This window comes from Pseudomonas sp. Q12-87 (assembly GCF_001269755.1).
GTDB lineage: Bacteria > Pseudomonadota > Gammaproteobacteria > Pseudomonadales > Pseudomonadaceae > Aquipseudomonas > Aquipseudomonas fluorescens_S.
Genome location: NZ_LHVI01000011.1, coordinates 1 through 55,993, shown reverse-complemented (window position 1 = coordinate 55,993; position 55,993 = coordinate 1). Strand labels below are relative to the sequence as shown.

The window sequence follows — 55,993 nt, the reverse complement described above, 5'->3', positions numbered from 1 at the left end:
GGCCGGGATTCGCCCACGCAACTGCAGCGAAACCCTGGTGGAGAAAACCTTCGTCGCCAACCTGAAGTACGCCGCCGAAAAGCTGCAAGCCAAGGGCATCAAACTGGTGATGGAAGCCATCAACACCCGCGACATCCCCGGCTTCTACCTGAACAACACCGCCCAGGCCCTGTCGATTCGCGAGCAGGTGGGCAGCGCCAATCTGTTCCTGCAATACGACATTTATCACATGCAAATCATGGAAGGTGATCTGGCCCGCACCCTGTCGACCCACCTGGGCGAGATCAACCATGTGCAACTGGCGGACAACCCGGGGCGTAACGAGCCGGGCACCGGGGAGATCAACTATCGCTTCCTGTTCGAACACCTGGACCGCATCGGTTACCAGGGTTGGGTCGGCTGTGAATACAAACCGCTGACCAGCACCGAAGCGGGATTGGGATGGTTGAAAGCCCATAACGCAATCTGACCCAGCGCGAGCTGTTGTGGCGAGGGAGCTTGTTCCCGTTCGGCTGCGAAGCAGACGCATGATTTTTCACCCGGCATGGATTTCTGGGGCCGCTTCGCGACCCAGCGGGAGCAAGCTCCCTCGCCACAGAGACACCGAACCCAGAGACACCGGACATCTAACAACAAGAGGATTCTCTCATGGCTAAAATCGGATTCATCGGCACCGGCATCATGGGCCACCCCATGGCACTGAACCTGCAAAAGGCCGGCCACAGCCTGTTCCTGTCCCAGCATCACGACGCGGCCCCGGCCGACCTGCTGGCCGGCGGCGCGGTGGCGCTGGCCAACCCGAAGGAAGTTGCCCAGGAAGCCGAGTTCATCATCGTCATGGTGCCGGACACTCCGCAGGTCGATGACGTGCTGTTCCGCGCCGATGGCGTGGCGTCCGGCGTGGGCGCGGGCAAGGTGGTGATCGACATGAGTTCGATCTCGCCCACCGCCACCAAGGCGTTCGCGGCGAAGATCAACGAAAAAGGCGCGCAGTACCTCGATGCCCCGGTGTCCGGCGGTGAAGTCGGCGCCAAGGCCGCAACGTTGAGCATCATGGTCGGCGGCGACAGCGCCGCCTTCGAGCGCGCCCTGCCGCTGTTCCAGGCCATGGGCAAGAACATCACCCTGGTCGGTGGCAACGGCGACGGCCAGACCGCCAAGGTTGCCAACCAGATCATCGTCGCGCTGAACATCCAGGCCGTGGCCGAAGCGCTGCTGTTCGCCTCGAAGAACGGCGCCGATCCGGCCAAGGTCCGCGAGGCCCTGATGGGCGGCTTCGCTTCGTCGAAGATCCTGGAAGTGCATGGCGAACGCATGATCAAGGGCACTTTCGACCCGGGCTTCCGTATCAGCCTGCACCAGAAGGACTTGAACCTGGCCCTGCAAGGCGCCCGGGAACTGAACATCAACCTGCCCAACACCGCCAACGCCCAGCAAGTGTTCAGCACTTGCGCGGCCATCGGTGGCAGCCAATGGGACCATTCGGCGCTGATCAAGGGGCTGGAGCATATGGCGAATTTTTCGATTCGCGATAACTGATATCCCCAAAACTGTGTGGGAGCGGGCTTGCTCGCGAAAGCGGTGGATCAGTCAACATCTTTATCGGATGTGCCGCCGTCTTCGCGAGCAAGCCCGCTCCCACAGGGGACTTCATCAAGACTAATAATAAAAATCAGGAGCCCGCCATGTCGGTCGATCCGCAACAATTGCTGCGCGAGCTGTTTGCCACAGCCATCGACGCGGCCCATCCGCAGCAAGTCCTTGAACAATACCTGCCCAGTGACCGCAGCGGCCGGGTGATCGTCATCGGTGCCGGCAAGGCGGCCGCCGCCATGGCCCAAGTGGTCGAGCGCTGCTGGCAGGGCGAAGTCACTGGCCTGGTGGTGACCCGATATGGCCACGGCGCGCCCTGTCAGAAAATCGAAGTGGTGGAAGCCGCCCACCCGGTGCCCGACGCCGCCGGCCTTGCCGTGGCCGGACGGGTGCTGGAGCTGGTCAGCAACCTGAATGAAGAGGACCGGGTGATTTTCCTGTTGTCCGGCGGCGGCTCGGCGCTGCTGGCCCTGCCGGCGCCGGGCATTACGCTGGCCGACAAGCAATCGATCAACAGGGCCTTGCTCAAGTCCGGCGCCACCATCGGCGAGATGAATTGCGTGCGCAAGCACCTCTCGGCCATCAAGGGCGGGCGCCTGGGCAAGGCCTGCTGGCCGGCGACCGTGTACACCTATGCCATTTCCGATGTGCCGGGTGACCTGGCCACGGTCATCGCCTCCGGTCCTACCGTGGCCGACCCGAGCACATCCGCCCAGGCCCTGGCAATTCTAAGGCGCTACAACATCGAAGTTCCGGCCTCGGTGCTCGACTGGCTGCATAGCGCGGAATCGGAAACCGTCAAACCCGGCGACGCGAGCCTGGCCCGTTGTCATTTCCAACTGATCGCCCGTCCCCAGCAGTCGCTGGATGCAGCGGCGGTGAAAGCTCGCCAGGCAGGTTTCAGCCCGTTGATCCTGGGCGACCTGGAAGGCGAGTCCCGGGACGTGGCCAAAGTCCACGCCGGCATCGCCCGGCAAGTCGCCCTGCACGGCCAACCGCTGGCGGCGCCGTGCGTGATCCTCTCCGGCGGCGAAACCACGGTGACCGTGCGGGGCGATGGCCGCGGCGGGCGCAATGCCGAATTCCTGTTGAGCCTGACCGACAGCCTCAAGGGTTATCCCGGCATTTATGCACTGGCCGGCGACACCGACGGCATCGACGGCTCCGAAGACAACGCCGGCGCCCTCATGACCCCAGACAGCTATCGCCGCGCCGCCGACCTGGGCCTGAGTGCCAGCGATGAGCTGGACAACAATAACGGTTATGGCTACTTCGCCGCGCTGGATGGGCTGATCGTCACCGAACCGACCCGCACCAACGTCAACGACTTTCGCGCCATCCTGATTCTCGAGAACCCCAAACATGACGCCTGATAAAAAGGTCAAGATCCTCGCGACCCTCGGCCCTGCGACCCGCGGTATCGATGACATCCGCGAACTGGTCCAGGCCGGTGTGAACATCTTTCGCCTGAACTTCAGCCACGGCGAACATGCCGACCACGCCCAGCGCTACCGCTGGATCCGTGAGGTCGAGCAGCAGCTCAACTATCCGCTGGGCATTCTGATGGATCTGCAAGGGCCGAAATTGCGGGTCGGCCGGTTCGTCGACGGCAAGGTGCTGCTGCAACGCGGCCAAGCCCTGCGCCTGGACCTTGACCCAACGCCCGGTGACCAACGTCGGGTCAACCTGCCCCACCCGGAAATCATCGCGGCCCTGCGGCCCGGCATGGACCTGCTATTGGACGACGGCAAGCTGCGCCTGCGCGTGACCGCCAAACACGGTGACGCCATCGACACCGAAGTCCTCAATGGCGGCGAACTGTCTGATCGCAAAGGCGTGAACGTACCCCAGGCGCTGCTGGACTTGAGCCCGTTGACCGACAAGGACCGTCGCGACTTGAGCTTCGGCCTCGAACTGGGCGTGGATTGGGTGGCACTGTCGTTCGTGCAACGCCCCGAGGACATCCGCGAAGCCCGCGCGCTGATCGGCGACAAGGCGTTCCTGATGGCGAAAATCGAAAAACCGTCGGCCGTGACGCAACTGCGGGAAATCGCCGAGTTGAGCGACGCGATCATGGTCGCTCGCGGTGACCTGGGGGTCGAAGTGCCGGCCGAAAGTGTGCCGCAGATCCAGAAGAACATCATTGGTACCTGCCGTGCCCTCGGCAAGCCTGTGGTGGTCGCGACCCAGATGCTGGAATCGATGCGCTTCTCCCCGGCGCCGACCCGCGCTGAAGTCACCGACGTGGCCAACGCCGTGGCCGAAGGGGCCGACGCGGTGATGCTCTCGGCGGAAACGGCGTCCGGCGATTACCCCCTTGAAGCCGTGCAGATGATGAGCAAGATCATTCGCCAGGTGGAAAATGGTCCTGACTATCAAGGGCAATTGGATGTCAGCAGGCCGAAAGCCGAGGCCACGGTCTCGGATGCCATCAGCTGCGCGATCCGTCGGATCAGCAGCATCTTGCCGGTGGCGGTGCTGGTGAACTACAGCGAATCGGGCAGTTCCAGCCTGCGTGCGGCGCGGGAACGGCCGACCGTGCCGATCCTCAACCTCACCCCAAACCTGCAGGCCGCCCGCCGCCTGACGGTGGCCTGGGGCGTGCACTCGGTGGTCAACGATCGGCTGCGGCAGGTGGATGAGGTGTGTTCCACCGCGTTGGAAATCGCCCAGGCCCAAGGCATAGCCCAGCGTGGTGACACGCTGCTGATCACCGCCGGCGTGCCGTTCGGTCAGCCGGGGTCGACGAATTCGTTGCGTATCGAGACGTTGATCTAAATTCCTGTGACGAGGGAGCTTGCTCCCGCTGGGCCGCGCAGCGGCCCCCTCTTGCTGACGGTTGCTACGTAACCGAGCGGGAGCAAGCTCCCTCGCCACCGTGTTCTCTTATCCCTGACCCATCATGCCCAACCATTTTTCCAACACCCACTGCCCCGACTGGGCCACTGCCCTGCTCAACGGCTTCAGCCAGATCTTCCTCCAGCGTCATCCACTGTGCGGCCTGCTGTGTATGCTGGCGATTCTGTTCACCGCGCCCAGCCTGTTCGGCGGTGCGTTGCTGGGCGGCGTGGCCGGGCTGCTCACGGCCCAGCGCCGCGGTTATGCAAAGGCTGATCGACAAGCCGGCTTGTTCAGTTACAACGGCATCCTGCTGGGGTTGCTGTTGAGCCTTACCTTGCCCTGGTCAGCGTTGCTGCCGCCATTGATCATCGCCAGCGGCGGCCTCAGTGCGATGTTGACCCATCAATGGCTCAAGCGCACCCGAGGCCATCGATGCCTGCCCGCCTACACCGCGCCCTTTGTAGGGTTGGCTTGGCTGCTGATGAGTTTTACCTCGCCGCAGTCCCCGCCCATCTCGATTGAAATGACGATACCCAACCTGCTGGCCGCTCATTTGAGCGGGCTGGGCCAGGTCATGTTTCTCGGCCACCCAGTGGCCGGTGCGCTGATCGCCACAGGCCTGCTGCTGGCCAACCGTCGCGCCGCCGGTTGGGCATTGTTCGGTTCCGTCGTCGGCCTCGTCTTCACCTTGTCGCAGCATGAAAACGCAGCCGCGCTTTCGGGGCTGGGCGGTTACAACTGCGTCCTGGTAGCGCTGGCCATCAGTCGACAGCACCGCCAGCCATGGCTGCCGCTGCTGGGCATCCTCCTGGCGGTCATGCTCACGCCAGGTTTTACCGCCCTCGGCCTGCCTCCCCTGACGGCACCCTTCATCCTCGCCTGCTGGCTGATCCAGGCCACAGGCCGGGCGTGGCATCAGGCCAGCCTCGACAGCGCGCCTTGCGCTCCGCGGGGCAATCACCCTAGGCTTCGCTGATCTCGAATTCAGGCGAAGATTATGGACAGCAGCGACAACTGGCGTGAACGTCTCTACGTCATGGTTTTTCAGAGCGACACGGCGGCCGGCCGGCGCTTCGATAGCATCCTGCTGTTGATCATCCTCGCCAGCCTGATCATCGTGATGCTCGACAGCATCGACAGCGTGCACAAGAACTACGCGGCCCTGCTGGCCGGGATCGAATGGGGCTTTACCTTCATCTTCATCGTAGAGTACGGCCTGCGCCTGTACTGCTCGCCCAAACCGCTGCGCTATGCCTTCAGTTTCTACGGCCTGGTGGATCTGCTGGCGATCGTGCCCGGGATCCTGGCGCTGTACTACAGCGATGCCCAATACCTGCTGATCATTCGAATCATCCGCATGCTACGGATTTTCCGGGTGCTCAAGCTCAGCCCTTACCTCAAGCAGGCCAACTACCTGATGGCGGCGCTGCGGGGGAGCAAGCAAAAAATCATTGTGTTCCTGGTCAGCGTATCGACCCTGGTGACCGTGTTCGGCACGCTGATGTACGTCATCGAGGGCCCCGAGCATGGCTTCAGCAGCATTCCCAAGGGCATCTATTGGGCTATCGTGACACTGACCACCGTGGGCTTTGGCGATATCGTGCCCAAGACGCCACTGGGCCAGGTCGTGTCATCCTTGGTGATGATCACCGGTTATTCGATCATTGCCGTGCCCACGGGTATTTTCACGGCAGAACTGGCCACCGCGATGCGCGGTGACCAACTCCAGCACGACTGCCCGGTGTGCAAGAAAAACAGCCACGAACACGGTGCTGCGTTTTGCTCCCGTTGCGGCAACGCGCTATTCAAGAAATTGGAATAAGCAAAGCACTTTTTAATACTTGAAGGCCTATTGGCTTGCCGCTAGTGTGCTGGCTAATTGCCCGGACCCCTGACCTATAAAAAGGAATTCGCAGTGAAGAACTTCTTTGGCGCCTCCCTTCTGGCCGCTGGCCTGACCTTCGGCAGCCTGGCCCACGCCGCCCCGACCCTGCTCAACGTTTCCTACGACGTGATGCGCGATTTCTACAAGGATTACAACGCCGCCTTCCAGAAACACTGGCAGGCCGAGCACAACGAAAACATCACGGTGCAGATGTCCTTCGGCGGCTCCAGCAAGCAGGCGCGTTCGGTGATCGACGGGTTGCCGGCGGATGTCATCACCATGAACATGGCCACCGATATCAACGCCCTGGCGGACAACGGCAAGCTGGTGCCGGAGAACTGGGTCACCCGCCTGCCGAACAACAGCGCTCCATTCACCTCGGCCACGGTATTCATCGTGCGCAAGGGCAACCCGAAGGCACTGAAGGACTGGCCCGACTTGCTCAAGGACGGCGTTCAGGTGATCGTGCCGAACCCGAAAACCTCCGGTAACGGCCGCTACACCTACCTGTCGGCCTGGGGTTATGTGCTGAAGAACGGCGGAGACGAGAACAAAGCCAAGGCCTTCGTCGGCAAACTGTTCAAGCAGGCTCCGGTGCTGGACACCGGTGGTCGTGCCGCGACGACCACGTTCATGACCAACCAGATCGGCGACGTGCTGGTGACCTTTGAAAACGAAGCCGAAATGATCGCCCGCGAGTTCGGCCGCGACCAGTTCGAAGTGATCTACCCAAGCGTTTCCGCCGAAGCCGAGCCACCGGTGAGCGTGGTCGATAAAGTCGTTGAGAAAAAAGGCTCCCGCGAAGCTGCCGAGGCCTACCTCAAATACCTGTGGTCGCCTGAAGGCCAGGAAATCGCCGCCGCCAACTACCTGCGCCCACGGGACCCGGCCGTACTGGCCAAATACACCGACCGTTTCCCGAAAGTGGATTTCCTCTCGGTGGAAAAAACCTTCGGCGACTGGCGCACGGTGCAGAAGACCCACTTCAATGACGGTGGGGTTTTCGACCAGATCTATAGCGGGCAGTAAAAAAGCAAAGAGCAGCGCCCAATGTTGAGGGCAAACGAAATCCCCTGTGGCGAGGGGATTTATCCCCGATGGGTTGCGCAGCCCCCCTAAGATCAGGCATTGCGGTTCAGCAATTTACCCACCTTGCCTGATTGCCTACGACTGCTGCGCAGCCGATCGGGGATAAATCCCCTCGCCACAGAAGCAGTGTCCAACCCACAGAAGCAGCGTCGAGCCGATCATCAACGGCGCGCATGTCTGATATCAGCCGCAAAGCCTGTTCCTGAGCGCCGCAATTCTTTAGCCTCGCGCCATCCCCCAAGCTGCTGAAGAGATTGTCATGAGTGTTCACTCCTCCACCGTGCCCGTCGGCGCAAGCCTGACCCGCGGCATGGTCCTGCTATTTGCCTTCTGCTGCGGCGCCATCGTCGCCAACATCTATTACGCCCAACCCATCATCGATCTGATCGCACCGGACGTTGGCCTGAGCAGCACCCTGGCGAGCCTGATCGTTTCGCTGACCCAGATCGGCTACGCCCTGGGGCTGTTTTTCCTGGTGCCGTTGGGCGACTTGCTGGAAAACCGTCGCCTGATGATCCTCACCACAGTGGTGGCGATTGCCAGCCTGTTGGGAGCGGCGTTCACTGAGCAACCGAATGTGTTCCTGCTGATCTCGCTGCTGGTGGGCTTCAGCTCGGTGTCGGTGCAGGTCCTGATTCCCCTGGCGGCGCACCTGGCGCCGGAGGAATCCCGGGGGCGGGTCGTGGGTGGGATCATGGGCGGCCTGCTGCTGGGCATCCTGCTGGCGCGGCCGCTCTCCAGCGTAGTGGCAGACCATTTCGGCTGGCGGGCGATGTTCATGATCGCCGCCGCCCTGATGGCGGTCATCAGCATCGTCCTGGCACTCACCGTGCCCAAGCGCCAACCCGACCATAGCGCCTCGTATGGCCAATTGCTGGGCTCGCTCGGCACCTTGCTGCGCCAGCAACCGCTGTTGCGCCAGCGGGCGTTCTACCAGGCCTGCCTGTTCGCCACCTTCAGCCTGTTCTGGACCGCCGTGCCGCTGGAACTGTCACGCAACCACGGCCTGTCCCAGACTGAAATCGCCCTGTTCGCCCTGGTCGGTGCCATTGGCGCCATTGCGGCGCCCATCGCCGGGCGCCTGGCGGATGCGGGCCACACCCGCATCGCTTCGCTGCTGGCGATGCTGTTTGCCAGCCTGAGCTTTTTGCCGGCGTTCATTCATCCGCTCTACAGCGTCATTGGCCTGGCCGTGACCGGCGTGCTCCTGGATTTCTGCGTGCAGATGAACATGGTCCTCGGCCAGCGCACCATCTATGCCCTCGACGCTAAAAGCCGCAGCCGGTTGAACGCGCTGTACATGACCAGCATCTTCGTCGGCGGCGCCTTCGGTTCGTCGATCGCCAGTGCGCTGTACGAGCACGGCGGCTGGTTGTGGGTGGTGATCGTCGGCAGCGCCTTCCCGTTGCTGGCCTTGCTGCGCTTTTTGAGTGCCTCGCAGAAGCAGTCCCTGGCAACGGCCTGATACCCACCCAACAAAAATGCCCGGTCGCTCAAGGCGGCCGGGCATTTTTAATGGAGCGGTCAAATCCGCACGTTGCCACGCGGCCCGGCAATCGCCCAGATGATCAGGCCCAGCACCGGCAACAGCAGGATCAGCAGCACCCACAGGACTTTCGCCCCGGTCTCGGCGCCACTCTTGAGGACATTGATGATCGCCCAGATATCGAGCGCCAGGATAATCAGGCCAATCAGACCATTAAAAGTGGAACCCATGGTGTCGCTCCCAAGTGGTGATGTGCACACTTAGGATAGCGGGCCCCAGCGAGGGTTCCGTTTTATTGTGTCAGACGTGGACCGCGACCTTGAGGGCTTCCAGCGACGGCGCGGCGGCAATGCCGACCTGGGTGCAAAGTTCGAGCACCCGCGGCAGGTCGTCGCCATATACCAGCACCATTTGCAGCTCATCGTCCAGCAACTGGCTGAAGTTCATCAGCACGTAGCCGCCGCTTTCCTTGTTCAGGCTGCTCATCTGGATCTGGATGCGGTTGAGCGCAGTCAGTGCCTCGGTTTTCGCCAGTTGCTTGGGCTTGAGATTGAACTCGACGCCGGGGCCGAACGAGGCAACGATCTGTTCGAACAACTGCACGTAGGTGTCGGCCTGGAACAGCACGGTGTCCGGCAGGCTGCCCACCACCACCCATTCTCCCAACGGGATCAGGAAGGTGTCGTCGTAGTTGATATCCGGGTTGGCCGCCAGGAAAGCCGCCGGGGCGGCGTAGGCCTGGGCCGCTTCGTCAGCGATTTTCGCAATCTCCTCATCGCCCAGGCAGCCGGAGCTGATTTTGCTGATGAGTTCGACGAGTGCGGCTTTCATGGGTGGATCCTGTGGCGAATGGTTTTTTGAGGGCGGGCAGGATAGCGCATTCACATCGGTCGAGTCAGGATCCCCACATCAACTGTCGGGACCAGCGCTTGGCCTTTCAGCCCAGCAACTTCTCCAACTGCGCCGTGGTATCCACCGCGCCCATGGTCTTGGCGGCATCCAGGGCCGAGACGCCGTTGGCGTCCTTGGCTTTGGGGTCGGCGCCCTTGCTGATCAGGTAGTCAACGATTTCCACCCGGTTGAACATCGCCGCCATCATCAGCGCGGTGCGGCCATCGAAGGACGAGCCTTCCACTTGCGCGCCGCCGTCCACCAGCGCCGTGACCACGGCCAGGTCACCCTTGAACGCCGCACCGGCAATCGGGCTCTGGCCGTTGTCGTTGCGGATTTCCGGATCGGCCTTGTGTTCGAGCAGTACTTTCACTGTTTCCACGTGCCCGTGATAAGCCGCCAGCATCAGCAAGGTGTCGCCCTTGTGATTGCGCAGGTTGGGCGGCAGGCCTTTGCTGAGCAAGGCAGCCATCATGGCAGCGTCGCCCTGGCGTGCAACGTTGAACACCTGTTCGGCAAACTCGGCAGCCTCATCCGGGGTCATCTGGCGGCTTGTATCGGACATGGGAAACTCCACTTGGGTCTTCGCAAAGCGGCTAGTTTCCCGAGGGATCAGGGACCTGTCATCCCTTTTTTCTCTGCACGCGCCATAGCCACAATCAATAGCGCAACTGCCCGCCCTGGATCCGGGTCGCCAGTTGCCGGTCTACCCGCACGTAGGTCAGGCTACCGGGTAGCCAGGCGTAGATCGGTTCGTCCCCTGCCACGCAAGGGTCGAAGGCTTCGGCCTTGAGCCGGGTCTTCTGGTATTTGAAGGTGCCGGTGGTGTCCATCTTCACCTTGATGCGCAGGAACAGCGGCACCGCATAACCGGGCAGTTTGCATTGCAGGAACTGCAACAGCTCGCTGAAATCCAGGGTCGCCAGGGATTCGGCCGGGGTGATCGCCGCCATGCCGGCACGACCGTTGGTGCCCGCGATTTCTACGCCGTAGGCCACCGCCTCGGCCACCTGCGAATGTTGCAGCAGTACGTTCTCCACTTCGGTGGTGGAAACGTTTTCGCCCTTCCAGCGATAGGTGTCGCCCAGGCGATCAACGAACTGCCCATGACCGAAGCCAATATTGCGCAGCAGGTCCCCGGTATTGAAGTAACGATCTCCCGGAGCAAAGACGTCCCGGTGAATGGTTTTTTCAGTCAAGGCCTGCTCGGTGTAACCGTCCAGCGGCGCCTTGTCGTCGATTCGCGCCATCAGCAGCCCCGGTTGGCCCTTCGGCACCTTCTGCATGCGCCCTTGCAGGTTGCGCAACGGCATGCCGCTGTCATGGTCGTAATCCACCAGTTCCCAGCCCATCAGGGAAAAGCCGACGGTGTTATCAAAGTTGAGGATATTGGTGAAGCCGATATTGCCGTCGCTGGCCGCGTACAGCTCGCAGACATGGTCGACGCCAAAACGCGACTTGAAGGCAGACCAAGCCCCCGGCCGCAAACCATTGCCGATCATTTTCTTCACGCCATGCTGGCGGTCTTCGGCAGTGGCGGGCTGGTCGACCAGGTAGCGGCACAACTCGCCGACATAACCCAGGGTGCTGGCCCGGTAACGGCGCACATCGCTCCAGAACTGGCTGGCACTGAACTTGCGCCGGATGGCAAACCCCGATGCGCCACAGATCGCCGCGCCCCAACAGACGCACAGGCCCGTGGCGTGATACAGCGGCAAGGTGCAATACAAGACGTCGTCGGGCTGCATGTCCAGGGCGATCAGGCCGAAGCTGGTGGAGGTGCGCATCCAGCGACCATGCCGAAACACCCCGGCCTTGGGCAGCCCGGTGGTGCCCGAGGTATAGAGATAAAAGCATGGGTCGTTGAAAAAAACCTGGCGGCTGCACGTCGGGTTATCGAGGGGGTAATCGTTGCTGCTGGTCATCAGGTCGATGAAGCCTGGCGGAGCACCGGTGCTGTCCTGATCCGCCACCCACCAGGCCCTGTTGTCCGGTAATGCAGTACGGCCGCGCACGTCGTTGAACGCGGCGACCCGTTCATCCCCAACCACCACCGCGACAGGCGCGACCAAGGCCAGGCTATGCACCAGCGCGTCGCCCGTTTGCGACGTATTGAGCATCGCGCTGACCGCGCCGACTTTCGCCACTGCCAGCACGGTGATCAACAGCTGTGGCCGATTCTCGATGAAAATCGCCACGCAGTCGCCCTTGCCGATACCCTCTGCCACCCAATAATGGGCCATACGGTTGGCCCGCTCGTTGACCTGTGCATAACTCCACACCGTGTCGCCGCACAACAGCGCCGGGCCATGGGGATTACGTTGCGTGGCCTGTTCGAAACACCAGCCCAGGCCGCAAGGCTGGGTCGGGTCCTGGACGTTGGCGAGCTTCATGCCTCGGACAATCCGGGGAATGGTCCTGGCAATGGCGGGTAGCTTGCGCAGCATCATGCCCCAGGTGATCGCGTCGCTGGGTGTACGACTCATGTGACTCCCCGTTCGACCTCGTGGGCCTCGGTTTTTGTTGTCGGGCTGCAGCTGGATTTCGCTCGAAAGTACGCCAGCGGTTCTGGCGCTGTACATGCGGTTTTTGCAATGTTTTGTATCCACAGCCCAGGGCAGGCGAAGCGTGAGCACCGGAAGGTGGATTGGTTCCAAATAAATCCGCAGAACCACGCAAAATGCAGGATGCACGATGGCCGTTCATGCAAGATGCACGAAAGCGAAAATCACGCCAAATTATAAGCTACTGATTTTAAAAGAATTTATTCATAGCTCGACGATGGCACAGACACTGCAACTACCCCTCCACGGTTTGCCACACCATGGAGCAGTCAACTATGAATATGATTCAAGAGAAATTTGCGTCGCTGTTTTCCAACTACGAAGTGACCACCCAGCCCCGCCCGGATGGCGGCATTTTGCTGACCTTGCGCAATAGCGACGGCAAGCTGTTCAAACGCACGATTTCCTACGCTCAATTGCACGCCGGGGATCAGTTGTCCTGGGCGATCAGCGCGATCCGTCGTGACCTGGCAGAACAAGCCAGCGAGTTGCCACAGATCACCCTGCTGCAGAGTCAGCATCGCTTTGCCCTGCCGACTTACCACAGCGTCTGAACCCCTCGCTCCCAATCGGATGTTCAGCGGCTATTGCATTTGCATAGCCGCTGATCGCTTGTGGGAGCGAGCTTGCTCGCTCCCACAAGCGTCCGGGTGATTTCGCAATCAAGCCTGATCGCACAAATCCCCGCGGAACGGGGTCAGTCTTCCAGGCGCGGGAAACGGCTGGCGATGTCATCGCCCGTGACTTTTGTACCCCAACCTTGCGGGTCGTTGCACAGACGGATCGCAATGAAGTGCGGGTGCTCTCCCATGTCGAACCAGTGGCGCGTACCGGCAGGTACCGTGATCAGGTCGTGCTTTTCGCACAGCACGGCATAGACATAGTCGTCGAGGTGCAGGGTAAACAGACCACGGCCAGCGACGAAAAATCTTACTTCGTCCTGGCTATGGCTGTATTCCTCAAGAAAGCTTGCTCCCTGTTCGGCTGCTTGAGAGTGGTTACGATCAACACTGATGACCTCGACCGTGGCGTAGCCCCTTTCCGTCATCAACGCATCGATCCGAACCTGATAGGCCGCGATGATGTCCTCCTGGCTGGCACCAGGCTGGATTTTCGTCGTCGCGTCCCAACGGTCGAAGTGAATACCTTGTTCGGCCAGTGTCGCGGCGATGTCTTCGAGGTGGGTCAACACCTTGTTCGGGATCTCGGGGTTCGAGACGTGGTAGACGGACAGGCTGCTCATGACGATGGCTCCAGCAAATTAACGGTTCGAAGGCTCATGGCCGATCCTCTTGCATGCGTGTCGCAATGATTACGGCTGCGGCGAAGGCAGCGAGGCTGGCGAGGCTGAACGTCCAGCCGGCGCCCAGGGCATTCCAGCTGTAGCCCGAATACAACGCGCCCAGGGCTCCGCCGGTGCCGGCCAGCGCTGCGTACAGGGCTTGCCCCTGGCCTTGTTGGCGCGGACCGAAGCTGCGTTGCACGAAATGGATGGCGGCAGCGTGAAAGCTACCGAACGTCGCCGCGTGCAACACCTGGGCAAACAACAGCACCCAGAGGAATTCGGCCAGCGATCCCAACAACAGCCAGCGCAACGCCGCCAGCAGGAAACTCACCATCAGTACCCGACGCACGGAGAACCGCGCGAGAATCCGGCTCATCAGCAGGAAAACCAGGACCTCCGCCACCACGCCGACGGCCCACAGCAGGCCGATCAACCCGCGACTGTAGCCCAGTCGCTCGAGGTGCAACGTCAGGAAGGTGTAATACGGCCCGTGACTGACCTGCATCAGTCCCACGCACGTGTAGAACGCCAGCACGCCAGGGTTGCGCAGTTGCCGCAGGAAACCTTCCCCCGCGATACGCGGCCCCTGCACCGGCTGGGCGTTGGGCACCCAGAAACTGGCGAGCACGATGCCGGCCATAATCAGCACCAGCGCCACCGGGTAGATGTCCAGGCTCAGCCATTCGAACAACCGCCCCAACACGACCACCGTGATGATGAAGCCAATCGAGCCCCACAGGCGAATCTGGCTGTAGCGCGAGGCCTGCCCGCTTAAATGGGCCAGGGTAATGACCTCGAACTGAGGCAGTACCGCGTGCCAGAAAAACGCATGCAGCGCCATGACCATCGCCAGCCAGGCGTAGCTTTTATCGAAAAAGATCAGCGAGAAAGCCAGCAGCGTGCAGACCGCACCGAATCGCACGATTGCCAGGCGCCGCCCGGTGTAATCCCCCAACCAGCCCCAGATGTTCGGTGCCACGCACCGCATCAGCATGGGGATCGCCACCAGCTCGCCGATGCGCGCCGCGTTGAACCCCAGGTGATCGAAATACAGCGCCAGGAATGGCGCCGTCGAACCGAGCAGCGCGAAATAGAACAGGTAGAAACTGGAGAGCCGCCAGTACGGCAGTGCCGCCATGGTCGTCAGGCCACGGCAGTCGGCAGGCCAGCCATCAGAGCTGGCCCAACACCGGGGTGCCGACCCGCACGTCGGCGTTCTGGCCACGATGGCGCAGCAAGTGGTCCATCAGCACAATGGCCATCATCGCTTCGGCGATAGGCGTGGCACGGATGCCGACGCACGGGTCATGGCGCCCCTTGGTAATCACGTCCACGGCGTTGCCATGGATATCGATGGAGCGACCTGGCGTGGTGATGCTGGACGTGGGCTTCAAGGCCAGGTGGGCAACAATCGGCTGGCCCGAGGAAATGCCACCGAGGATGCCGCCAGCGTTGTTGCTGAGGAAACCTTGCGGGGTCAGTTCGTCACGGTGTTCGGTACCACGCTGGGCGACGCAGGCGAAACCGGCGCCGATCTCGACGCCTTTCACGGCGTTGATGCTCATCAGGGCGTGGGCCAGCTCGGCGTCGAGGCGGTCGAAGATGGGCTCGCCCAGGCCAGGCATCACCCCTTCGGCCACCACGGTAATCTTCGCGCCGACCGAATCCTGGTCCCGGCGCAATTGGTCCATGTAGGCTTCAAGCTCCGGCACTTTGTCCGGGTCGGGGCAGAAAAACGCGTTCTGCTCCACCGAATCCCAGGTCTTGAACGGGATTTCGATAGGCCCCAACTGGCTCATGTAACCACGAATCACGATGCCCTGGCTGGCCAGGTATTTCTTGGCAATTGCCCCCGCTGCCACGCGCATGGCCGTTTCCCGGGCCGAACTGCGCCCGCCGCCACGGTAGTCGCGCTCACCGTATTTGTGGTGGTAGGTGTAGTCGGCGTGAGCCGGACGGAACAGATCCTTGATTGCCGAGTAGTCCTTGGACTTCTGGTCGGTGTTGCGGATCAGCAGGCCAATCGCGCAGCCGGTGGTGCGCCCTTCGAACACGCCGGAGAGGATTTCGACTTCATCGGCTTCCTGGCGCTGGGTGGTGTGGCGGCTGGTGCCGGGCTTGCGGCGGTCCAGGTCACGTTGCAGATCGTCCAGGGAAATCTCCACGCCGGGCGGACAGCCGTCGACAATGGCGACCAACGCCGGGCCATGGCTTTCGCCCGCGGTGGTGACGGTGAACAGCTTGCCGTAGGTATTGCCGGACATGCAGGGTGCTCCGTGAAATCGCTGAGAGACTCAACCTTGGATTCGTAATGGACGCCAGTATACGCAGGCTCCCTGCGTAGTTCATCCTCGAACCTTATCCGTGCCCGCCAGTCCAACCGGCACCTTCGCAACTAATGGCGTGATGATGTTAAAGCTGCTTGTCTTGAGTCTGACCCTGTTCACTGGCCTGGCCCAGGCCACAGTGTTGCAACGCCCCATCAGCCTTGACACGGGCAACGGTGAGCTTTTCGGCACCCTGCTGCTGCCCAAGTCCGACAACCCGGTGCCGGTTGTCCTGATCATTTCCGGCTCAGGTCCTACGGATCGCGACGGAAACAACCCCGATGGCGGGCGTAACGACAGTCTCAAGCGCCTGGCCTGGGTACTGGCCAAACACAACATTGCCAGCGTGCGCTATGACAAACGCGGCGTGGCCGCCAGCCTCGCGGCCACGCCGGACGAACGCAACCTGAGCGTGGAAGCCTACGTGGCCGACGCGGTGGCCTGGAGCCGCAAGCTTGGCGCCGACCCGCGGCTGGGCCCGTTGGTCTTGCTGGGCCACAGCGAAGGGGCATTGATCGCCAGCCTTGCCGCACCCCAGGCCAATGCAGCCGCGGTTATTTCGCTGTCCGGCAGCGCCCGCCCCATCGACCAGGTGCTACGCCAACAACTGGGCAGCCGCCTGCCGCCACCCTTGATGCTGCGCAGCAACGAACTGCTCGACAGCCTCAAGGCCGGTCGGCTTGACGACAACGTGCCGCCACCGTTGCAAGTCATCTTCCGCCCCAGCGTACAGCCGTACCTGATCTCACTGTTCCGCCAGGACCCAGCCCAGGCCTTTGCTGCGCTGAAGATGCCCGCTCTGATCATCCAGGGCAGCCATGACATCCAGGTCAGCGTCGACGACGCCCGGCAGTTGAAGGCCGCCAAGCCTGATGCCGAATTGGTGTTGATCGAGGGCATGAACCATGTGCTGCGCATCGTGCCCGGCGACGTGAAGCGGCAATTGGCCTCGTACAAGGATCCCAACCTGCCCCTGGCGGCCGAACTGAGTACTCGCATCTTGCATTTTATTGACTCGATTGCTGCTCGATAACCGATTTTAGCCCTCCAGTGTTGGCAAAAACGGCCGATAAACCGGTGTCGGACAGCGCATTGGCTGCCGACCCGCCGGCCTGGACAGGATTTTGCCGTTATGACTGACACTGAAACTTCACCCGAGACCACTGCCGAAGCTTCCGCCCCGCCGGTGGTGGAGCTGCAATGGGCGGACGTGCAGGCTGAACATCACAAGATGCTCCGGCTGGCCCCGCTCAAGACCGACCGCGCCACGGGCACGCGGCCGCTGCGGTTTGTCGAGTTCAGCTACGCCGAACGCCACAGCAAGGAACGCAGCCTGCTGCGCATGAGCATCCAGCTGCCAGGCCAGCGGGTGCGCAAGGAACAGAATCACTTGGACGTCTGGGCCGATCACGTCGAAAAACGCCTGTTCTTTTCGCCGGACAATCTGCAAGTGGAGCCGATGAACCGTGGTATTGGCCGCTTCCTCGCCGCCCAGGGCATCACTTGGGCAAAAAAACGCTGGTCGAGCTACCAGGTAGACGGTACCGATCTGAACAACAAGGACGCGCTCAACGAAGACACCCGCCTGCGCCGTGATCGCTTTCTCAAGGCCCAGGGTTTCGAAGTGGTCTACGCCGACGCCCAGCACCTCAAGGGCAGCGTCAAGCAAGCACAGGTGGGTGATTTACAGGGAGACTGGAACGCCGAGAAGCTGCAGTTCGTGACAATCCTTGAAGCCGCACAAATGCTGCAACAAGCCGAGCAGAACCTGGCGGAACAGGAAGTGAAGCTCAAGCAGCAAGAAGAAAAAGTCAGCAAGTTCAAGCGCGAAGACACCGGCCTGCGCTTCACCATCACCTGCCTGGTGGCTTTCGCCATGTTCCAGGCGGGGTTGCTGATCTGGATTGCGACGCGTCACTGATTACCGACGGGCCTGTGGCGAGGGAGCTTGCTCCCGCTCGGCTGCGCAGCAGTCGTAAATCCGGCGGATGCGATTTTCCGGAATAATTGCGCAGCCCTTCTCGGGGGCGCTTCGCACCCCAGCGGGGATAAATCCCCTCGCCACAAAGACCCTGTTCCCGGTCTAAACAGGACAGTTCCACCAGATCAATCAGCTCAAACCCGCGAAACAAACAACGCCTGGTGCTGGCGGCACTGCTCGGCGCTGAGCATGAACACACCATGACCGCCGCGTTCGAAGTCCAGCCAGGCAAAATCGACTTCCGGGTACAGTGCCTCGACGTGTACCTGACTGTTACCCACCTCGACAATCAACAACCCTTTCTCGGTCAGATGATCGGCCGCCTCGGCGAGCATCCGGCGCACCAGGTTCAAGCCATCGTCGCCACAGGCCAGGCCCAGCTCCGGCTCGTGCTGGTATTCCGCCGGCATGTCGGCGAAATCTTCCGCATCGACGTAGGGCGGGTTCGACACGATGAGGTCGAAACGTTGCCCTGGCAGCCCCTCGAAACCATCGCCCTGGACAGTGAACACGCGCTCATCGACGCCGTGGCGCTCGATGTTTTGGTTGGCCACCTCCAGCGCCTCGAACGACAGATCGGCCAGCACCACTTCAGCTTCGGGGAATTCGTAGGCACAAGCGATGCCGATGCAACCGGAACCGGTGCACAGGTCGAGAATCCGCGCAGGCGCCTGGCCCAACCACGGCTCAAAGCGTTTTTCGATCAGCTCACCAATGGGCGAACGCGGAATCAGCACACGTTCGTCGACGATGAACGACATCCCACAGAACCAGGCTTCGCCCAGCAAGTAAGCAGTCGGGATACGCTCTGCAATGCGCCGGCGCAGCAGCCGCTGCACATGGACCAGTTCCTCGTCTTCGAGACGGCAGTCCAGGTAGCTGTCGGCAATTTCCCATGGCAGGTGCAGTGCGCCCAACACCAGTTGACGGGCTTCATCCCACGCATTGTCGGTGCCATGGCCGAAAAACAGATCCTCCCCATGGAAACGACTGACGGCCCAACGAATATGGTCGCGCAGGGTACGAAGGCGGGAAGTGATCACGGCGGCAAACTCCAGAAAAATCGACGGGCGAGTCTACCAGCCAATCGCGATCCCACCAAAACGCGGCGCAAGGACGAAAGAAAAGCGCCTGGCCAAACGTAGGATTCATCCGTTTTTTGCGTCGCCTATTGAACAAGATGAACATATTGACAAGGCTGTAGGCCAGCAACGGCGGCCCTTGCGATGGAAGCGATTCACAGAACCGCTCAGCCAGAGGAGAATGTCGCAAAAGCCCCACTCGAAGGAGCCCCAGAATGTCCGTTCCAAAAACGATGTTTCAACTCAGCGGCCGTGGTTACGCGGCGGCCAATCTGAGTCAAGCGACCCTCATCATCATCGATGCCCAGAAAGAATACCTCGCCGGCCCCCTGGCCCTGAGTGGCATGGATGCAGCCGTCGCGAACATCAAGCAATTGCTCGGCGCGGCCCGTGCAGCCGGACGGCCGATCGTGCATGTGCGCCACTTGGGCACCCATGGCGGGCTGTTCGATCCACAGGGCGAGCGCGGGGAATTCATTCCAGGGCTCGAACCCCAGGGCGACGAAACGGTTATCGAAAAACTGTTGCCCAGTGCCTTTCATGGCACCGAGCTGAAGAAACGCCTGGAAGACCTCGGGCCGCTGGACCTGATCGTTTGCGGGTTCATGAGCCATTCCAGCGTCAGCACCACCGTGCGAGCGGCCAAGAACCTGGGCTTTCGCTGCACCCTGGTAGAGGATGCCTGCGCCACCCGCGACCTGCCGCACAAGGGCGGCGTGCTCAGCGCCGAACATGTGCACCAGACCGAAATGGCAATCATGGCGGACAACTTCGCCACCCTGGCCCTGACTCGCGACTTCACTTGATGCCCCTGATGAGCGGCTGTTGCTCCGCTCATCCGTAAAGCCTCTCATTTGCCCTGGCCTCAGGAACAACCCAAGCATCTTCCGGTCGAAGGGCCGATACCCATTGAGGAAGGTCGGAATGAAGTTATCCGATGGTTTTGACGCACGTCGCTTGCGGCCTAAGGGCCAGAGCAACTGGCGGTTTCGTTTTGGCGCGGCAATCGCTGCGCTCCTGGCGACGCTCGGCGTACTGCTGGCGATGGCCGGTGCGGCCAGCCTGCTGGGACGCCCGCCTGCCCTGGGCGATCTGAATGCCACCCCGCTGGGGTCGGCGATCATCCTGGCCGTCGGGCTTCTGGTCCTGTTGCTGGGCGTCTGGCTCTGGCGTCGCTGCCGCCGTCGCGCCCGCCAATCCCTGGAGCTGGCCATGGCTCCGCACCTGATGAAAAAGCACGACTGACCCGCCTTCCGACGTTTTGTCGCGCCTGATCCCGTCGGACTTGGGTAAACTGGCCGGCCTTCGCGGAGGCTGACATGCAAGACGACGACTTTTCCCTGTTCAAGAGTGCGATCCAGGGCGTAAAACCGATCAAGCACGATCGTGCCGAGACCGGCAAACCCAAAGCCGATCGCGCACAGATCGCCAAGCTGCGCCAGGCCGCCACCGTGCGCACCGACGCCACGACCGTGGACGGCTTGTCCGATCAATTCGTGATTGACGTAGGTCCTGAAGACGAGCTGATGTGGGCGCGCGATGGCGTGCAGGAAAGCCAGATGCGCAAGCTGAAGGTCGGCCAGATCCCTTTCGAAGGCAGCCTCGACCTGCACGGCATGACCGTCGAAAAAGCCCGGGAAACCCTTTGGGCGTTCCTGGCCGAAGCCACCAAGTTCGAAATTCGCTGCGTGCGCGTCACCCATGGCAAAGCCGTGCGACTGGACGGCAAGCGTCCAATGATCAAGAGCCACGTCAACACCTGGCTGCGCCAGCACCCGCAAGTGTTGGGCTTCACCTCCTGCCAGGCGAAACACGGCGGAGCCGGAGCGGTCTATGTGATGCTCAAGCGCACCATGATGGAAGGCCGCGACGAGTAAACGTCAACTGACCGGTTTAGCATTAGGCAACCCTGCCCTTGCCGGGCTTCAGGGGAAACAAGAGGTTGGTTCCTGGCCGTCTGAGCTCGGTTTCGGGCATCGAAAGTCGATGTTTTCCATAATCTTATGCTAAAAAAATATAAATCCAAAAATTGGATCCAATCTGTTGTTTTTTCAGTAATTTTTTCACGCTTGCTTTAAAAGTCATAAAATTTGCTGAAACCATTCATTTGACGATAAGAAGCTTCTACTTATAATCGGCTTCCTCTCGCTAGATGACAGCATGGTTCTATGGACAGAAAAGTTATGATGTCAAATTTATTGCTGCTGATTGCAGCCATTATTTGGGGTTGTGCGTTTGTTCCACAAAAAATAGGAATGAGTTCAATCGGGCCATTCTGGTTCACGGGAATACGCTTCGCTTTAGGCACCTTGCTTATACTCCCGCTTGTTTTTTTTGAGAATAATACACGCACGCTGTCATGGAAGGATTGGTCAGCCGGAATCGTCATCGGACTCATACTCTTTGGCGGTATAAATCTGCAACAAATAGCGCTTAAATATGCCACAGTAGCGAATACGGGATTTATCACTGGGCTGTACGTTGCGTTAGTACCCATTCTATGCAGTTTTTTTGGCCATAGATATTCTAGCGGGGTTTGGACGGGCATAGTAATGGCCACAGCGGGCCTGTATTTACTTAGCATCCATGGAAGCTTCGATATTAACCCCGGCGACCTATTGACATTGGCTAGTGCATTCTTTTGGGCATTTCAACTGATCGCTTTGTCGACATTTGGCCATCGGCTGCCATCCATTAGACTGGCCCTCGTCCAGTCTGGAACATGCGCTGTGCTTTCACTGGCCATCGCCATTGTGAGCGAACCGATTTCACTCGACAGCGTGTCTAATGCCGGCATCCCTCTTTTCTATGGCAGCGTACTGTCCGTTGCCATTGGTTTTACGCTACAGATACTTGCGCAACGGCACATCAAAGCGACCCACAGTGCAATTATCCTAAGTATTGAAGCAGTGTTTGCCGCCTTTGCAGGATGGCTGATTCTCAATGAAACGCTAACCCTCAAGGCGAGCATAGGTTGTGCATTGATATTAACAGGCACCCTTCTCGCTCAATTATCACCTGAAAAGGATCGTAAAAAAGTAAATAGTCTTCCTCAAGAAGCCACATGACTTCGGGCAAATAAAGGGACGGGTTAACCTTTCTGTACACGTCACGATTTCGCGTATCAACTATCAAACCATGGAGAAGGTAATGAGCATCACAGAGAAAGAAAACCTTTCAGATGATGAGCGGGAAGCTCTTACCGCTGATCCGGAGCGCCAAGATGAGGCGCACACCAAAGGTGCCTACGGATACCTGTCCGACAGCACCCTGGCGGCTCGCTACTCGGTTATATCAGGCCTGATAGAACAATATGATTGCGAACAGATCCTCGATATTGGTTGCTATGTCGGCGGCCTCAGAGGCGCTATTAACCGCAACAGGGCTTACCACGGTATAGATATTTCCCCCCATGCCATCCTGGATGCACGAGCGACATACGGCCACTACGAACGCACCGAGTTTAGCGTTGGCGATATTCGAAGTGAAACCCTGCAGTTACCCCAATATCCCTGCGTCGTATGGGCTGGTATCGGATTTGGCTATTCGAACAAAGACAGCCGATCGTTTGCCGATCTATTTCAAAAAGCCTGGTCTTTATGCAACGACAACGGCCTGTTGATTTTTGAATGTATTGAAGATTATGCATGGGTTCAAACCCATATTGAGGCGACCAGCAGACTCTTAACCGCGTTCCATGTGACCTATTCGTTAGCCTCGCTTCATAATCGCAGGGCCGTTTTTGTAGCGCGGAAGGTACTGAAATAAGAAAAGCTGCAGCTTTCGCTGCAGCATTTCAGTCATCACTGGAGGCGCGACTGACAAATCTTATATGGTTGCCAAAGGGATCATCTATCTGCAGCACATGACTCTGGCTTGAAGCCAAAAGCGATATTTTATTAGCGGGTAGCCGCCCCTTCAATTCAGCGTGCAAGTTATCTATTTCGCTGAAGTTGATCGGGATCAATACCGTTGCCCCTGGCTCCGCATCACCCTCATGCTCCGTCAAGTGGAGCACAACTGCGCCCCGACTGACCTGGAGATAGGCTGGATAATTATTCTGCCGATGCTGCCAATCTATCGAAAAACCCAAGCCACCCACATAATATTCGCGGGCTAACTTTTCAGAGGATATCCTAAATACCGGAATTGCGTTTGATAGCTCCATGCTTGCATTACCCGATTAGTTGAATCCCTGTAAAAATACAGCCGTCGATTTTATCGGTCAAGCCCTTATAAAAAGCAGTGTATCCACACAGAGTCGTCGCCCGACAAGAGCGAGTCATCTAATGCCTGCCAACGCACGGCTTGACGATAAGCACCCTATAACGCTGCAAAATTTCTGACACGAGTCTAGCCTGCCGACATATTCGAGACACATTAAATACGTCTTACCCATTACATAGACGCATGCCTACGCTTACGCAAAAGAAAAACCCTGTCTCGTCCATCTGCCCGTGCAGTTAAGGCTTGGTGTTATGGATGACCGCAGCCACACTCTACGAGGCAGAGGGCGCCGCCCAGGGTTGACCTCCTGAACCCGACGACCCATGGTCACGAATTTGCGGATTCGCGCCGCTCGGCCATACAACTGCCGACACACATACGCTACCATGCGCTTCCATGGCGGGAACAAACCCTGCATTTATTGCCTTTCGGCTTGGTCACGGCACCCCATATCGCTACCGACCCTAAAACTCGATGAACCGCTCGCGTTGATAGAACGAACACGGAGACTCGAAAAGCCCGATTTGGTACAAAATAGGTACAAGCAGAATCAGTACCCTCCTGAAACCCTTATGGAATCAGCCTCCGTGACACTGGAACAGAATTACACCGCGATTCTCGGCCAACTGGGCGAGGACGTTTCCCGCGAGGGCCTGCTCGACACGCCCAAGCGTGCTGCCAAGGCCATGCAGTACCTCTGCCGCGGTTATGAACAGACGCTGGAAGAAGTCACCAATGGTGCCTTGTTCAGCTCCGACAACAGCGAGATGGTGCTGGTCAAGGACATCGAGTTGTACTCGTTGTGCGAACATCACCTGCTGCCTTTCATCGGCAAGGCCCATGTGGCCTACATCCCGAGTGGCAAGGTGCTGGGGCTGTCGAAAGTCGCGCGTATCGTCGACATGTACGCACGTCGCCTGCAGATCCAGGAGAACCTCAGCCGCCAGATCGCCGACGCGGTCCAACAGGTGACTGGTGCCCTGGGCGTGGCGGTGGTGATCGAGGCCAAGCACATGTGCATGATGATGCGCGGTGTGGAAAAGCAGAACTCTTCGATGATCACGTCGGTGATGCTCGGTGAATTTCGCGCAAATGCGGCGACACGCATGGAATTCCTCAGCCTCATCAAGTAATCGGCAGCATAAAAAAACCGGCGTCGATCGCCGGTTTTTTTTCGCCTGTGAAAAATCGGGTAAGCTGCGCGCCCTCTTCCTCCTTGCCGCGAGGCTTACACCGTGATCGTCAAAGCGCTTCGAGTTGGCCTGGGCCAGCTCATCATCTTCATCGACTTCATCACCCGTCCTGGCAAGAAACAGCGCCCGGCCGAGGCTCAGGCGCACGTTGACCAAGCGGCCCGCAGCCTGACGCTGTACCAATTTCACGCCTGCCCGTTCTGCGTGAAGACCCGCCGCACCCTGCGTCGTCTCAATGTCCCCCTGGCCCTGCGCGATGCGAAAAACAACGAGCAGGATCGCCAGACGCTGCTGGAGCAAGGTGGCAGGATCAAAGTGCCGTGCCTGCGCATCGAAGAGAATGGCCAGACCACTTGGATGTATGAGTCCAAGGTGATCATTGATTATCTGGATAAGCGTTTTTCGGCGGTTTGATGGTTTCTGTTGTGCTTTAAGGCCTCTTCGCGAGCAAGCCCACTCCCACAGTGGGCATTGCTGAACACAAAATCTGTATTCAACACCGAACCCTGTGGGAGCGAGCTTGCTCGCGAAGGGGCCAGCACAATCATTTCAAATCCTAGGATCAAGCCGCTTTCGCAGCCAAAGCCTCCCGCACCACCCCCGCCAACCGCTCGAGCCCTTCATCCAGCCGCGCTGGATCGATGTGGCTGAAGTTCAAGCGCAGGTGCCCCGGGTGCTTGTCCGGTTCCGGGAAGAACGGCTCGCCCGGCATGAACGCAACGTCCACCGCCAGCGCGGCGGCAAGCAAAGTTCGGGTGTCCAAAGGTTGCTTGAGAGTCAGCCAGAAAAACAGTCCGCCTTGAGGCACATTCCAATCCGCGATGTCGGCAAAATGCTTGTGCAGCGCAGCCTGGAAACGGTCGCGACGGTCCCGGTAGAAATCCCTCAACTCACTCAAATGATCGCGGTACCGCTCGGTGCCGATCCATTGCAACGCCTGCCATTGGCCGATGCGATTGGTGTGCAGGTCCGCCGATTGCTTGAGCCGCAGCAGGTGCGGGAACAGATCCGGGCTGGCGATCAGGTAACCCACCCGTAGCCCCGGCAACAGAGTTTTCGACACGGTGCCGGTGTAGATCCAACTGGCCTTTTTCAAGCGGCTGGTAATCGGGGTGGCACTGCCGCCGTCGAATGTCAGCTCACGGTAGGGTTCGTCTTCAACCAGGGTGACGCCAAACTCGTCCAGCAGCGCCGCCACCGCATCGCGCTTGGCCTCGCTGTAGCGCACCGCCGACGGGTTCTGGAACGTCGGAATCAGGTAGATGAACGCTGGGCGATGCCGCTCCAGCCGCGCCCGCAACTGGTGAAGGTCCGGACCGTCGGCCTCCAGGGCCACGGTGATACAGTCGGCGCCGAACAGCTGGAAAATCTGCAACGCTGCCAGGTAAGTCGGCGCTTCCAGCATCACTTCAGTGCCGACATCGATGTGCAGCTTGGCCGCCAAGTCGAGGGTCTGCTGGGAGCCGCTGACCACTAGCACCTGATTCGCTTCACAGGCCAGGCCCAGCGAGCGCGCCTGCGCGGCCAAGGCTTCACGCAAGGCCGGCTCGCCTTCGCTCATGCCGTATTGGCCCATGGACACCGGCATATCCGCCCACTCGACTTTCGGCAGCATGGCTTCTGCCGGCAGGCCGCCGGCGAACGACATCACCTCAGGACGTTGCGCAGCAGCGAGAATTTCTCGAATCAACGAACTTTTGAGGCGCGAGACACGTTCGGAAAAAGCCATAGGGTCACCTGTAGCGGGTCGCTGGAAAAATGAGTCAAACTAGTTGACCGAAATTACTCCGACCTCTCTGGATACGTCAATATGCTTGACCTTAAAAACCCGACCTCTCAGCAAATGGCCATGGAAGCTTTTTTTTTCGGCTATCAGGCGTTCACCGCCAAGGCCGATGAGATGCTCGAGCGCCGGGGTTTGAGCCGGGTCCATCAGCGCATTGCTTTTTTCATCGCCCGTTACCCATCCCTGAGTGTGAAAGAGCTGCTGGCGGTCCTCGGGGTGAGCAAGCAAGCGCTGAACATGCCGTTGCGCCAGTTGATGGAAATGCACTTGGTGGACAGCGTTGCGTCCGAGACGGACAAGCGCAAGCGGCTGCTGGCGTTGACGGCTGAGGGGGAGCGGTTCGAGCAGGCGTTGCGCCGTGAGCAAGTGAAGTTGCTGGAGCGGGTGTTTGCCGAGGCTGGGGAGGAAGCGGTGAGTGGGTGGTTGGCGGTGAATCTGGCCCTGGGGAAATCTAGCGACTGAAGGTGTCTGATCCGACGCTATCGCGAGCAGGCTCGCTCCCACGGGGCCGTGGCCGCCTACAAAATTTATATTCAACGCATTCCACTGTGTGCGAGCCTGCTCGCGATAGCGCCCGCAAGGGCGATATACCCCGATCGCCAAACATTTCGTCGACAAAACAGAAAACATTATTTGCTTTATTTGTATACAAAAGCATAATTCGCTTCGTGCGAGTTCCTGACCAATAGGTCAACAAACGTCGCCAGCCTTACCTGCCTCAACGCTGCGCAACCACCCTCAGGGCCTGCGTAGCTGGAAATAACAATAAAACTCTTGAGGAGTACTCGCTGTGGAAAGCCGCAAACCCGACGCCCAGACGCTGGATCTCTCGCCGCCATTACGCAGTGGTTGGCTGGAGCGCATCTTCAAACTCAGCTTGCATGGCACCACGGTGAAGACCGAGCTGATTGCCGGTCTGACGACCTTCATCACCATGGCCTACATCATTTTCGTCAATCCCAACATCATGGCCGACGCCGGCATCGACCATGGCGCTGCCTTTGTCGCCACCTGCATCGCCGCTGCCTTGGGTTGTCTGTTGATGGGCCTGTACGCCAACTGGCCGGTGGGTCTGGCGCCGGGCATGGGCCTGAACGCCTTCTTTACCTACACCGTGGTCGGCACCATGGGCTACAACTGGGAAACCGCGTTGGGCGCGGTGTTCGTTTCCGGCGTGCTGTTCATGGTCCTGACCTTGTCGCGAATCCGCGAATGGCTGCTCAATAGCATTCCGGTGAGCCTGCGCTTCGCCATGGGTGCGGGGGTCGGTTTGTTCCTCGGGTTGATCGGTTTGAAGACAGCCGGGATCATCGTCGACAGCCCTGCCACGTTGATCAAGCTCGGTTCGCTGCGTGAACCTGGGCCGTTGCTGGCCGCCGTGTGTTTCCTGATGATCGCGGTGCTCAGTTACCACCGGGTGTTCGGTGCGATCCTGATCAGCATCATCGCCGTGACGCTGGCCGGCTGGGGCCTGGGACTGGTGCAGTACAACGGCGTCATGTCCACGCCGCCGAGCCTGGCACCCACCTGGATGGCCATGGACGTGGCCGGCGTGTTCAATGTCAGCATGATCAGCGTGGTGCTGGCCTTCCTGTTCGTGCACATGTTCGACACCGCCGGCACCCTGATGGGCGTTGCCCAGCGCGCCGGGCTGGTGAAAGCCGACGGCAAGATCGAAAACCTCTCCCGCGCATTGAAAGCCGACAGCGCCTCCAGCGTCTTCGGCGCAATGGTCGGTGTGCCTCCCGTGACCAGCTACGTGGAAAGCGCCGCCGGTGTGGCAGCGGGTGGCCGGACGGGGCTTACCGCCGTGACCGTCGGTGTGTTATTTATTGCCGCCATGTTCTTCGCACCGCTGGCCGGGATGATTCCGGCCTATGCCACGGCCGGCGCCTTGATCTACGTTGCCATGCTGATGATGGGCGGTATGGCCCATATCGACTGGGACGAAGCGACCGACAGCATCCCGGCCATCGTCACGGCCATCATGATGCCCCTGACCTTTTCGGTCGCCGATGGTATCGCCCTGGGTTTCATCACCTACGTGGTACTCAAGGCAGGCACCGGTAAACACAAGGAAATTTCCGTCAGCTTGTGGGTGCTCTGTGCGATCTTCATCGCCAAGTTCATCTTTTTGTAAGCGATACCGTATCCACCCGCCTCACCCCTTGGGTGAGGCTTTTGTACATCAGGAGCAAAAGCAATGAACCTGGAAACCTGGCTGTTGTTCAGCGGCGCCGCGCTGGTGGTGATCCTCATTCCCGGCCCGCTGTCGCTGTTGATGATCGGCAACAGCCTGAACTACGGCCTGCGCCGCTCATACCCGGCATTCCTGGGCGGAGTGATTGCCTCCATTTGCCTGTTGAGCGCTTCGGCGCTGGGGCTTGGTGCGTTGTTGATGGCCTCGGAACAGTTGTTCAGCGCCCTGAAAATCGTCGGTGCGCTGTACCTGTTCTACCTGGCCTGGCAGAGCTGGCAGCAATCGCGCCAGCCGGCCCAAGGCGCCGAAGTGCCCCAGGCCGCCGCCGTGCCGCGCTTTCGCGCACTGTTTGGCCGGGCCTTCGTGCTGGGCGCCAGCAACCCGAAGGACATTCTTTTTTTTGCCGCTTTCCTGCCGCAATTCCTGAGTGCCGAGCAACCGTTCCTGCCGCAGTTGCTGATCATGATCGCCACTTGGACCGTGCTCGACCTACTGTGCAAGCTGGCCTACGGGCTCGGCGCCCACGGCGCGGCTCGATATCTGCGCACGGGCAAGGGGCAGAGCTGGTTCAACCGGGTCAGTGCCGGGTTGTTCGGTAGCGCGGGGGCGGCTTCGTTGCTGAGTCGCTAAGAAAAACAAAAGCTTCGCGAGCAAGCCCGCTCCCACAATTGGAATGCATTTCAAATGTGGGAGCGGGCTTGCTCGCGAAGGCGCCCTTCCAGACAACACATATCGACAAGCAAAAAAAAGCCCGCAGTGTGAGCGGGCGAAAACCAGGGAAGCTCTATGCGCAGTCGCTTCCAGGACAAGGCAGCAGCTTGGGGGATCAACTGCCTCGATAGGTTGAATAGGCGTAAGGCGAAATCAACAGGGGCACGTGGTAATGCTCCTGCTCGGCCGAAATGCCGAAGCGCAGCACCACCACATCCAGGAATGCCGGCTCGGGCAGTTGCACACCTCGGGCACGGTAGTAATCGCCCGCATGGAATTGCAACTGATAGACCCCCGATCGATAGTCATCCCCTTGCAGCAATGGCGCATCGCAGCGGCCGTCGCTGTTGGTCTGCGCGCTGGCGACCAAGTGCAGGTGTGATCCTTCAACGCGGTACAGCTCGATCTTGATCGCACTGCCCGGGCAGCCGTGGGCTGCGTCCAAAACGTGAGTAGTCAAACGTCCCATCGATTGTGCGCGCCTCGCTGCGGTGCAGCCCGGCACGGCGCCTCCTTAGAATCAGTTGAAAGACAAGCCGCACCGTTTCGGAGCATCAAACGCTGCGGCGATGGATGAATTAAGACACTTTACATAAAAATTGTACACAATAAAAAGAAGATATTTTGCTCGCATCATGTTCAATTGCGCCCCTGCCCCAACTTCAAGCCAAACCAAAGGATACGCTGCTCCAGTAGCGATTAATTGACCAAGTAGGCAGGTTTCTTGCAGTGTAGACAAACCAGGGGACTCGATGAAAAATGCAAAAAAACGGGCTTACAAATCGCGCATAAAGTTGTATACAATCACTCCATCGTCGTGACGCCAGCCTGTGATTCATCATCAGGGCGCCACCCACATGGTTCGAACAAGAAGGAAGACTGCAGTGAGCGCTGACTACCCACGCGACCTGATCGGTTACGGCAATAACGCTCCCCACGCCCAGTGGCCGGGCAACGCCCGCATCGCCCTGTCCTTCGTACTCAATTACGAAGAAGGCGGCGAACGCAACATTCTGCACGGCGACAAGGAATCCGAAGCGTTCCTCTCGGAGATGGTCGCGGCGCAACCGCTGCAAGGCGAGCGCAACATGAGCATGGAATCGTTGTACGAGTATGGCAGCCGTGCCGGTGTCTGGCGTGTCCTCAAGCTGTTCAAGGAATTCGACATCCCGCTGACCATCTTCGCCGTGGCCATGGCCGCCCAGCGCCATCCGGACGCGATTCGTGCGATGGTCGCCGCTGGACATGAAATCTGCAGCCACGGTTATCGCTGGATCGACTACCAATACATGGATGAAGCCCAGGAACGCGAGCACATGCTCGAAGCAATCCGCATCCTGACCGAAATCACCGGCGAGCGGCCGCTGGGCTGGTACACCGGCCGCACCGGCCCCAACACCCGTCGGCTGGTGATGGAAGAAGGTGGCTTTCTCTATGACAGCGACACCTATGACGACGACCTGCCCTACTGGGAACCGAACACTCCCCACGGCAAGCCGCATCTGGTGATCCCGTACACGCTGGACACCAATGACATGCGCTTCACCCAGGTGCAGGGTTTCAACAACGGAGACGATTTCTTCCAATACCTCAAGGATGCTTTCGACGTGCTGTATGCCGAAGGCAGCGAGGCACCGAAAATGCTCTCCATCGGCTTGCACTGCCGCCTGATCGGCCGCCCTGCCCGCCTCGCCTCGCTCAAGCGCTTCCTCGAATACGCCAAGGGCCACGAGCAGGTCTGGTTCGCCCGGCGCGTCGACATCGCCCGCCATTGGCAGCAGACCCATCCCTGCCCGCAGGCTCTAAAAGCGGGAGCGTCGAAATGACTGCGTTCCAAACCCTCAAGCCCTCCACCCTGAGCCGCGAAGCCTTCGTCAAGGCCTTCGCCGATATCTACGAACATTCGCCATGGGTGGCCGAAAAGGCTTTCGAGCTGGGCCAGGATTCGTCGATCGACCAGGTCGAAACCCTGCATCAGCGCATGAGCGATATCCTGTTGAGTGCCGATCACGCCAGCCAACTGGCCTTGATCAACGCTCACCCGGACCTGGCCGGCAAAGCGGCCGTCCAGGGCCAACTGACCGAAGCCAGCACGAACGAACAGGCAGGCGCCGGTATTCACCAATGCACGGCCGAAGAGTTTCAGCGCTTCACCGAGCTGAACGAGGCCTACAAAGCCAAGTTCAAGTTTCCCTTCATCATGGCGGTAAAAGGCAGCAACCGGCACCAGATCCTCGCGGCGTTCGAAACGCGCATCCATCATTCGATCGACACCGAATTCAAATGCGCGCTGGCAGAGATCAACAAAATCGCGTTGTTCCGACTACTGACCCTTTAGCGAGCAGCCTGCTGCAAGCATCCCCAGCCAACTTATTTAAAGGCAGACAAGAAGAATGAAAGCTTACGCCGTACCTTTCGAGAAGTTCGTCAACCTGGCCGACGCCCGCCTGGGCACCAAGATCATCTCCGTCACCGATGACTGGTTCGCCGACGCCAACCGTCTGTTCCAACCGACCCCAGCGGTGTGGAAGGAGGGTATATTCGATGACAACGGCAAGTGGATGGACGGCTGGGAGTCGCGCCGCAAGCGCTTCGAAGGCTACGACAGCGCGGTGATCCGCCTGGGCGTCGCCGGCTCGATCAAAGGCGTGGACATCGACACTTCATTCTTCACCGGTAACTACCCGCCGTCGGCCTCTTTGGAGGCCTGCTTCCTGGTCGAAGGCGAGCCGGACGAAAACACCCAATGGACTGAAGTACTGTCGGCCGTCGAGCTGCAAGGCAACAGCCACCACTACCACGAAATCAACAATGACCAAGCTTTCAGCCACCTGCGCTTCAATATCTATCCCGATGGCGGCGTGGCTCGCCTGCGGGTCTATGGCATTCCGTTCCGCGACTGGTCGGCCGTAGGCGACAACGAACAGATCGACCTCGCCGCCGCCCTCAATGGTGGCCGCGCCTTGGCCTGCTCCGACGAGCACTTCGGCCGCATGAGCAACATCCTCAACCCGGGCCGCGGCGTGAACATGGGCGACGGTTGGGAAACCGCCCGTCGTCGCACCCCCGGCAATGATTGGGTGATCGTCGCCCTGGGCCACGCCGGCATCGTCGAGAAAGTCGTCGTCGACACTCTGCACTTCAAGGGTAACTACCCCGACAGCTGCTCGATCCAGGGCGCCTTCGTCAAGGGCGGCACCGACAGCCAGATCGAAACCCAGTCGTTGTTCTGGCGTGAACTGCTGCCGAGCCAGAAGCTGGAGATGCACGCGGAACACACCTTCGCCGAGCAGATCAAGGCGTTGGGACCAATCACCCATATCCGCCTCAATGTGTTCCCGGATGGGGGCGTGAGTCGCCTGCGGGTTTTGGGCAAGGTATCGAAATAAAGGGTGCACCTGTGGCGAGGGAGCTTGCTCCCGCTGGACTGCGCAGCAGTCCCATTTTGAGGACCGCTTCGCGTCCCAGCGGGAGCAAGCTCCCTCGCCACAAAAGCTGAAATCAACAACACAGCATTCGGATAAGAAGACCAGCATGCGCACACTCAAGATCGAACCGTTGACCAAAGAAGCCTTCGCCCCGTTCGGTGACGTGATCGAAACCGATGGCAGCGATCACTTCATGATCAACAACGGTTCGACCATGCGCTTCCATCGCCTGGCGACGGTGGAAACCGCCACGCCGGACGACCAGGCGATCATCAGCATCTTCCGCGCCGACGCGCTGGACATGCCATTGACCGTGCGCATGCTGGAGCGCCATCCGCTGGGCAGCCAGGCCTTCATACCGCTGCTCGGCAATCCCTTTCTGATCGTGGTCGCGCCACTTGGCGATGCACCTGTATCAGGCTTGGTCCGCGCCTTCGTCACCAACGGCAGGCAGGGCATTAATTACCATCGCGGCGTCTGGCACCACCCGGTGCTGACGATCGAAAAGCGGGATGACTTCCTGGTGGTTGATCGCAGTGGCACAGGCAATAACTGCGATGAGCATTTTTTCAAAGAGGATGAGCTGTTGATCCTCGCCCCCCACCAATAAGAGAAGCGTCCGATTATGCGAAAACAAGCATGACGGGCGAGAGGTAAAGACTGTGGAAGCACATATGCTGGAATGGCTGAACCTGAGCGTGCGCTGGGTTCATATGATCACTGGCGTGGCCTGGATCGGCGCGTCGTTCTACTTCGTCTGGCTGGAAAACAACCTCAACCGCGTCAACCCCCGCAGCGGCCTGGCCGGCGACCTGTGGGCCATCCACGGCGGCGGTATCTACCACCTGGAAAAATACAAACTCGCACCACCCTCCATGCCGGACAATCTGCACTGGTTCAAGTGGGAAGCGTACTTCACCTGGATGTCGGGCATCGCCCTGCTGTGCGTGGTGTTCTATTGGAACCCAACCGTTTATTTGCTGGCGCCCGGTAGCGGCTTGAGCGGCCCCGAAGGTGTTGCCTTGGGCATTGGCTCGTTGTTCGTCGGCTGGTTCGTCTATTCGTTTCTCTGCGACTCGGCCCTGGGCAAGCGCCCCGCCCTGCTCGGCCTGATCCTGTTCGTGCTGCTGATCGCCGCCGCCTACGGGTTCAGCAAGGTCTTCAGCGGTCGCGGTGCCTACCTGCATGTCGGGGCGGTCATCGGTACGATCATGGTCGGCAACGTGTTTCGCATCATCATGCCGGCCCAACGCGCGCTGGTGGCGGCCATCGCCGAGAACCGCACGCCCGATCCGGCACTGCCGGCCAAGGGGCTGCTGCGTTCACGGCACAACAACTACTTCACCCTGCCGGTGCTGTTCATCATGATCAGCAACCACTTTCCGAGCACCTACGGCAGCCCGTACAACTGGCTGATCCTGGCGGGGATCGCGGTGGCCGCTGTGTTGGTGCGCCACTACTTCAACACGCGCCATGACAGCAACCGGTTCGCCTGGACGCTGCCGGTCGGTGCCCTGGCAATGATTTGCCTGGCTTATGTCACTGGCCCCAAGCCTGTGACGAGCGCACCGGACGTGGCCAAGGCACCGGCGGCCATCGAATACCAGCCGCTGCCGGAAACCGCCGTGGGCGGTGGTGCCAAGCCGCAAGCCGCACCCGCGGCGCCGGCCCCAGCGCCCGCCCAAGCCGCCAACGCCCAGGGGCCATCGTTCGAGAAGGTCCACAGCGTGATCCAGGAACGCTGCTCCGTCTGTCATTCGGCCAAGCCCACCAGCCCGTTGTTCAGTGCAGCGCCAGCCGGCGTGATGTTCGACACGCCGCAGCAGATCCAGCAACAGGCCGCGCGCATCCAGGCCCAGGCCGTGACCAACCAGATCATGCCCCTGGGCAACATTACCCAAATGACCCAGCAAGAGCGCGATCTGATCGGCGCGTGGATCAACCAGGGCGCGCGCACCAACTGAGCCACGCCGTCCAAAATCGCTATGTGTAATACCGCTGACAGGCAGACCGGCATACGACCGGTCGCCCGTCAGCGACTGCCTGCGCCTCAACAATAAAAACAAGAGGAAAGCATCAGATGACAGAGCCCCACCACCACGCCCCACATTCGTCGCGAATGCGCCGATGCAGGGCACTTGAGCCCGCCAAGGCAAGTCCGTATCCTGCGCGGCCGTTCGAATCCGCACCTCCAGGAAGCCCCCTCGAATCCTGACCAACACGCCAGCTTTACCGGCGTTACGCAGGACTGCGGCCCCTTGAAAACACCTTTTTCGACCGCTTCAAACCGCTCGGGCGAGCCTGCTTCGGCCTTGGCTCAGCTCTTGCTAACAGCATTTGCCACGAGCAAAAGCTGACCGAACGGATGTTTATTGTCCGTTGAAAAAGGCGCCACACCAGAGCGCTGAATGAAAAAAGACAGCGGTACCACTTACCTTTGGGAGCAAACCGAATGAAACGTATGTGCACCAGCCTGATACTTGCAGGGTCCCTGCTGGCCGGGGGCCAAGCGATGGCCGATGACCTGTTCCAGTGGCAGAACAACAGCCTGACCTACCTGTACGGCAAGGATTTTCAGGTCAACCCGCGAATCCAGCAGACCGTCACCTTCGAGCACGCCGACGCCTGGAAATACGGGGACAACTTTTTCTTCCTCGACCGGATCTTCTACAACGGCAAGGAAGACAGCAACGCCGGGTCGAACACCTACTACGGTGAGTTCAGCCCGCGTCTGTCGTTCGGCAAGATCTTTGACCAGAAGCTGGAGCTGGGCCCGATCAAGGACGTGCTGCTGGCCATGACATACGAGTTCGGGGAAGGCGACAACGAGTCCTACCTGATCGGCCCGGGCTTCGACCTGGACATTCCCGGTTTCGACTACTTCCAGCTGAACTTCTACAACCGTCAGACCGAAGGCGCCCGCGCCGGCGACAATGTCTGGCAGATCACTCCCGCGTGGGCCTACACGATTCCCGTGGGCTCGTCCGATATCCTGATCGACGGTTTCATCGACTGGGTGGTGGACAACGACACCAACTCCAAAGGCACCTACCACGCCAACCTGCACATCAACCCGCAGATCAAATACGACTTGGGCAAGGCACTGAACCTGGGCGCCAAGCAGCTCTACGTGGGCGTGGAATATGATTACTGGAAGAACAAATACGCCATCGAAGACAGTGATGGATTCAAGACCAACCAGAGCAATACCAGCTTCTTGCTGAAGTATCACTTCTGACCTGACTGGATCTCAGGTTTAGAGCTCCACCACAAATCCCTTGTGGGAGCGGGCTTGCTCGCGAAAGCGGACTGTCAGCCGATATCGATGTTGAATGCTCAGTCGCCTTCGCGAGCAAGCCCGCTCCTACACTGGCTGCGTGACAGCCACAGTTTTAGTGGCGCACTCCCTCAAGCCAACCCCAGGAACCGACTCAACTCCTCACGCTGCGCCAACGCATCCTGGCGCCCCAATTCGACCAATTCGCTGCAATACCCCGCCTCGAACAACAGGTAACTGAGCACCCCCGCGCCGCTGGTCTTGGTCGCACCCGGCCCGCGCAGGAATACTCGCAATGCACGGGGCAACTCCTGCCGATGGCGAGCGGCAATTTCATCGATCGGTTGGCTGGGAGAAATCACCAGCACCTCCACCGGCGCCGCGCCGAGGGTGTGGGCGGGAACGTCGTCGGGCAGCAAGTGACTGAACGCGTTCAGACGCTCAAGCAACTCGATGTCGCTTTCCAGGCTGTCGATGAACGTGCTGTTGAGCATGTGGCCTCCGATCTGCGCCAGTGACGGCTGCAGGCCGGTGTAGCTGCGCTCCGAAGGATCCTGGCCACCCGCACCACGAGGGTTGCCACTGACACCGATGACCAGCACGCGATTGGCCCCCAGGTGCAGGGCCGGGCTGATAGGCGCCGATTGACGCACGGCACCGTCGCCGAAGTATTGCGGGCCAATCTTGACCGGCGCGAACAACAGGGGAATCGCCGAACTGGCCAGCAAATGCTCTACCGACAACTGCGTCGGCACGCCAATGCGCCGATGGCGCAGCCAGGCACCGATGGTTCCGCGGCCCTGATAGAACGTCACGGCCTGGCCCGACTCGTAGCCGAACGCGGTCACCGCCACCGCCCGCAATTGCTCCTCGAAAATCGCTTGCTCGATACCCGACGCGTGGAATTGCGCCTGGAGCAATTCGCGCAGCGGCGAACTGTCGACCAGCGCCACCGGCAGCTTGGCTCCAAGGCCCAGCAGGCTGTGAGTGATGAAACGCGTCGCCTGGGCAATCACCCCGCGCCAGTCGCTGCGCATGACCTGATGGCTGCGCACCGTTTGCCAAAAGGCTGTCAGGCGTTCGATGGCGCTCTTGAAGTCCATCGCCCCGCTGGCCAGGCTGACCGCGTTGATCGCGCCGGCAGATGTGCCGACGATCACCGGGAACGGGTTCTGCGCCCCGTCGGGCAACAACTCGGCAATCGCTGCCAAGACACCCACTTGATACGCTGCCCGAGCCCCGCCGCCGGAAAGAATCAAACCTGTAACCGGTTCAGCTGGGGTCATCGCAATGCTCCGTGCTCAAGGTGACGCTGGAAATTGGCCGAGTGCAGATTCAACCACGCTTATCGTAGAGCTTCGGCTCGCCCGGCGGACGGCTCTTGAAGCGCCGGTGGGCCCAGAGGTATTGCTCGGGACAATCTCGCACCGACTGCTCGACCCATTGATTGATACGGATGCAGTCAGCCTCTTCAGTCTCCCCCGGAAACCCTTCCAGCGGGGCCTGGATCACCAGGCGATAGCCGCTGCCATCGGCCAGGCGCTCCTGGACGAATGGCACGACCAGCGCCTTGCCCAGGCGGGCGAACTTGCTCGTGGCGGTGACCGTCGCCGCCTGGATGCCGAACAACGGCACGAACACGCTTTGCTTGGCGCCGTAATCCTGGTCCGGCGCATACCAGATCGCCCGACCGGCACGCAGCAGCTTGAGCATGCCGCGCACATCATCGCGTTCCACCGCCAGGGAATCGAGGTTGTGCCGCTCACGGCCCCGGCGCTGGATATAGTCGAAAAGTGGATTTTTGTGTTCGCGGTACATGCCATCGATGGTGTGCTGCTGGCCGAGCAAGGCCGCGCCGATTTCCAACGTGGTGAAATGCAGCGCCATCAGGATCACGCCCTTGCCCTCGCGCTGGGCCAGCTTGAGATGCTCCAGGCCTTCGACATGGGCCAGCTTCGCCAGGCGCGAACGCGACCACCACCAGCTCATGGCCATTTCGAAGAAAGCGATGCCGGTGGAAGCGAAGTTTTCCTTGAGCAGACGCTTGCGCTCGGCAGCGGACTTTTCGGGAAAGCACAGCTCCAGGTTGCGCCGGGCGATGCGCCGTCGGTCGCCAGCCACCCGGTACATCAGCGCACCCAATGCACGGCCGACACGCAGCAGCAACGGATAAGGCAACTGGACGATCAGCCACAATAGCCCCAGGCCGCACCATAGCAGCCAGAAACGCGGATGAAAAAAAGCAGCTCGAAAACGCGGGCGATCCATTACAGCTTCCACAAAGACATGGGCCGGGCATTCTACATTGTTCGACCCGGGTTGCGGCTCGCGGACGATCTCGTTATAAGTCTCGGCACTTTTAGTGACAAGCCGTTGTACGCCGACCATGAGCCAAACCGAACCGCTAGACCAAGATCCCGTGTTCCAGTTGAAGGGCAGCATGCTCGCCATTACGGTGCTGGAGCTGGCCCGCAACGACCTGGAGAGCCTTGACCGGCAATTGGCGGCCAAAGTCGCCCAGGCCCCGAATTTCTTCAGCAATGCCCCGCTGGTGCTGGCCCTGGACAAGCTGCCGGCCGGCGAAGGCGCCGTGGACCTGCCGGGCCTGATGCGTGTTTGCCGCCAGCACGGCCTGCGCACCCTGGCGATCCGTGCCAGCCGCATCGAAGACATCGCCGCCGCCATCGCCGTGGACATTCCGGTGCTGCCGCCGTCCGGCGCCCGGGAGCGCGTGCTGGAACTGAGCCCAGTCGAAGCGAAGAAAACCCCGGAAAAACCACCCGAGCCCACGATCAAGCCGACCCGCGTCATCACCTCGCCCGTGCGCGGCGGGCAACAGATTTATGCCCAGGGTGGCGATCTGGTCATCGTTTCCTCGGTCAGTCCGGGCGCGGAACTTCTGGCCGATGGCAACATCCATGTATACGGCCCGATGCGCGGTCGCGCGCTGGCCGGCGTCAAGGGTGATACAAAAGCCAGGATTTTCTGTCAGCAATTGAGCGCTGAGCTGGTTTCCATCGCCGGGCAGTACAAGGTTTCCGAGGATTTGCGCCGCGACCCATTGTGGGGGGCGGGCGTCCAGATCAGCCTGACGGGCGACGTGTTGAACATCATTCGGCTTTAACGGATACTGCCGCATTTTCCAAGCATCTCTAAAACGTAGCGAAAACGGCTAAACGACGTAGGAAAAAGGATCAGGCAGTGTTTACCGGAGGTAGACCTCGCCCGCCATCCGATTTTCGCCTGGCCTGTCCAACTGCAGCAGTTTTCCAGAGATGTTCTTCAGGGGCTGAAAAAGTCCTTTTTTCCTTAGGGGTGAAACACCTTGGCCAAGATTCTCGTGGTTACATCCGGCAAGGGTGGTGTGGGTAAGACCACCACCAGCGCCGCTATCGGTACCGGCCTCGCTCTGCGCGGCCACAAGACAGTCATCGTCGACTTCGACGTCGGCCTGCGTAACCTGGACCTGATCATGGGTTGCGAGCGTCGCGTGGTCTATGACTTCGTCAACGTCGTCAATGGCGAAGCGAACCTGCAACAAGCCCTGATCAAGGACAAGCGCCTGGAAAATCTCTACGTGCTGGCTGCCAGTCAGACCCGTGACAAAGACGCGCTGACCCAGGAAGGCGTGGAAAAGGTCCTGATGCAACTCAAGGAAGACTTCGAGTTCGTGGTCTGCGACTCCCCGGCCGGCATCGAGAAAGGTGCCCACCTGGCCATGTACTTCGCAGACGAAGCGATTGTCGTGACCAACCCGGAAGTGTCGTCGGTACGTGACTCCGACCGCATGCTGGGCCTGCTGGCGAGCAAGTCCCGCCGCGCCGAAAAGGGCGAAGAGCCGATCAAGGAACACCTGCTGCTGACCCGCTACAACCCGCAACGGGTCAGCGACGGCGAAATGCTCGGCGTCGAAGACGTCAAGGAAATCCTCGCTGTCACCCTGCTGGGCGTGATCCCCGAATCCCAAGCGGTACTCAAGGCCTCGAACTCCGGCGTACCGGTCATTCTCGACGACCAGAGCGACGCCGGCCAGGCGTATAGCGATGCAGTCGATCGCCTGCTGGGCAAAACCGTGGAGCATCGTTTCCTCGATGTAACGAAGAAAGGTTTCTTCGAGCGCCTGTTTGGAGGTAGGTAATGAACCTTTTTGACTTCTTTCGTGCCAACAAAAAGCCCAGTACCGCCTCGGTCGCGAAAGAGCGTCTACAGATCATCGTGGCGCACGAACGCGGCCAACGCAGCACCCCTGACTACCTGCCAGCCTTGCAGAAGGAACTGGTGGAAGTGATCCGCAAGTACGTCAACATCGGCAGCGATGACGTGCACGTGGCGCTTGAAAGCCAGGGCAGTTGCTCGATTCTGGAACTCAACATCACCCTGCCGGATCGCTGATAGATCCAGCAGGAGCCACGGCGGCTCGGGCCCTCCTTCTCTTCCTTGGGAATATGAGATGGGCCCGAGCCGCCGTTGGCGTTTGTAACGAGACTGTTTAATGCCCCTGTCCAACATTCGCATCATTCATCAGGACGCCGCCGTCCTGGTGGTCGACAAGCCGACCCTGTTGCTTTCCGTGCCCGGCAGGGCCGATGACAACAAAGACTGCCTGATCACCCGCCTGCAGGAAAACGGCTATCCGGAAGCGCGAATCGTGCACCGGTTGGACTGGGAAACCTCCGGAATCATCCTGTTGGCCCGCGACCCGGACACTCATCGCGAGTTGTCCCGGCAGTTTCATGACCGCGAAACCGAAAAAGCCTACACCGCCTTGTGCTGGGGCCAACCAACGCTGGACAGTGGCAGCATCGACCTGCCGCTGCGCTACGATCCGCCGACCAAGCCCCGGCACGTAGTCGACCATGAACACGGCAAACACGCCCTGACCTTCTGGCGCGTGCTGGAACGTTGCGGCGACTGGTGCCGGGTCGAGCTGACGCCGATCACCGGGCGCTCCCACCAGTTGCGCGTGCACATGCTGTCCATCGGTCATCCACTGCTGGGCGACGGGCTCTACGCCCACCCGCAGGCCCTCGCTGCCTGGCCACGGCTGTGCCTGCACGCCAGCATGCTCAGTTTCACCCATCCGCAAAGCGGCGAGCGTTTGCGCTTCGAGTGCCCTGCACCGTTCTAGAATTGCTTCTCCATGGAAATGGATCATCCGATAAAGGCTTGGCATGCAGGTTATTGATTTTCAGGAAACGCCCGTCAGGAAAGTTCGTCACCAACTGCTGTATCTGATCTACGGGGACAAGGACGCTTATCGCCACGAAGCCAAGTTCAGCATCCTGACGGCATTGGCCCACGGCAACCCGGCGACACTGCCGAGCATCAGAATCATGACCGACCGGCCCGAGGACTACCTGGGCTGGCCGATCGAGACCGTCAAGCTGAGCCCCGGACTGCTGACCCAATGGCAGGGCAATAATGGTTACCTGCACCGGCGCAAAGCCTGCGCCATCGCCGCCGGGCTGAAGCTGGCCGAGAAAACCCTGTTCGTCGACACCGACACGCTGTTCCTCACCGATCCCGACCTGTTGTTCCAGCAAATCCGGCCAGGGCAGTACCTGATGGATCGCTTCGAATACAACTGGGACTACGTCTGTGGCCGCGAGGATTATCGCAAGCTGGCTGATTGCCTGTTGACCCACGGCGTGGATCAGAACAACAGCTTCAAGCTTTATAACAGTGGCTTGTGCGGTGTGACCGACGGCGATGCAGCGTTGCTGTCCCAGGCCATTGAGCGGATCGATGAATGGACCGAGGACGGCTTTGACATCCATACCATCGAGCAAATCGCCATTTCCTTCACGTTGCGCCACCAAGCCATCAAGGAAACCAACAAACACGTCTATCACTATTTCGCCGACAAACGCTTCTTCCACACCATGCAGGAGCACTTTTTCGCCCAGCACGGCGAGGCGTTCAGCGATCAGTTGATAGCGCGCTGCCATGAGGTACCGCGCAGCCGGCCCTTCCCGTCGGCCTGGCGTCGCCTGAAGATCAAATGGAAATTGCGCCACCAGCGCGGAGCCTTGCACAGGATCGGGCGCGACTTGTTGTATGGCAGCGCGGCGCCGGAACATCCTTACTACGAGCTGTGCAGGCATCATTGGTGGGATTCGGCATCGCGGGAGATTCTTCGCCTTGCACCGAAGCGTCAGCAACAGCTATTCGGCCACTTGAGGCACTGGCCGCGGCACCTGCCGGAACCGTCCAAGGCTCAGGACAAGCCCTTGATCATGGCGCATCTGCGCAAGCGGATCGCGCCCTCGGACTGACCCATACCGAGGACGCAGCACAATCAGTGACAGGGGATTGGGCCTGCAACGCAGGCAGTCGATGGGGTAAACTTGCGCCCATTGCTGTCTGGAGTTACTTATGCGCGCAGAGTTGAACCAAGGCCTGATCGACTTCCTCAAGGCCTCCCCCACCCCGTTCCACGCCACCGCCAGCCTTGCCCAGCGTCTCGAAGCGGCAGGCTACCAGCGTCTTGACGAACGCGAGACCTGGGCCACCGAGGCCAATGGGCGCTATTACGTCACGCGCAACGACTCCTCGATCATCGCCTTCAAGCTGGGCCGCAACTCAGCGCTGCACGATGGCATCCGCCTGGTTGGCGCCCACACCGACAGCCCGTGCCTGCGGGTCAAGCCGCAGCCAGAACTGCAACGCCACGGGTTCTGGCAACTGGGCGTCGAAGTCTACGGCGGCGCGTTGCTGGCGCCGTGGTTCGATCGCGACTTGTCGCTGGCCGGGCGCGTGACCTTCCGCCGTGACGGCAAAGTCGAAAGTCAACTGATCGATTTCAAGGCGCCCATCGCCACGATTCCGAACCTGGCCATTCACCTTAATCGCGAGGCCAACCAGGGCTGGGCCATCAACCCGCAGAACGAACTGCCGCCGATCCTCGCGCAGTTCGCCGGGGACGAGCGTGTCGACTTCCGCGCCGTACTCACCGACCAACTGGCCCGCGAACACGGTTTGAATGCCGATGTGGTGCTCGATTACGAGCTGAGTTTCTATGACACTCAAAGCGCCGCGGTCATTGGCTTGCACGGCGATTTCATTGCCGGCGCGCGCCTGGACAACCTGCTGTCGTGCTACGCGGGCCTGCAAGCCTTGCTGAACGCCGACACCGAGGAAACCTGCGTGCTGGTGTGCAACGACCATGAGGAAGTCGGCTCGTGCTCGGCCTGTGGCGCCGATGGCCCGATGCTCGAACAGACCCTGCGTCGCCTGCTGCCTGAAGGGGAAGAGTTTGTACGAACCATTCAGAAATCCCTGCTGGTTTCGGCAGACAACGCCCACGGCGTGCACCCCAACTACGCCGACAAGCACGACGCCAATCACGGTCCCAAGCTCAACGCCGGGCCGGTGATCAAGGTCAACAGCAATCAGCGCTACGCCACCAACAGCGAAACCGCCGGGTTCTTCCGACACCTGTGCATGGCCGAAGAAGTGCCGGTGCAGAGCTTCGTGGTGCGCAGCGACATGGGCTGCGGCTCGACCATCGGCCCGATCACCGCCAGCCAGTTGGGCGTGCGCACCGTCGACATCGGCCTGCCGACTTTCGCCATGCATTCGATCCGCGAGCTGTGCGGCAGCCATGACCTGGCGCATCTGGTGAAGGTGTTGAGTGCGTTTTATGCGTCCCGCGAGTTGCCGTAACCGCCGCTAACCGTCTGTTTGGACCGGTGGATACCTGTGGCGAGGGAGCTTGCTCCCGCTGGGCTGCGCAGCAGCCCCCCTGACTCTGCAACTGAATGCGCATTTGCCAGTGCTGCGCACTGGAGCGGGAGCAAGCTCCCTCGCCACAACGGTGTCAGCCTCCGGATCGCGGGGGATGTGACACACATCATCACCCTCCAGCCAAACCCCAACTAGACTCACCTTATCCCCCCGACAAGGCTGTCGTCATGATCTCGATGTCTGCGTTCAACGCCATGCTGGTGCCCATCATTGCCGGCATGATCCTGCTGGCCATCGGTTTCAACTTTCGCGACAAGAACGTCGGAGTCTTTGCCATGTGGATCGGCATGCTGTTGATCCTGGCCACCGTGGTGTTCAAGATCCTGACCAAGCTCAACGAGTCGCTCTGAATTCAAGCCATCGGCGTTTGTTCCGGTACATCGACCCCGACATGAATGGCATCGTGTCGCCAGAACTCCAGGTCGCAGTCAATCAGCCGCTGGTGCTGGTCATAGTTGACCCGGGCAATGCGCAGCCCCGGGCTGCCCACCGAGACCTTCAGCGCCGCCGCGGCTTCCGGTTGCAATGAGGTGGGCACGATCTCGAACTTCACCCGCCCGTAGTGCAGGTCGTAGTGACGGGCGTACAGCTCGGTCATGGACTGGTTCAGGTCGAACTCGAGAATGTCCGGGAAATATTGCGGGTTCAGGTAGTGCTCGACGTACAGCACCAGGCGCTCGTCGATGCGCCGCGCGCGGCAGATCTGGATCACGCTGGACAGCGCCGGCAACTGCAACCAGGCACACACCGCCGCCGACGCGGGTTGCAGGCGGGCCGAAATCACTTGGGTAGAAGGTACCCGCCCCTGGGCCGCGACCATGGCGTGGAAATGGCTGCGCTGCATCAGGTTATAGGCCAGGCGCGGCGGTGAAACGAACCAGCCCCGGCGTTCTTCCCGATAGATCTGCCCTTGGGCCTCGAGCTGCAACAACGCTTCGCGCACGGTAATGCGCGTGGTCCCGAACAGTTCACTGAGCTTGCGCTCGGCCGGCAGCTTGCTACCGGGCGCCAGCAGCCCGTGATCGAGCTGCTCTTGCAGGACTTGGCCAATGGCTGTCACCGCTTTGGTTGCATCGATGCGCATCAACGTTACCTATCTGGACTAGACCAGCACTGTTTCAGGGCAGGGATCGAGCGCCCCTCAATCCGCTTTAACTCCAGCAAGCCTAGGCACTGCACATGACTGGCAGATGACAGAGCCGCCGAACGGTAGTTTTTACAACCTGCAAATAAACGGCCAAGTCCTTTCAGATCAGCTGTTTACCCATGGTCTACGCTTAATTCGCAGCCAACCCTCACGGACCTGATATTTGCCGGGGCATCCGGTGCCGACATCAAAATGTCACAGGGCTCGCCTAAATTGGCTCAGGTATTGCTGACCTAGACCAACACAACCGCAATCGCAGCGTTGAAAACGCCCATAGGAGCTTCGGATGAAACAGCTTTTCCTGGCATCACTGTTAGGCTCGACCATTGCCATGTGCACCGCCGCCATGGCCGCTGATACCGATCTGAAAACGTTGGAAGCCGCTGCGAAAGCGGAAGGCGCCGTAAACAGCGTCGGCATGCCCGACGACTGGGCAAACTGGAAAGGCACCTGGGACGACCTGGCCAAGCTCTACGGCCTGAAACACATCGACACCGACATGAGCTCGGCCCAGGAAATCGCCAAGTTCGCCGCCGAGAAAGATAACGCCAGCGCCGACATCGGCGACGTCGGCGCCGCCTTCGGCCCGATCGCGGTCAAGCAGGGCGTCGTGCAACCGTACAAGCCAAGCACCTGGGACCAGGTACCAGCCTGGGCCAAGGACAAGGACGGTAACTGGGCGCTGGCCTACACCGGTACCATCGCCTTCATCGTCAACAAGAAGCTGCTGCATGGCTCGGACGTACCCACCAAATGGGCCGATCTTAAAACCGGTAAATACAAGGTTTCCATCGGTGACGTGAGCACGGCGGCCCAGGCGGCCAACGGCGTGCTGGCAGCAGCCCTGGCCAACGGCGGCGACGAGAAGAACCTGCAACCGGCCTTGTTGATGTTCGCCGAAATCGCCAAGCAAGGGCGCATCTCCATGGCCAACCCGACCATCGCCACGATGGAAAAGGGTGAAGTCGAAGTCGGCGTGGTCTGGGATTTCAACGGCCTGAGCTACAAGGCGAAGATGGCCAATCCGGATGACTACGTTGTGCTGATTCCGTCCGACGGCTCGGTCATCTCCGGCTACACCACCATCATCAACAAATACGCCAAGCACCCGAACGCCGCGAAGCTGGCCCGTGAATACATCTTCAGCGACGCCGGCCAGATCAACCTGGCCAAGGGCAATGCCCGTCCGATCCGCGCCGAACATCTGACGCTGCCGGAAGACGTCAAGGCCAAGCTGCTGCCCAACGAGCAGTACAAGGGCGTGACCCCGATCAAGGATGCCGATGCGTGGGAAAAAACCTCCAAGGCACTGCCGCAGGCTTGGCAGGAAAACGTGATCATCGAAATGAAGTGAGGCGGTAACTCCCGCTCGGATATCCGATGAAGATCCCTGTGGGAGCGGGCTTGCTCGCGAATGCAGTCTGTCAGTCAATATCAATGTTGAATGTCAGTCAGCATTCGCGAGCAAGCCCGCTCCCACACAGGACCTTCGCTGATCCGATTTTTCTGGTATCTGTCCCGGAGTCCCGGTACCCATGAAGCACAACGTCATCCTGGTGGTGCTCGATGGCCTCAACTACGAGGTCGCCCGGCATGCCATGGGACATTTGCAGGCTTATGTCGGCGCAGGACGCGCGGCGCTCTACAAACTGGAATGTGAACTGCCGGCCCTGTCCCGTCCGCTCTATGAATGCATCCTCACCGGCGTCGTGCCCATCGACAGCGGGATCGTGCACAACAATGTCTCGCGCCTGTCCAACCAGCGCAGCATCTTTCACTACGCCACCCAAGCAGGCTTGAGTACCGCCGCCGCTGCGTATCATTGGGTCAGCGAGCTCTACAACGTGTCACCGTTCATTGCCGGCCGGGACCGTCATACCGACGACCCCGACCTGCCGATCCAGCACGGGCATTTCTACTGGAATGATCACTACCCCGACTCGCACCTGTTCGCCGACGCCGAACACTTGCGCCAGCGCTACCAGCCGAATTTCCTGCTGGTGCACCCGATGAACATCGACGATGCCGGCCACAAGCATGGTCTTGACACACCGCAGTACCGCAACAGCGCCCGCTCGGCCGATATCAACCTGGCGGTCTACCTGCAAGCCTGGCTCGACGGCGGTTATCAGGTACTGGTGACATCCGATCACGGCATGAACAACGACCGTTCCCATAACGGCCTGCTGGCTGAAGAACGGGAAGTGCCGCTGTTTGTCCTGGGCAGCGGCTTCAGTCTCGACCCCACTGCCGCGCCCCGACAGATAGAACTCTGCGGCACCATCTGCCAGTTGCTCGGCATCGACCACGACAAACCCTATTGCCAGGAATTACTCAAGTGAACGCCATGACGCGCGGCAAATGGCTGGCAGCGTTGTGCCTGGTGCCCTTCGCGATTTTCTTCATCGTGTTCCAGATCGCCCCGCTGCTCTGGGTGCTGATCAACAGCCTGGAATCGGAAGAGTTCGGCTGGGGCCTGGCCAACTTCAGCAAGATCTTTAGCTCCAAGTTCTATCTGCAAGCGATCCAGCACAGCCTGGAGATCAGCTTCTGGTCCAGTGTGTTCGGCATCATCATCGCCGTGTTGGGCAGCTATTCCCTGCGCCGGGTGGATTCGCGGCTGCGCAACTTCGTCAATGCGTTTGCCAACATGACCAGCAACTTCGCCGGCGTGCCCCTGGCCTTCGCCTTCATCATTTTGCTGGGGTTCAACGGCAGCATCACGATCATGCTCAAGCAGGCGGGGATCATCGAGGATTTCAACCTGTACTCGAAAACCGGCCTGATCATCCTCTATACCTATTTCCAGATTCCCCTCGGCGTGCTGCTGCTCTATCCGGCATTTGACGCCTTGCGCGAAGACTGGCGCGAATCCGCCGAGCTGCTCGGCGCCAACGGCTGGCAATTCTGGCGGCACATCGGCCTGCCGGTGCTGACCCCGGCGCTGCTGGGCACGTTCGTGATCCTGCTGGCCAACGCTCTGGGCGCCTATGCGACGGTCTATGCGCTGACCACCGGCAATTTCAACGTTTTACCGATTCGCATCGCCGCCATGGTTTCTGGCGATATTTCCCTGGACCCAAACATGGCCAGCGCCTTGGCCGTGATCTTGGTGGCGCTGATGACTCTGGTGACCATCGTCCATCAGCTGCTGCTCAAGAGGAGCTACCATGTCTCGCGCTGAACCGGGCTCCGTCGGGCTCTATCATCGGGCAGTGGTGTATTTGCTGTTCGCTATCCTGCTGCTGCCCCTGGCCGGCACGCTGGTGTACTCCATCGCCAGCAGTTGGTCGGCCACCGTGCTGCCCAGCGGCTTCACCTTCAAATGGTATGTGCAGTTGTGGAGCGATCCGCGTTTCCTCAACGCGTTCGGCCAGTCACTGCTGGTCTGCGTCGGCGCGCTGGTACTTTCGGTGGTGCTGACCCTGCCGCTGCTGTTCGTGGTGCATTACCACTTCCCCAAGCTCGACGCGCTGATGAACATCCTTATCCTGCTGCCTTTCGCGGTGCCGCCGGTGGTGTCGTCGGTCGGGCTGTTGCAACTCTACGGCTCCGGGCCGCTGGCGATGGTGGGCACGCCATGGATTCTGATCGGCTGCTACTTCACCGTCGCCCTGCCGTTCATGTACCGGGCGATCACTAACAACCTGCAAGCCATCAACCTGCGCGACCTGATGGACGCCGCTCAATTGCTCGGCGCCAGCACCTTCCAGGCGGCCGTGCTGGTGGTGCTGCCGAACCTGCGCAAGGGCTTGATGGTAGCGCTGCTGTTGTCCTTCTCGTTCCTGTTCGGCGAGTTCGTGTTCGCCAACATCCTGGTCGGCACCCGCTATGAAACCTTGCAGGTGTACCTGAACAACATGCGCAACAGCAGCGGCCACTTCACCAGTGCGCTGGTCATTTCCTACTTCTTCTTCGTACTGGTCCTGACCTGGGCGGCCAACATCTTGAACAAGGACAAAAGCCAATGAGCTACGTCAGCGTCCAACATCTGCAAAAAACCTACGCCGGCACGCCAGTGTTCAGCGACATCAACTGCGAAATCCGCAAGGGCGAGTTCGTTACCCTCCTCGGCCCATCCGGCTGTGGCAAATCCACACTGTTGCGCTGCATTGCCGGCCTGACTGCGGTGGATGCCGGCCAGATCCTGCTGGACGGACAGGACATTGTCCCGCTGAGCCCGCAAAAGCGCGGCATCGGCATGGTGTTCCAGAGCTACGCCCTGTTCCCCAACATGACCGTCGAACAGAACGTGGCCTTCGGCCTGCGCATGCAAAAGATCGAGGCCGAGGCCAGCCGTCAGCGAGTGCTGGAAATATTGCGCCTGGTTGAGCTGCAAGACTTTGCCACTCGCTACCCCCATCAGCTCTCCGGCGGCCAATGCCAGCGCGTGGCCTTGGCTCGCTCCCTGGTGACCCGTCCGCGCCTGTTGCTGCTGGATGAACCGCTGTCGGCGCTGGATGCACGGATTCGCAAGCACCTGCGCGAACAGATCCGTCAGATCCAGCGCGAGCTGGGCCTGACTACGATCTTCGTCACACACGATCAGGAAGAAGCGCTGACCATGTCTGACCGAATCTTCCTGATGAACCAGGGAAAAATCGTACAAAGCGGCGATGCCGAAACGCTGTACACAGCGCCGGTGGATGTCTTTGCCGCCGGCTTCATCGGCAACTACAACCTGCTGGACGCCGACAGCGCCACCCGCTTGTTGCAACGCCCCATGAACGGTCGTATCGCCATTCGCCCGGAAGCCATCGAACTGAGTCGCAACGGCGAGCCCGATGCGCTGATCCGCAGCCACAGCCTGCTGGGCAACGTGATCCGCTACCGGGTCGAGGCCCGTGGTGTAGAGCTGGTGGTCGACGTACTCAATCGTTCGGCTGCCGACTTGCATCCCGATGGTGCGCGGCTGGCACTTTTCATCGATCCGTCGGCGCTGTGTGAGGTAGCCTGATGGCCTTGTTGATTTTGAAGAGAGAAGCGCGCTGATGGCCTTGGCAATTTTTGATCTGGACGAAACCCTGATCCATGGCGACTGCGCCACCCTCTGGAGCGAACAGATGGGACGCCTGGGCTGGGTCGATCCCGAGTCGTTCATGCGGCGCAACAACGAGCTGATGGACGCCTACAGTCACGGCAAGCTGCGCATGGAAGAGTACATGGACTTCAGCCTGGAACCGATGATCGGCCGCACGCCGGAAGAAATTGAACACCTGGTGACGCCGTGGGTTGAAGATTTCATCGAACCGATCATCTTCAGCGACGCCACCAAGGCCATCGCCGAACACCGCAAGGCCGGCGACCGGATCCTGGTCATCTCGGCGTCGGGCACACACCTGGTCAAGCCGATTGCCGAACGCCTGGGCATCGATGAGATCCTGGCGATCGAACTTGAAGTGGCCCATGGGGTGTACAGCGGCAAGACCGTGGGCACCCTGACCTACCGCGAAGGCAAGATCGCCCGGCTGCTGGATTGGCTGGATGCCGAGGAGGAGAACCTGGAAGGCGCGAGTTTCTATTCCGATTCGCGCAATGATCTGCCGCTGCTGCTGCGGGTGGATTACCCACACGTAGTGAACCCGGACCAAGTGTTGAAGGCCCACGCCGAATTGGCTGGATGGCCGATCCACACCTGGAAATAAAACACTGGGCAGCCCGAAGTCCCCCGTGGCGAGGGAGCTTGCCCCCGCTCGGCTGCGCAGCAGTCGTAAATCAGGCGACGGGGGTTGTCAGCCAAACCATTGGGGCGGCTGCGCCACCCAGCGGGAGCAAGCTCCCTCGCCACGGGGAAGGTGGCGTGTCAGTCGATGCGCTAGGGCCTGTGAACTAACTCAGGCTTTCATCAATCAGCAGCACCAATTTCCCCGATACCTTGTTGGTCGCCAATTGCGCAAACGCCGCTTCGGCGTCCTTGATGAGGAAGGTCTTGGCCAGTTGCGGGCTCAGGCGCCCTTCGGAGAACAGCGGCCAGACCTGCTGGCTCAGATCGCTGAACAGATCCGCCTTGAACTGATCGTCGCGGCTGCGCAAGGTTGACCCCAGCAACTGCACACGCTTGGCCAGGACCTGCGCCAGGTCCAGTTGGGCCTCGCGGCCGCCCATCAGCCCAATAAGCACCCAGCGCCCGTCAACTGACAAAAGTTTCACGTTGAGTTTCGCGTAGTTGGCGCCCACCGGATCGAGGATCACGTCGAAAGGGCCGAGGTCGTTCAGGCTTTCCATATCGTCGGTGCGTACCACGCCGCCCTGGGCACCCAAAGCTTCGCAATAGGCCAGGCGCTCAGCCGATCCGACACTCACCCAGCAAGGGCTGCCAAACGCCTTGCACAGTTGGATAGCGGCCGAGCCAACGCCACTGGCGCCGGCGTGCAGCAGCACTTTTTCACCCGGCTTGAGCCCTGCAAGCTGAAACAGATTCAACCATGCGGTGCTGTAAACCTCCGGCAGGGCGGCGGCTTCGGCCAGGGAAAGCCCCTCCGGTACCGGCAAGACATGCCGGCCATCGACCACCACTTCTTCGGCCATCCCCCCGCCGGCCAGCAACGCACAAACACGGTCGCCGATCTGCCAGGAAGACCCCGGCCCGACCTCGCTGATCACCCCGGAACACTCCAGCCCCAACACCTGGCTGGCTCCGGGAGGCGGTGGATAAAGCCCGGCTTTTTGCAACAAATCGGCCCGATTCAGGCCGGCCGCCGCCACGCGAATACGAACTTGCCCTGCATCACATGCAGGACTTGGCTCATCTGCCCATACCACTTGGCCTTCAACGCCTTGCAATGCTTTCACGGTGCCTCCATAGTGAGTCTCGACTGGGCCCGCTGCTGTTAACGTCGGGCTTTCTTGCATTATGCGCCCGGGCCACATGGAACCGGCGACTTCAAAGACGGCCTAATATGCGTTATCAATTGTCCCTGCGTCGAATCAGCATGAAGCACCTGTTCCCCAGCACCGCCCTCGCGCTAGTCATTGGCCTCGGCCTGTTACCGTTGTCGAACGATACGTTCGCAGCCAACAGCTGGGACAAGCTTCAGCCCGATCGCGACGAGGTGATTGCCAGCCTTAACGTCGTTGAGTTGCTCAAGCGCCACCACTACAGCAAGCCGCCGCTCGATGACGCACGTTCGGTCATCATCTACGACAGCTACCTGAAGCTGCTTGATCCGTCGCGCAGTTACTTTCTGGCCAGCGACATCGCCGAATTCGACAAGTGGAAAACCCAGTTCGACGACTTCCTCAAGAGCGGCGACCTGAACGCCGGCTTCATCATCTACAAACGCTACCTGGACCGCGTGAAGGCGCGTCTGGACTACGCCCTTGCCGAGCTGAACAAAGGCGTCGACAAGATCGATTTCAACGCCAAGGAAACCTTGCTGGTGGACCGCAAGGACGCCCCTTGGCTCAAAAGCACAGCCGAGCTCGATGACCTGTGGCGCAAACGCGTCAAGGACGAAGTGCTGCGCATGAAGATCGCCGGCAAGGATCCCAAGCAGATCCAGGAAACCCTGACCAAGCGCTACAAGAATCAATTGGCCCGCTTGGACCAGACCCGCGCCGAAGACGTCTTCCAGGCGTACATTAACACCTTCGCCATGTCCTACGACCCGCACACCAATTATCTGTCGCCGGATAACGCGGAAAACTTCGACATCAACATGAGCCTGTCCCTGGAAGGCATCGGCGCGGTCCTGCAGAGCGACAACGATCAAGTCAAGATCGTGCGCCTGGTTCCCGCAGGGCCTGCGGACAAGACCAAACAGGTCAGCCCGGCAGACAAGATCGTCGGCGTCGCCCAAGGCAACAAGGAAATGGTCGACGTGGTCGGCTGGCGCCTGGACGAAGTGGTCAAGCTGATCCGTGGCCCGAAAGGCTCGGTGGTGCGCCTGGAAGTCATCCCGGCCAGCAATGCGCCGAACGACCAGACCAGCAAGATCGTGTCCATCACCCGTGAAGCGGTGAAGCTGGAAGAACAGGCGGCCAAGAAATCGGTCCTCAACCTCAAGCAGGACGGCAAGGACTACAAGCTCGGCATCATCGAGATCCCGGCCTTCTACTTGGACTTCAAGGCGTTCCGTGCCGGCGATCCGGATTACAAGAGCACCACCCGCGACGTCAAGAAGCTGCTGACCGAGTTGCAGAAAGAGAAAGTCGACGGCGTCGTCATCGATTTGCGCAACAACGGCGGCGGCTCCCTGCAGGAAGCCACCGAGCTGACCAGCCTGTTCATCGACAAGGGCCCGACCGTGCTCGTGCGTAACGCCGATGGCCGAGTGGATGTGCTTGAAGACGAAAACCCAGGCGCATTCTACAAAGGCCCGATGGCCCTGCTGGTCAATCGCCTGTCGGCGTCGGCCTCGGAGATTTTCGCCGGTGCCATGCAGGACTACCACCGCGCCCTGATCATTGGCGGCCAGACTTTCGGCAAAGGCACCGTGCAAACGATCCAGCCGCTCAACCATGGCGAACTGAAACTGACCCTGGCGAAGTTCTACCGGGTTTCCGGCCAGAGCACCCAGCACCAGGGCGTACTGCCTGACATCGATTACCCGTCGATCATCGACACCAAGGAAATCGGTGAAAGCGCACTGCCCGAGGCCATGCCGTGGGACACCATTCGCCCTGCGATCAAACCGGCCGTGGACCCGTTCAAGCCGTTCCTGGCCCAGCTCAAGTCCGAGCATGATTCCCGCACGGCCCAAGACGCGGAGTTTGTCTTCATCCGCGACAAGCTGGCCCTGGCGCAGAAGTTGATGCTGGAGAAAACCGTCTCCCTGAACGAAACCGACCGTCGCGCCCAACATGCCGACATCGAAGCCAAGCAACTGGCCATGGAAAACCTGCGTCGCAAGGCCAAGGGCGAAGAGCCGCTCAAAGAGCTGAAGAAAGAGGACGAAGACCTGATCACCGAACCGGAGAAAACCAAGCCGGAAGACGATGCCTACCTGAGCGAAACCGGGCGAATCCTGCTGGATTACCTGAAACTCAACACGGCTGTCGCCAAGCACTAAGATGATGGCCATTTAACAGTGATGCTCGTCGGAGTGTCATCAAACTGACATCAGTCTGTCGTGAAATACAGGACCGGGCGCCTCCCCTTGAAGGGATCGCGCCCCGTCCTTTTTTTATCGCCAGAGATTGCCATGACCACGACAGAACAGCTGGGCGCCTTGAGTTCAATCCTGGCTCAAAGCGGTTTGCACAGTCTGTTCCAGCCGATCATTTGCCTTTCGGAACGGCGTATCGTCGGTTACGAAGCCCTGACCCGCGGCCCTTCCAATAGCCCGCTGCACTCCCCCATTGCCCTGCTTTCGGTGGCCCGCCAGGCCGGCCGCCTCAGCGAACTGGAACTGGCCTGTCGCCGCAGCGCCTGCCAGCGCTTCAATGAGCAAAAACTGCCGGGCAAGCTGTTTCTCAACGTCTCGCCCGAGTCCCTGTTGGAGTCGGCGCACCAGACCGGGCGCACGTTGCAACTGTTGCAGGATTTCGGAATACCGCCCAGCCAGGTGGTCATCGAACTCACCGAACAGACGCCCATCGATGACTTTCAACTCCTGCAAACCGCTCTGCATCATTACCGGGCCATGGGTTTTTCCATTGCGCTGGACGATCTGGGCGCAGGCTATTCAAGCCTGCGGCTGTGGTCCGAGCTGCGCCCCGATTATGTGAAGATCGACCGGCATTTCATCGACGGCATTCATCAGGACGCCCTCAAGCGCGAGTTCGTCGGCTCGATCCTGAAAATCGCCCGCACGTCCCGGGCCCAAGTGATCGCCGAGGGCATCGAACTGCCGGAAGAACTGGCGGTGCTGATGGAAATGGGCGTCGACCTGGTCCAAGGCTATCTGCTCGCCCGTCCCCAGGAAAAACCGGCCAGGGATGCCAGGACGCTGATGCCCAGGCAAGACAATGGCGCGGTGTCGCTCAGCGAAGAGATCAACGATCTCGGCGCGTTGCTCAACGAGCAGCCGGCCGTGGCCCACGACACGCCGACAGCCACCGTGCTGGAGGCATTCCGGCGCCAAGCCAACCTCAACTCCCTGGCCGTGCTGGATGACCACGGGCAGCCCTGCGGCATCGTCCATCGCCATTCGCTCTCGGACGCCTTGCTCAAGCCCTTCGCCACCGACCTGTTTGCCCGCAAACCCATCAGCCGCCTGATGAGCGATGACTTCCTCGCGGTGGAACTGAGCCAATCGTTGCAACAAGTCAGCCGCCTGATTACCAGCCGCGCGCGGAAGCGCATCGAAGAAGACTTCATCATCACCCTCAACGGCATCTACCTGGGCCTGGGCCGGGTGATCGACGTGCTCAAACTCATCACCGAACTGAAAATCCAACAGGCCCGCTACGCCAACCCATTGACCCTGCTGCCAGGCAACGTACCGATCCAGCAATGCCTCACTCGCCTGTTGCAACAGCGTCAGGAGTCGGTGATCTGCTACGTGGACATCGACAGCTTCAAGCCCTTCAACGATATATACGGCTATGGCCGCGGCGATGAAGTCCTGCTGTGCCTGGCCCAATGCCTGAACGAACGCATCGACCCCAGCCGGGACTTTGTCGGCCACATCGGCGGCGACGATTTTCTCCTGGTCCTCGGCCCGGACGACTGGAGCAAACGTCTGGACCAACTGCTCAGCGACTTCCAGACCCACTGCCGACGCTTCTACCGCCCCGAACATTTGGAGGCAGGGTGTTTTACCGCGCTGAATCGGCAAGGGGTTCGGCAGGAGTTTGCCTTGTTGTCATTGTCGATTGGGGTCGTGCATTTGCGCTCGGAGGCTTGTGAGGAATTGGATGCGAGTCAGTTGGCAGAGCTGGCTTCGCAGGCCAAGCATCACGCCAAGGGGATTTTGGGGGGAAGTGTGTATTTGGTTGATGGTTTGGTTGGGCGGGAGCCGGTGGTGGAGTTGGGGTTGTTGGTGTAAATGGATTACCCCACGGCCCGAACATCTGGCGATAACCCTGTGGCGAGGGAGCTTGCTCTTATCAAACAAAATACAACCCATTGTTTTTGCTTCTAAAAATCATGCAGCCTTAACTAATTGCATACCCAACTTTCGGGCTTTGCGCTCCAGAGCCCGCAGTTGGCGTCCCCGGCTTTTCTCCTCAAACTCTTCTATCCCTTTCTCAACGTAGGGTTGGCCTTTGGTGAGCATGGCGTAAATCAATCGCGCCAGTTGATGAGCCGTCGCCTTGATCGCGCAACTAGTGTCCATCCGCGTCAGGCGGGCACGGTGGCTGGCGCCAA

57 protein-coding genes and 1 pseudogene (1 of these 58 cut by a window edge) are annotated in these 55,993 nt (G+C 60.1%); 42 read left to right on the top strand and 16 right to left on the bottom strand.

The features are described 5' to 3' along the window. From hyi to AD663_RS06775, 8 genes are all read left to right on the top strand, one after another. Nucleotides 1-469, top strand: partial view of a hydroxypyruvate isomerase gene (hyi, locus tag AD663_RS06810; protein ID WP_003179188.1) — the 3' portion only. It extends 314 nt beyond the left edge of the window; only the last 469 of its 783 coding nucleotides appear in the window; its start codon lies off the left edge, out of view; the stop codon is at nucleotides 467-469. A 179-nt stretch (nucleotides 470-648) separates the two neighbouring features. Next, entirely contained in the window at nucleotides 649-1,539 is an 891-nt protein-coding gene (locus AD663_RS06805) for a 2-hydroxy-3-oxopropionate reductase (RefSeq protein WP_003179187.1), read from the top strand. Between the two features lie 146 nt (nucleotides 1,540-1,685). Next, nucleotides 1,686-2,966 (top strand): glycerate kinase, encoded by a 1,281-nt coding sequence (locus tag AD663_RS06800; RefSeq protein WP_053213472.1) that lies wholly within the window; start codon nucleotides 1,686-1,688, stop codon nucleotides 2,964-2,966. Then, on the top strand, nucleotides 2,956-4,371 hold the full coding sequence (gene pyk, locus AD663_RS06795; protein ID WP_053213471.1) for a pyruvate kinase: 1,416 nt from the start codon (nucleotides 2,956-2,958) through the stop codon (nucleotides 4,369-4,371). The genes AD663_RS06800 and pyk overlap by 11 nt, the downstream gene beginning before the upstream one ends. Before the next feature lie 124 nt (nucleotides 4,372-4,495). Further along, entirely contained in the window at nucleotides 4,496-5,410 is a 915-nt protein-coding gene (locus AD663_RS06790) for an urea transporter (RefSeq protein WP_053213470.1), read from the top strand. A 21-nt stretch (nucleotides 5,411-5,431) separates the two neighbouring features. After that, on the top strand, nucleotides 5,432-6,256 hold the full coding sequence (locus AD663_RS06785; RefSeq protein ID WP_003179179.1) for an ion transporter: 825 nt from the start codon (nucleotides 5,432-5,434) through the stop codon (nucleotides 6,254-6,256). 93 nt (nucleotides 6,257-6,349) lie between these two features. Continuing rightward, on the top strand, nucleotides 6,350-7,348 hold the full coding sequence (locus AD663_RS06780; RefSeq protein WP_003179178.1) for a sulfate ABC transporter substrate-binding protein: 999 nt from the start codon (nucleotides 6,350-6,352) through the stop codon (nucleotides 7,346-7,348). A 319-nt stretch (nucleotides 7,349-7,667) separates the two neighbouring features. Next, complete coding sequence (locus AD663_RS06775; RefSeq protein WP_003179176.1) at nucleotides 7,668-8,873, top strand: MFS transporter; 1,206 nt, start codon at nucleotides 7,668-7,670, stop codon at nucleotides 8,871-8,873. A gap of 59 nt (nucleotides 8,874-8,932) precedes the next feature. Here AD663_RS06775 and AD663_RS06770 read toward each other — a convergent pair whose 3' ends face one another. The 4 genes from AD663_RS06770 to AD663_RS06755 all read right to left on the bottom strand — a co-directional run bounded on the left by AD663_RS06770 (nucleotide 8,933) and on the right by AD663_RS06755 (nucleotide 12,271). After that, nucleotides 8,933-9,124 (bottom strand): PLDc N-terminal domain-containing protein, encoded by a 192-nt coding sequence (locus tag AD663_RS06770; protein ID WP_003179174.1) that lies wholly within the window; start codon nucleotides 9,122-9,124, stop codon nucleotides 8,933-8,935. Nucleotides 9,125-9,194: 70 nt separating this feature from the next. Next, nucleotides 9,195-9,725 carry a hypothetical protein gene (locus AD663_RS06765; protein WP_053213469.1) on the bottom strand — a complete coding sequence of 177 codons (531 nt, stop codon included), beginning with the start codon at nucleotides 9,723-9,725 and terminating at the stop codon, nucleotides 9,195-9,197. 106 nt (nucleotides 9,726-9,831) lie between these two features. Then, on the bottom strand, nucleotides 9,832-10,350 hold the full coding sequence (locus AD663_RS06760) for an ankyrin repeat domain-containing protein (protein WP_003179171.1): 519 nt from the start codon (nucleotides 10,348-10,350) through the stop codon (nucleotides 9,832-9,834). A 94-nt stretch (nucleotides 10,351-10,444) separates the two neighbouring features. Beyond that, nucleotides 10,445-12,271 carry a long-chain-acyl-CoA synthetase gene (locus AD663_RS06755; protein ID WP_003179169.1) on the bottom strand — a complete coding sequence of 609 codons (1,827 nt, stop codon included), beginning with the start codon at nucleotides 12,269-12,271 and terminating at the stop codon, nucleotides 10,445-10,447. A 353-nt stretch (nucleotides 12,272-12,624) separates the two neighbouring features. Here AD663_RS06755 and AD663_RS06750 point away from each other — a divergent pair, with 353 nt between their 5' ends. Further along, a complete protein-coding gene (locus AD663_RS06750) occupies nucleotides 12,625-12,903 on the top strand; it encodes a DUF3509 domain-containing protein (RefSeq protein WP_003179167.1) in 279 nt (92 codons plus the stop codon). Between the two features lie 143 nt (nucleotides 12,904-13,046). Here AD663_RS06750 and AD663_RS06745 read toward each other — a convergent pair whose 3' ends face one another. The 3 genes from AD663_RS06745 to aroC are packed head-to-tail and all read right to left on the bottom strand — an operon-like array spanning nucleotide 13,047 to nucleotide 15,898. Next, nucleotides 13,047-13,592, bottom strand: coding sequence for an acireductone dioxygenase (locus AD663_RS06745; RefSeq protein WP_003179165.1), 546 nt, complete (start codon nucleotides 13,590-13,592; stop codon nucleotides 13,047-13,049). Between the two features lie 34 nt (nucleotides 13,593-13,626). Further along, entirely contained in the window at nucleotides 13,627-14,772 is a 1,146-nt protein-coding gene (locus AD663_RS06740; RefSeq protein ID WP_003179164.1) for an MFS transporter, read from the bottom strand. A 34-nt stretch (nucleotides 14,773-14,806) separates the two neighbouring features. Next, nucleotides 14,807-15,898, bottom strand: coding sequence for a chorismate synthase (gene aroC, locus AD663_RS06735; RefSeq protein WP_053213468.1), 1,092 nt, complete (start codon nucleotides 15,896-15,898; stop codon nucleotides 14,807-14,809). Between the two features lie 142 nt (nucleotides 15,899-16,040). Between aroC and AD663_RS06730 the strand changes: the two genes are divergently transcribed. Continuing rightward, nucleotides 16,041-16,994: an alpha/beta hydrolase gene (locus AD663_RS06730; protein WP_003179160.1), complete on the top strand. Its 954-nt coding sequence runs from the start codon at nucleotides 16,041-16,043 to the stop codon at nucleotides 16,992-16,994. Nucleotides 16,995-17,093: 99 nt separating this feature from the next. Further along, nucleotides 17,094-17,882 (top strand): hypothetical protein, encoded by a 789-nt coding sequence (locus AD663_RS06725; RefSeq protein ID WP_053213467.1) that lies wholly within the window; start codon nucleotides 17,094-17,096, stop codon nucleotides 17,880-17,882. 194 nt (nucleotides 17,883-18,076) lie between these two features. Here the strand turns inward: AD663_RS06725 and prmB are convergent, their stop codons facing one another. After that, nucleotides 18,077-18,985, bottom strand: a complete 909-nt coding sequence (gene prmB / locus AD663_RS06720) for a 50S ribosomal protein L3 N(5)-glutamine methyltransferase (RefSeq protein ID WP_003179156.1) — start codon at nucleotides 18,983-18,985, stop codon at nucleotides 18,077-18,079. A 254-nt stretch (nucleotides 18,986-19,239) separates the two neighbouring features. Here prmB and AD663_RS06715 point away from each other — a divergent pair, with 254 nt between their 5' ends. From AD663_RS06715 to AD663_RS06695, 5 genes are all read left to right on the top strand, one after another. Then, nucleotides 19,240-19,830 (top strand): cysteine hydrolase family protein, encoded by a 591-nt coding sequence (locus tag AD663_RS06715; protein WP_003179154.1) that lies wholly within the window; start codon nucleotides 19,240-19,242, stop codon nucleotides 19,828-19,830. Nucleotides 19,831-19,948: 118 nt separating this feature from the next. Then, entirely contained in the window at nucleotides 19,949-20,269 is a 321-nt protein-coding gene (locus AD663_RS06710) for a hypothetical protein (RefSeq protein WP_003179152.1), read from the top strand. 74 nt (nucleotides 20,270-20,343) lie between these two features. Then, nucleotides 20,344-20,901, top strand: a complete 558-nt coding sequence (locus AD663_RS06705) for a Smr/MutS family protein (protein WP_025214971.1) — start codon at nucleotides 20,344-20,346, stop codon at nucleotides 20,899-20,901. A 291-nt stretch (nucleotides 20,902-21,192) separates the two neighbouring features. After that, nucleotides 21,193-22,092 (top strand): DMT family transporter, encoded by a 900-nt coding sequence (locus AD663_RS06700; protein WP_033045943.1) that lies wholly within the window; start codon nucleotides 21,193-21,195, stop codon nucleotides 22,090-22,092. 82 nt (nucleotides 22,093-22,174) lie between these two features. After that, nucleotides 22,175-22,792 carry a class I SAM-dependent methyltransferase gene (locus tag AD663_RS06695; protein WP_053213466.1) on the top strand — a complete coding sequence of 206 codons (618 nt, stop codon included), beginning with the start codon at nucleotides 22,175-22,177 and terminating at the stop codon, nucleotides 22,790-22,792. A gap of 28 nt (nucleotides 22,793-22,820) precedes the next feature. Here AD663_RS06695 and AD663_RS28215 read toward each other — a convergent pair whose 3' ends face one another. Further along, complete coding sequence (locus AD663_RS28215; RefSeq protein ID WP_083455112.1) at nucleotides 22,821-23,192, bottom strand: glyoxalase superfamily protein; 372 nt, start codon at nucleotides 23,190-23,192, stop codon at nucleotides 22,821-22,823. 646 nt (nucleotides 23,193-23,838) lie between these two features. On the opposite strand from AD663_RS28215, the gene folE reads away from it, so the two are divergent. Beyond that, on the top strand, nucleotides 23,839-24,384 hold the full coding sequence (gene folE, locus AD663_RS06690) for a GTP cyclohydrolase I FolE (protein WP_003179148.1): 546 nt from the start codon (nucleotides 23,839-23,841) through the stop codon (nucleotides 24,382-24,384). A gap of 102 nt (nucleotides 24,385-24,486) precedes the next feature. Further along, nucleotides 24,487-24,858, top strand: a complete 372-nt coding sequence (locus AD663_RS06685) for a glutathione S-transferase N-terminal domain-containing protein (RefSeq protein ID WP_003179146.1) — start codon at nucleotides 24,487-24,489, stop codon at nucleotides 24,856-24,858. A 148-nt stretch (nucleotides 24,859-25,006) separates the two neighbouring features. Here AD663_RS06685 and AD663_RS06680 read toward each other — a convergent pair whose 3' ends face one another. Then, complete coding sequence (locus AD663_RS06680; RefSeq protein WP_003179143.1) at nucleotides 25,007-26,173, bottom strand: PLP-dependent aminotransferase family protein; 1,167 nt, start codon at nucleotides 26,171-26,173, stop codon at nucleotides 25,007-25,009. 81 nt (nucleotides 26,174-26,254) lie between these two features. Here AD663_RS06680 and AD663_RS06675 point away from each other — a divergent pair, with 81 nt between their 5' ends. From AD663_RS06675 to AD663_RS06665, 3 genes are all read left to right on the top strand, one after another. Beyond that, nucleotides 26,255-26,692, top strand: coding sequence for a MarR family winged helix-turn-helix transcriptional regulator (locus tag AD663_RS06675; protein ID WP_003179141.1), 438 nt, complete (start codon nucleotides 26,255-26,257; stop codon nucleotides 26,690-26,692). A gap of 328 nt (nucleotides 26,693-27,020) precedes the next feature. Continuing rightward, a complete protein-coding gene (locus AD663_RS06670) occupies nucleotides 27,021-28,370 on the top strand; it encodes an NCS2 family permease (protein ID WP_003179139.1) in 1,350 nt (449 codons plus the stop codon). A 63-nt stretch (nucleotides 28,371-28,433) separates the two neighbouring features. Further along, complete coding sequence (locus tag AD663_RS06665) at nucleotides 28,434-29,060, top strand: LysE family translocator (protein WP_003179136.1); 627 nt, start codon at nucleotides 28,434-28,436, stop codon at nucleotides 29,058-29,060. Nucleotides 29,061-29,256: 196 nt separating this feature from the next. On the opposite strand, the gene uraH is transcribed toward AD663_RS06665, so the two are convergent. Further along, entirely contained in the window at nucleotides 29,257-29,610 is a 354-nt protein-coding gene (uraH, locus tag AD663_RS06660; protein WP_003179133.1) for a hydroxyisourate hydrolase, read from the bottom strand. A gap of 415 nt (nucleotides 29,611-30,025) precedes the next feature. Here uraH and puuE point away from each other — a divergent pair, with 415 nt between their 5' ends. From puuE to AD663_RS06630, 6 genes are all read left to right on the top strand, one after another. Continuing rightward, nucleotides 30,026-30,967 carry an allantoinase PuuE gene (puuE, locus tag AD663_RS06655; protein ID WP_003179129.1) on the top strand — a complete coding sequence of 314 codons (942 nt, stop codon included), beginning with the start codon at nucleotides 30,026-30,028 and terminating at the stop codon, nucleotides 30,965-30,967. Beyond that, nucleotides 30,964-31,479: a 2-oxo-4-hydroxy-4-carboxy-5-ureidoimidazoline decarboxylase gene (uraD, locus tag AD663_RS06650; protein ID WP_053213465.1), complete on the top strand. Its 516-nt coding sequence runs from the start codon at nucleotides 30,964-30,966 to the stop codon at nucleotides 31,477-31,479. Before puuE ends, uraD begins: the two co-directional genes overlap by 4 nt. 55 nt (nucleotides 31,480-31,534) lie before the next feature. After that, nucleotides 31,535-32,530: an allantoicase gene (gene alc / locus AD663_RS06645; protein ID WP_053213464.1), complete on the top strand. Its 996-nt coding sequence runs from the start codon at nucleotides 31,535-31,537 to the stop codon at nucleotides 32,528-32,530. Between the two features lie 145 nt (nucleotides 32,531-32,675). After that, complete coding sequence (locus AD663_RS06640) at nucleotides 32,676-33,179, top strand: ureidoglycolate lyase (RefSeq protein ID WP_053213463.1); 504 nt, start codon at nucleotides 32,676-32,678, stop codon at nucleotides 33,177-33,179. A gap of 52 nt (nucleotides 33,180-33,231) precedes the next feature. Then, nucleotides 33,232-34,533 (top strand): urate hydroxylase PuuD, encoded by a 1,302-nt coding sequence (locus tag AD663_RS06635; protein WP_003179123.1) that lies wholly within the window; start codon nucleotides 33,232-33,234, stop codon nucleotides 34,531-34,533. Between the two features lie 488 nt (nucleotides 34,534-35,021). Next, a complete protein-coding gene (locus AD663_RS06630; protein WP_053213462.1) occupies nucleotides 35,022-35,807 on the top strand; it encodes an outer membrane protein OmpK in 786 nt (261 codons plus the stop codon). A gap of 170 nt (nucleotides 35,808-35,977) precedes the next feature. On the opposite strand, the gene AD663_RS06625 is transcribed toward AD663_RS06630, so the two are convergent. Together AD663_RS06625 and AD663_RS06620 are read right to left on the bottom strand one after the other, a co-directional pair. After that, the gene (locus tag AD663_RS06625; RefSeq protein ID WP_003179119.1) at nucleotides 35,978-37,132 is read right to left on the bottom strand and encodes a patatin-like phospholipase family protein; all 1,155 of its coding nucleotides are present in this window, start codon (nucleotides 37,130-37,132) and stop codon (nucleotides 35,978-35,980) included. Nucleotides 37,133-37,181: 49 nt separating this feature from the next. Further along, nucleotides 37,182-38,114 (bottom strand): lipid A biosynthesis lauroyl acyltransferase, encoded by a 933-nt coding sequence (locus AD663_RS06620; protein WP_003179117.1) that lies wholly within the window; start codon nucleotides 38,112-38,114, stop codon nucleotides 37,182-37,184. Nucleotides 38,115-38,232: 118 nt separating this feature from the next. Here AD663_RS06620 and minC point away from each other — a divergent pair, with 118 nt between their 5' ends. The 7 genes from minC (at nucleotide 38,233) to AD663_RS06585 (ending at nucleotide 43,942) form a co-directional block, all read left to right on the top strand. Further along, a complete protein-coding gene (gene minC, locus AD663_RS06615) occupies nucleotides 38,233-38,970 on the top strand; it encodes a septum site-determining protein MinC (RefSeq protein WP_003179116.1) in 738 nt (245 codons plus the stop codon). Nucleotides 38,971-39,171: 201 nt separating this feature from the next. Then, on the top strand, nucleotides 39,172-39,984 hold the full coding sequence (gene minD, locus AD663_RS06610) for a septum site-determining protein MinD (protein WP_003179114.1): 813 nt from the start codon (nucleotides 39,172-39,174) through the stop codon (nucleotides 39,982-39,984). Next, nucleotides 39,984-40,238 (top strand): cell division topological specificity factor MinE, encoded by a 255-nt coding sequence (gene minE, locus AD663_RS06605; protein WP_003179111.1) that lies wholly within the window; start codon nucleotides 39,984-39,986, stop codon nucleotides 40,236-40,238. The genes minD and minE overlap by 1 nt, the downstream gene beginning before the upstream one ends. A gap of 100 nt (nucleotides 40,239-40,338) precedes the next feature. Then, entirely contained in the window at nucleotides 40,339-40,974 is a 636-nt protein-coding gene (locus AD663_RS06600; RefSeq protein ID WP_003179109.1) for an RluA family pseudouridine synthase, read from the top strand. A gap of 43 nt (nucleotides 40,975-41,017) precedes the next feature. Next, entirely contained in the window at nucleotides 41,018-42,121 is a 1,104-nt protein-coding gene (locus AD663_RS06595) for a hypothetical protein (RefSeq protein ID WP_003179107.1), read from the top strand. 100 nt (nucleotides 42,122-42,221) lie between these two features. Then, nucleotides 42,222-43,511 (top strand): M18 family aminopeptidase, encoded by a 1,290-nt coding sequence (locus tag AD663_RS06590; RefSeq protein WP_003179105.1) that lies wholly within the window; start codon nucleotides 42,222-42,224, stop codon nucleotides 43,509-43,511. 248 nt (nucleotides 43,512-43,759) lie between these two features. Then, complete coding sequence (locus tag AD663_RS06585) at nucleotides 43,760-43,942, top strand: hypothetical protein (RefSeq protein WP_003179103.1); 183 nt, start codon at nucleotides 43,760-43,762, stop codon at nucleotides 43,940-43,942. Between the two features lie 2 nt (nucleotides 43,943-43,944). On the opposite strand, the gene AD663_RS06580 is transcribed toward AD663_RS06585, so the two are convergent. Beyond that, nucleotides 43,945-44,676 carry a UTRA domain-containing protein gene (locus tag AD663_RS06580; RefSeq protein ID WP_003179101.1) on the bottom strand — a complete coding sequence of 244 codons (732 nt, stop codon included), beginning with the start codon at nucleotides 44,674-44,676 and terminating at the stop codon, nucleotides 43,945-43,947. A gap of 349 nt (nucleotides 44,677-45,025) precedes the next feature. Between AD663_RS06580 and AD663_RS06575 the strand changes: the two genes are divergently transcribed. The 6 genes from AD663_RS06575 (at nucleotide 45,026) to AD663_RS06550 (ending at nucleotide 50,384) form a co-directional block, all read left to right on the top strand. Next, nucleotides 45,026-46,093 (top strand): ABC transporter substrate-binding protein, encoded by a 1,068-nt coding sequence (locus AD663_RS06575; RefSeq protein ID WP_003179100.1) that lies wholly within the window; start codon nucleotides 45,026-45,028, stop codon nucleotides 46,091-46,093. Between the two features lie 181 nt (nucleotides 46,094-46,274). Further along, complete coding sequence (locus tag AD663_RS06570) at nucleotides 46,275-47,081, top strand: alkaline phosphatase family protein (RefSeq protein ID WP_003179098.1); 807 nt, start codon at nucleotides 46,275-46,277, stop codon at nucleotides 47,079-47,081. 5 nt (nucleotides 47,082-47,086) lie between these two features. After that, nucleotides 47,087-47,923 (top strand): ABC transporter permease subunit, encoded by an 837-nt coding sequence (locus tag AD663_RS06565; RefSeq protein WP_172680590.1) that lies wholly within the window; start codon nucleotides 47,087-47,089, stop codon nucleotides 47,921-47,923. Continuing rightward, complete coding sequence (locus tag AD663_RS06560) at nucleotides 47,910-48,710, top strand: ABC transporter permease (RefSeq protein WP_053213461.1); 801 nt, start codon at nucleotides 47,910-47,912, stop codon at nucleotides 48,708-48,710. The genes AD663_RS06565 and AD663_RS06560 overlap by 14 nt, the downstream gene beginning before the upstream one ends. After that, nucleotides 48,707-49,696, top strand: coding sequence for an ABC transporter ATP-binding protein (locus tag AD663_RS06555; RefSeq protein ID WP_003179092.1), 990 nt, complete (start codon nucleotides 48,707-48,709; stop codon nucleotides 49,694-49,696). The genes AD663_RS06560 and AD663_RS06555 overlap by 4 nt, the downstream gene beginning before the upstream one ends. 34 nt (nucleotides 49,697-49,730) lie before the next feature. Next, a complete protein-coding gene (locus tag AD663_RS06550; RefSeq protein ID WP_003179090.1) occupies nucleotides 49,731-50,384 on the top strand; it encodes an HAD family phosphatase in 654 nt (217 codons plus the stop codon). Nucleotides 50,385-50,568: 184 nt separating this feature from the next. Here AD663_RS06550 and AD663_RS06545 read toward each other — a convergent pair whose 3' ends face one another. Continuing rightward, complete coding sequence (locus AD663_RS06545; RefSeq protein ID WP_003179088.1) at nucleotides 50,569-51,531, bottom strand: zinc-binding dehydrogenase; 963 nt, start codon at nucleotides 51,529-51,531, stop codon at nucleotides 50,569-50,571. A 140-nt stretch (nucleotides 51,532-51,671) separates the two neighbouring features. Between AD663_RS06545 and AD663_RS06540 the strand changes: the two genes are divergently transcribed. Beyond that, nucleotides 51,672-53,750, top strand: a complete 2,079-nt coding sequence (locus AD663_RS06540; protein WP_172680589.1) for a carboxy terminal-processing peptidase — start codon at nucleotides 51,672-51,674, stop codon at nucleotides 53,748-53,750. A gap of 132 nt (nucleotides 53,751-53,882) precedes the next feature. Continuing rightward, nucleotides 53,883-55,670 carry a bifunctional diguanylate cyclase/phosphodiesterase gene (locus AD663_RS06535; protein ID WP_053213460.1) on the top strand — a complete coding sequence of 596 codons (1,788 nt, stop codon included), beginning with the start codon at nucleotides 53,883-53,885 and terminating at the stop codon, nucleotides 55,668-55,670. 99 nt (nucleotides 55,671-55,769) lie between these two features. On the opposite strand, the pseudogene AD663_RS06530 reads toward AD663_RS06535, so the two are convergent. Further along, nucleotides 55,770-55,993: pseudogene (locus tag AD663_RS06530) on the bottom strand (IS110 family transposase); the annotation flags it as partial.

Bases quoted from the DNA above. Each gene is read 5' to 3' on its own strand.
- AD663_RS06785 (WP_003179179.1), top strand. From the start codon at position 5,432: ATGGACAGCAGCGACAACTGGCGTGAACGTCTCTACGTCATGGTTTTT.
- AD663_RS06600 (WP_003179109.1), top strand. From the start codon at position 40,339: ATGCCCCTGTCCAACATTCGCATCATTCATCAGGACGCCGCCGTCCTG.
- minE (WP_003179111.1), top strand. From the start codon at position 39,984: ATGAACCTTTTTGACTTCTTTCGTGCCAACAAAAAGCCCAGTACCGCC.
- AD663_RS06640 (WP_053213463.1), top strand. From the start codon at position 32,676: ATGCGCACACTCAAGATCGAACCGTTGACCAAAGAAGCCTTCGCCCCG.
- AD663_RS06745 (WP_003179165.1), bottom strand. From the start codon at position 13,592: ATGAGCAGCCTGTCCGTCTACCACGTCTCGAACCCCGAGATCCCGAAC.
- uraH (WP_003179133.1), bottom strand. From the start codon at position 29,610: ATGGGACGTTTGACTACTCACGTTTTGGACGCAGCCCACGGCTGCCCG.
- uraD (WP_053213465.1), top strand. From the start codon at position 30,964: ATGACTGCGTTCCAAACCCTCAAGCCCTCCACCCTGAGCCGCGAAGCC.
- AD663_RS06790 (WP_053213470.1), top strand. From the start codon at position 4,496: ATGCCCAACCATTTTTCCAACACCCACTGCCCCGACTGGGCCACTGCC.
- AD663_RS06775 (WP_003179176.1), top strand. From the start codon at position 7,668: ATGAGTGTTCACTCCTCCACCGTGCCCGTCGGCGCAAGCCTGACCCGC.
- AD663_RS06590 (WP_003179105.1), top strand. From the start codon at position 42,222: ATGCGCGCAGAGTTGAACCAAGGCCTGATCGACTTCCTCAAGGCCTCC.
- AD663_RS06565 (WP_172680590.1), top strand. From the start codon at position 47,087: ATGACGCGCGGCAAATGGCTGGCAGCGTTGTGCCTGGTGCCCTTCGCG.
- AD663_RS06580 (WP_003179101.1), bottom strand. From the start codon at position 44,676: ATGCGCATCGATGCAACCAAAGCGGTGACAGCCATTGGCCAAGTCCTG.
- AD663_RS06805 (WP_003179187.1), top strand. From the start codon at position 649: ATGGCTAAAATCGGATTCATCGGCACCGGCATCATGGGCCACCCCATG.
- AD663_RS06665 (WP_003179136.1), top strand. From the start codon at position 28,434: ATGAACCTGGAAACCTGGCTGTTGTTCAGCGGCGCCGCGCTGGTGGTG.
- AD663_RS06575 (WP_003179100.1), top strand. From the start codon at position 45,026: ATGAAACAGCTTTTCCTGGCATCACTGTTAGGCTCGACCATTGCCATG.
- alc (WP_053213464.1), top strand. From the start codon at position 31,535: ATGAAAGCTTACGCCGTACCTTTCGAGAAGTTCGTCAACCTGGCCGAC.
- AD663_RS06705 (WP_025214971.1), top strand. From the start codon at position 20,344: ATGCAAGACGACGACTTTTCCCTGTTCAAGAGTGCGATCCAGGGCGTA.
- AD663_RS06695 (WP_053213466.1), top strand. From the start codon at position 22,175: ATGAGCATCACAGAGAAAGAAAACCTTTCAGATGATGAGCGGGAAGCT.
- minC (WP_003179116.1), top strand. From the start codon at position 38,233: ATGAGCCAAACCGAACCGCTAGACCAAGATCCCGTGTTCCAGTTGAAG.
- AD663_RS06750 (WP_003179167.1), top strand. From the start codon at position 12,625: ATGAATATGATTCAAGAGAAATTTGCGTCGCTGTTTTCCAACTACGAA.
- AD663_RS06770 (WP_003179174.1), bottom strand. From the start codon at position 9,124: ATGGGTTCCACTTTTAATGGTCTGATTGGCCTGATTATCCTGGCGCTC.
- AD663_RS06800 (WP_053213472.1), top strand. From the start codon at position 1,686: ATGTCGGTCGATCCGCAACAATTGCTGCGCGAGCTGTTTGCCACAGCC.
- AD663_RS06675 (WP_003179141.1), top strand. From the start codon at position 26,255: ATGCTTGACCTTAAAAACCCGACCTCTCAGCAAATGGCCATGGAAGCT.
- AD663_RS06620 (WP_003179117.1), bottom strand. From the start codon at position 38,114: ATGGATCGCCCGCGTTTTCGAGCTGCTTTTTTTCATCCGCGTTTCTGG.
- AD663_RS06680 (WP_003179143.1), bottom strand. From the start codon at position 26,173: ATGGCTTTTTCCGAACGTGTCTCGCGCCTCAAAAGTTCGTTGATTCGA.
- pyk (WP_053213471.1), top strand. From the start codon at position 2,956: ATGACGCCTGATAAAAAGGTCAAGATCCTCGCGACCCTCGGCCCTGCG.
- AD663_RS06730 (WP_003179160.1), top strand. From the start codon at position 16,041: ATGATGTTAAAGCTGCTTGTCTTGAGTCTGACCCTGTTCACTGGCCTG.
- AD663_RS06560 (WP_053213461.1), top strand. From the start codon at position 47,910: ATGTCTCGCGCTGAACCGGGCTCCGTCGGGCTCTATCATCGGGCAGTG.
- AD663_RS06585 (WP_003179103.1), top strand. From the start codon at position 43,760: ATGATCTCGATGTCTGCGTTCAACGCCATGCTGGTGCCCATCATTGCC.
- AD663_RS06700 (WP_033045943.1), top strand. From the start codon at position 21,193: ATGGACAGAAAAGTTATGATGTCAAATTTATTGCTGCTGATTGCAGCC.
- AD663_RS06540 (WP_172680589.1), top strand. From the start codon at position 51,672: ATGAAGCACCTGTTCCCCAGCACCGCCCTCGCGCTAGTCATTGGCCTC.
- AD663_RS06625 (WP_003179119.1), bottom strand. From the start codon at position 37,132: ATGACCCCAGCTGAACCGGTTACAGGTTTGATTCTTTCCGGCGGCGGG.
- AD663_RS06710 (WP_003179152.1), top strand. From the start codon at position 19,949: ATGAAGTTATCCGATGGTTTTGACGCACGTCGCTTGCGGCCTAAGGGC.
- AD663_RS06535 (WP_053213460.1), top strand. From the start codon at position 53,883: ATGACCACGACAGAACAGCTGGGCGCCTTGAGTTCAATCCTGGCTCAA.
- AD663_RS28215 (WP_083455112.1), bottom strand. From the start codon at position 23,192: ATGGAGCTATCAAACGCAATTCCGGTATTTAGGATATCCTCTGAAAAG.
- AD663_RS06755 (WP_003179169.1), bottom strand. From the start codon at position 12,271: ATGAGTCGTACACCCAGCGACGCGATCACCTGGGGCATGATGCTGCGC.
- aroC (WP_053213468.1), bottom strand. From the start codon at position 15,898: ATGTCCGGCAATACCTACGGCAAGCTGTTCACCGTCACCACCGCGGGC.
- AD663_RS06630 (WP_053213462.1), top strand. From the start codon at position 35,022: ATGAAACGTATGTGCACCAGCCTGATACTTGCAGGGTCCCTGCTGGCC.
- AD663_RS06765 (WP_053213469.1), bottom strand. From the start codon at position 9,725: ATGAAAGCCGCACTCGTCGAACTCATCAGCAAAATCAGCTCCGGCTGC.
- AD663_RS06570 (WP_003179098.1), top strand. From the start codon at position 46,275: ATGAAGCACAACGTCATCCTGGTGGTGCTCGATGGCCTCAACTACGAG.
- AD663_RS06725 (WP_053213467.1), top strand. From the start codon at position 17,094: ATGACTGACACTGAAACTTCACCCGAGACCACTGCCGAAGCTTCCGCC.
- AD663_RS06760 (WP_003179171.1), bottom strand. From the start codon at position 10,350: ATGTCCGATACAAGCCGCCAGATGACCCCGGATGAGGCTGCCGAGTTT.
- AD663_RS06555 (WP_003179092.1), top strand. From the start codon at position 48,707: ATGAGCTACGTCAGCGTCCAACATCTGCAAAAAACCTACGCCGGCACG.
- AD663_RS06595 (WP_003179107.1), top strand. From the start codon at position 41,018: ATGCAGGTTATTGATTTTCAGGAAACGCCCGTCAGGAAAGTTCGTCAC.
- AD663_RS06715 (WP_003179154.1), top strand. From the start codon at position 19,240: ATGTCCGTTCCAAAAACGATGTTTCAACTCAGCGGCCGTGGTTACGCG.
- AD663_RS06550 (WP_003179090.1), top strand. From the start codon at position 49,731: ATGGCCTTGGCAATTTTTGATCTGGACGAAACCCTGATCCATGGCGAC.
- AD663_RS06740 (WP_003179164.1), bottom strand. From the start codon at position 14,772: ATGGCGGCACTGCCGTACTGGCGGCTCTCCAGTTTCTACCTGTTCTAT.